The sequence below is a fragment of the Marinococcus sp. LNSP9103-4 genome (assembly GCF_056034345.1).
Genome location: NZ_JBQLIA010000005.1, coordinates 1 through 56,318, shown reverse-complemented (window position 1 = coordinate 56,318; position 56,318 = coordinate 1). Strand labels below are relative to the sequence as shown.

Annotated in this window: 57 protein-coding genes and 1 other annotated feature (1 of these 58 running past the window's edge); of the genes, 19 read left to right on the top strand and 38 right to left on the bottom strand. The window is 47.4% G+C overall.

The genetic code is table 11. The features are described 5' to 3' along the window. The 9 genes from ACTRXG_RS05165 to mraZ form a co-directional block, all read right to left on the bottom strand. Positions 1–533 carry the 5' portion of a cell division protein FtsQ/DivIB gene (locus ACTRXG_RS05165; protein ID WP_474284242.1) on the bottom strand. Its footprint begins 367 nt before the window's first position, so 533 of the gene's 900 nt are visible here — the first part of the coding sequence; the start codon lies at positions 531–533; its stop codon lies beyond the left edge, outside the window. Positions 534–562: 29 nt separating this feature from the next. Continuing rightward, entirely contained in the window at positions 563–1,483 is a 921-nt protein-coding gene (gene murB, locus ACTRXG_RS05160) for a UDP-N-acetylmuramate dehydrogenase (protein WP_474284241.1), read from the bottom strand. A 166-nt stretch (positions 1,484–1,649) separates the two neighbouring features. Beyond that, positions 1,650–3,005, bottom strand: coding sequence for a UDP-N-acetylmuramoyl-L-alanine--D-glutamate ligase (gene murD / locus ACTRXG_RS05155; RefSeq protein WP_474260380.1), 1,356 nt, complete (start codon positions 3,003–3,005; stop codon positions 1,650–1,652). Then, the gene (gene mraY, locus ACTRXG_RS05150) at positions 3,005–3,976 is read right to left on the bottom strand and encodes a phospho-N-acetylmuramoyl-pentapeptide-transferase (protein WP_474260378.1); all 972 of its coding nucleotides are present in this window, start codon (positions 3,974–3,976) and stop codon (positions 3,005–3,007) included. The genes murD and mraY overlap by 1 nt, the downstream gene beginning before the upstream one ends. 27 nt (positions 3,977–4,003) lie before the next feature. Beyond that, entirely contained in the window at positions 4,004–5,473 is a 1,470-nt protein-coding gene (locus ACTRXG_RS05145) for a UDP-N-acetylmuramoyl-L-alanyl-D-glutamate--2,6-diaminopimelate ligase (protein WP_474260376.1), read from the bottom strand. Between the two features lie 175 nt (positions 5,474–5,648). Next, positions 5,649–7,937, bottom strand: coding sequence for a penicillin-binding protein (locus ACTRXG_RS05140; protein WP_474284240.1), 2,289 nt, complete (start codon positions 7,935–7,937; stop codon positions 5,649–5,651). Between the two features lie 106 nt (positions 7,938–8,043). Continuing rightward, a complete protein-coding gene (gene ftsL, locus ACTRXG_RS05135; protein WP_022792690.1) occupies positions 8,044–8,412 on the bottom strand; it encodes a cell division protein FtsL in 369 nt (122 codons plus the stop codon). Then, a complete protein-coding gene (gene rsmH, locus ACTRXG_RS05130; protein WP_474284239.1) occupies positions 8,412–9,371 on the bottom strand; it encodes a 16S rRNA (cytosine(1402)-N(4))-methyltransferase RsmH in 960 nt (319 codons plus the stop codon). The genes ftsL and rsmH overlap by 1 nt, the downstream gene beginning before the upstream one ends. Before the next feature lie 36 nt (positions 9,372–9,407). Next, the gene (gene mraZ, locus ACTRXG_RS05125) at positions 9,408–9,839 is read right to left on the bottom strand and encodes a division/cell wall cluster transcriptional repressor MraZ (protein ID WP_022792688.1); all 432 of its coding nucleotides are present in this window, start codon (positions 9,837–9,839) and stop codon (positions 9,408–9,410) included. A 189-nt stretch (positions 9,840–10,028) separates the two neighbouring features. Between mraZ and ACTRXG_RS05120 the strand changes: the two genes are divergently transcribed. Beyond that, entirely contained in the window at positions 10,029–10,973 is a 945-nt protein-coding gene (locus tag ACTRXG_RS05120; RefSeq protein WP_474284238.1) for an IS30 family transposase, read from the top strand. Between the two features lie 76 nt (positions 10,974–11,049). On the opposite strand, the gene bshC is transcribed toward ACTRXG_RS05120, so the two are convergent. After that, positions 11,050–12,672 (bottom strand): bacillithiol biosynthesis cysteine-adding enzyme BshC, encoded by a 1,623-nt coding sequence (gene bshC / locus ACTRXG_RS05115; protein WP_474284237.1) that lies wholly within the window; start codon positions 12,670–12,672, stop codon positions 11,050–11,052. 33 nt (positions 12,673–12,705) lie between these two features. Continuing rightward, complete coding sequence (locus tag ACTRXG_RS05110; protein ID WP_474260825.1) at positions 12,706–13,089, bottom strand: DUF3397 domain-containing protein; 384 nt, start codon at positions 13,087–13,089, stop codon at positions 12,706–12,708. Between the two features lie 222 nt (positions 13,090–13,311). Between ACTRXG_RS05110 and ACTRXG_RS05105 the strand changes: the two genes are divergently transcribed. Continuing rightward, positions 13,312–13,830: an N-acetyltransferase gene (locus ACTRXG_RS05105; RefSeq protein WP_022792685.1), complete on the top strand. Its 519-nt coding sequence runs from the start codon at positions 13,312–13,314 to the stop codon at positions 13,828–13,830. A 65-nt stretch (positions 13,831–13,895) separates the two neighbouring features. Here the strand turns inward: ACTRXG_RS05105 and rpmF are convergent, their stop codons facing one another. Both rpmF and ACTRXG_RS05095 read right to left on the bottom strand, forming a co-directional pair. Then, a complete protein-coding gene (gene rpmF / locus ACTRXG_RS05100; protein ID WP_322524592.1) occupies positions 13,896–14,069 on the bottom strand; it encodes a 50S ribosomal protein L32 in 174 nt (57 codons plus the stop codon). Between the two features lie 54 nt (positions 14,070–14,123). Next, positions 14,124–14,666: a YceD family protein gene (locus tag ACTRXG_RS05095; RefSeq protein ID WP_474277239.1), complete on the bottom strand. Its 543-nt coding sequence runs from the start codon at positions 14,664–14,666 to the stop codon at positions 14,124–14,126. Positions 14,667–14,835: 169 nt separating this feature from the next. On the opposite strand from ACTRXG_RS05095, the gene ACTRXG_RS05090 reads away from it, so the two are divergent. Then, positions 14,836–16,032, top strand: coding sequence for a nucleotidyltransferase (locus tag ACTRXG_RS05090; RefSeq protein WP_474284236.1), 1,197 nt, complete (start codon positions 14,836–14,838; stop codon positions 16,030–16,032). Here the strand turns inward: ACTRXG_RS05090 and ACTRXG_RS05085 are convergent. From ACTRXG_RS05085 to ACTRXG_RS05065, 5 genes are all read right to left on the bottom strand, one after another. Next, entirely contained in the window at positions 16,029–17,066 is a 1,038-nt protein-coding gene (locus ACTRXG_RS05085) for a SepM family pheromone-processing serine protease (RefSeq protein ID WP_474284235.1), read from the bottom strand. The genes ACTRXG_RS05090 and ACTRXG_RS05085 overlap by 4 nt on opposite strands. Positions 17,067–17,163: 97 nt before the next feature. Next, positions 17,164–17,658 carry a pantetheine-phosphate adenylyltransferase gene (gene coaD / locus ACTRXG_RS05080; RefSeq protein ID WP_462865198.1) on the bottom strand — a complete coding sequence of 165 codons (495 nt, stop codon included), beginning with the start codon at positions 17,656–17,658 and terminating at the stop codon, positions 17,164–17,166. Then, positions 17,648–18,220 carry a 16S rRNA (guanine(966)-N(2))-methyltransferase RsmD gene (gene rsmD / locus ACTRXG_RS05075; RefSeq protein ID WP_462865197.1) on the bottom strand — a complete coding sequence of 191 codons (573 nt, stop codon included), beginning with the start codon at positions 18,218–18,220 and terminating at the stop codon, positions 17,648–17,650. The genes coaD and rsmD overlap by 11 nt, the downstream gene beginning before the upstream one ends. Before the next feature lie 15 nt (positions 18,221–18,235). Continuing rightward, entirely contained in the window at positions 18,236–19,435 is a 1,200-nt protein-coding gene (locus tag ACTRXG_RS05070; RefSeq protein WP_474284234.1) for an MFS transporter, read from the bottom strand. Positions 19,436–19,508: 73 nt separating this feature from the next. Next, a complete protein-coding gene (locus tag ACTRXG_RS05065) occupies positions 19,509–19,781 on the bottom strand; it encodes a YlbG family protein (RefSeq protein WP_474260356.1) in 273 nt (90 codons plus the stop codon). 81 nt (positions 19,782–19,862) lie between these two features. On the opposite strand from ACTRXG_RS05065, the gene ACTRXG_RS05060 reads away from it, so the two are divergent. Further along, positions 19,863–21,359, top strand: a complete 1,497-nt coding sequence (locus ACTRXG_RS05060; RefSeq protein ID WP_474284233.1) for a phytoene desaturase family protein — start codon at positions 19,863–19,865, stop codon at positions 21,357–21,359. On the opposite strand, the gene ACTRXG_RS05055 is transcribed toward ACTRXG_RS05060, so the two are convergent. Further along, positions 21,360–22,130, bottom strand: coding sequence for an SDR family NAD(P)-dependent oxidoreductase (locus ACTRXG_RS05055; RefSeq protein WP_474284232.1), 771 nt, complete (start codon positions 22,128–22,130; stop codon positions 21,360–21,362). A gap of 82 nt (positions 22,131–22,212) precedes the next feature. Next, positions 22,213–22,415, top strand: a binding site (T-box leader). 53 nt (positions 22,416–22,468) lie between these two features. Between ACTRXG_RS05055 and proB the strand changes: the two genes are divergently transcribed. Genes proB through proC form a run of 3 tightly spaced genes read left to right on the top strand, consistent with a single transcriptional unit; the run spans position 22,469 to position 25,676 of the window. Continuing rightward, positions 22,469–23,584, top strand: a complete 1,116-nt coding sequence (gene proB / locus ACTRXG_RS05050; RefSeq protein WP_474284301.1) for a glutamate 5-kinase — start codon at positions 22,469–22,471, stop codon at positions 23,582–23,584. 2 nt (positions 23,585–23,586) lie between these two features. Then, positions 23,587–24,849: a glutamate-5-semialdehyde dehydrogenase gene (locus ACTRXG_RS05045; protein WP_474284231.1), complete on the top strand. Its 1,263-nt coding sequence runs from the start codon at positions 23,587–23,589 to the stop codon at positions 24,847–24,849. Continuing rightward, positions 24,846–25,676: a pyrroline-5-carboxylate reductase gene (proC, locus tag ACTRXG_RS05040; RefSeq protein ID WP_474284230.1), complete on the top strand. Its 831-nt coding sequence runs from the start codon at positions 24,846–24,848 to the stop codon at positions 25,674–25,676. The genes ACTRXG_RS05045 and proC overlap by 4 nt, the downstream gene beginning before the upstream one ends. Before the next feature lie 39 nt (positions 25,677–25,715). Here proC and ACTRXG_RS05035 read toward each other — a convergent pair whose 3' ends face one another. Then, entirely contained in the window at positions 25,716–26,705 is a 990-nt protein-coding gene (locus ACTRXG_RS05035) for an NAD(P)/FAD-dependent oxidoreductase (RefSeq protein ID WP_474284229.1), read from the bottom strand. Positions 26,706–26,795: 90 nt separating this feature from the next. Here ACTRXG_RS05035 and ACTRXG_RS05030 point away from each other — a divergent pair, with 90 nt between their 5' ends. Next, positions 26,796–27,605: an ion transporter gene (locus tag ACTRXG_RS05030; RefSeq protein ID WP_474284228.1), complete on the top strand. Its 810-nt coding sequence runs from the start codon at positions 26,796–26,798 to the stop codon at positions 27,603–27,605. A gap of 47 nt (positions 27,606–27,652) precedes the next feature. Here ACTRXG_RS05030 and ACTRXG_RS05025 read toward each other — a convergent pair whose 3' ends face one another. After that, positions 27,653–29,020: an aspartate kinase gene (locus ACTRXG_RS05025; RefSeq protein WP_474280328.1), complete on the bottom strand. Its 1,368-nt coding sequence runs from the start codon at positions 29,018–29,020 to the stop codon at positions 27,653–27,655. A 401-nt stretch (positions 29,021–29,421) separates the two neighbouring features. Between ACTRXG_RS05025 and ACTRXG_RS05020 the strand changes: the two genes are divergently transcribed. Beyond that, positions 29,422–29,730 (top strand): MerR family transcriptional regulator, encoded by a 309-nt coding sequence (locus ACTRXG_RS05020; RefSeq protein WP_022792668.1) that lies wholly within the window; start codon positions 29,422–29,424, stop codon positions 29,728–29,730. 205 nt (positions 29,731–29,935) lie between these two features. Next, entirely contained in the window at positions 29,936–30,382 is a 447-nt protein-coding gene (gene cbpB, locus ACTRXG_RS05015) for a cyclic-di-AMP-binding protein CbpB (RefSeq protein WP_474260341.1), read from the top strand. Between the two features lie 19 nt (positions 30,383–30,401). On the opposite strand, the gene ACTRXG_RS05010 is transcribed toward cbpB, so the two are convergent. After that, positions 30,402–30,857, bottom strand: coding sequence for an SRPBCC family protein (locus ACTRXG_RS05010; protein ID WP_474284227.1), 456 nt, complete (start codon positions 30,855–30,857; stop codon positions 30,402–30,404). A gap of 56 nt (positions 30,858–30,913) precedes the next feature. Next, the gene (locus ACTRXG_RS05005) at positions 30,914–31,354 is read right to left on the bottom strand and encodes a YlbF/YmcA family competence regulator (RefSeq protein ID WP_474277215.1); all 441 of its coding nucleotides are present in this window, start codon (positions 31,352–31,354) and stop codon (positions 30,914–30,916) included. 128 nt (positions 31,355–31,482) lie between these two features. Here ACTRXG_RS05005 and ACTRXG_RS05000 point away from each other — a divergent pair, with 128 nt between their 5' ends. Together ACTRXG_RS05000 and ytvI are read left to right on the top strand one after the other, a co-directional pair. After that, positions 31,483–31,995 carry a PaaI family thioesterase gene (locus ACTRXG_RS05000; RefSeq protein WP_462865177.1) on the top strand — a complete coding sequence of 171 codons (513 nt, stop codon included), beginning with the start codon at positions 31,483–31,485 and terminating at the stop codon, positions 31,993–31,995. A 97-nt stretch (positions 31,996–32,092) separates the two neighbouring features. After that, on the top strand, positions 32,093–33,157 hold the full coding sequence (ytvI, locus tag ACTRXG_RS04995) for a sporulation integral membrane protein YtvI (RefSeq protein ID WP_474284226.1): 1,065 nt from the start codon (positions 32,093–32,095) through the stop codon (positions 33,155–33,157). A gap of 31 nt (positions 33,158–33,188) precedes the next feature. On the opposite strand, the gene ACTRXG_RS04990 is transcribed toward ytvI, so the two are convergent. Then, entirely contained in the window at positions 33,189–33,680 is a 492-nt protein-coding gene (locus ACTRXG_RS04990; RefSeq protein ID WP_474284300.1) for a DUF420 domain-containing protein, read from the bottom strand. A 316-nt stretch (positions 33,681–33,996) separates the two neighbouring features. Between ACTRXG_RS04990 and ACTRXG_RS04985 the strand changes: the two genes are divergently transcribed. Further along, on the top strand, positions 33,997–34,896 hold the full coding sequence (locus ACTRXG_RS04985; RefSeq protein ID WP_474284225.1) for a COX15/CtaA family protein: 900 nt from the start codon (positions 33,997–33,999) through the stop codon (positions 34,894–34,896). A gap of 18 nt (positions 34,897–34,914) precedes the next feature. On the opposite strand, the gene ACTRXG_RS04980 is transcribed toward ACTRXG_RS04985, so the two are convergent. The 6 genes from ACTRXG_RS04980 to ACTRXG_RS04955 all read right to left on the bottom strand — a co-directional run bounded on the left by ACTRXG_RS04980 (position 34,915) and on the right by ACTRXG_RS04955 (position 43,407). Then, complete coding sequence (locus ACTRXG_RS04980; RefSeq protein ID WP_474284224.1) at positions 34,915–36,084, bottom strand: GNAT family N-acetyltransferase; 1,170 nt, start codon at positions 36,082–36,084, stop codon at positions 34,915–34,917. Positions 36,085–36,087: 3 nt separating this feature from the next. Next, positions 36,088–37,515: a cryptochrome/photolyase family protein gene (locus ACTRXG_RS04975; protein WP_474284223.1), complete on the bottom strand. Its 1,428-nt coding sequence runs from the start codon at positions 37,513–37,515 to the stop codon at positions 36,088–36,090. A 230-nt stretch (positions 37,516–37,745) separates the two neighbouring features. Then, the gene (locus tag ACTRXG_RS04970) at positions 37,746–38,588 is read right to left on the bottom strand and encodes an IS3 family transposase (protein WP_474284299.1); all 843 of its coding nucleotides are present in this window, start codon (positions 38,586–38,588) and stop codon (positions 37,746–37,748) included. Positions 38,589–38,629: 41 nt separating this feature from the next. Further along, complete coding sequence (locus tag ACTRXG_RS04965; RefSeq protein WP_474284222.1) at positions 38,630–39,301, bottom strand: transposase; 672 nt, start codon at positions 39,299–39,301, stop codon at positions 38,630–38,632. A gap of 90 nt (positions 39,302–39,391) precedes the next feature. After that, a complete protein-coding gene (gene pyc / locus ACTRXG_RS04960; protein ID WP_474263829.1) occupies positions 39,392–42,838 on the bottom strand; it encodes a pyruvate carboxylase in 3,447 nt (1,148 codons plus the stop codon). A gap of 293 nt (positions 42,839–43,131) precedes the next feature. Further along, on the bottom strand, positions 43,132–43,407 hold the full coding sequence (locus ACTRXG_RS04955; RefSeq protein ID WP_094907905.1) for an Fpa/YlaN family protein: 276 nt from the start codon (positions 43,405–43,407) through the stop codon (positions 43,132–43,134). A 216-nt stretch (positions 43,408–43,623) separates the two neighbouring features. On the opposite strand from ACTRXG_RS04955, the gene ACTRXG_RS04950 reads away from it, so the two are divergent. Beyond that, the gene (locus ACTRXG_RS04950) at positions 43,624–44,136 is read left to right on the top strand and encodes a peptidyl-prolyl cis-trans isomerase (protein WP_474284221.1); all 513 of its coding nucleotides are present in this window, start codon (positions 43,624–43,626) and stop codon (positions 44,134–44,136) included. Between the two features lie 39 nt (positions 44,137–44,175). Here the strand turns inward: ACTRXG_RS04950 and ACTRXG_RS04945 are convergent, their stop codons facing one another. Beyond that, complete coding sequence (locus ACTRXG_RS04945; RefSeq protein WP_022792655.1) at positions 44,176–45,498, bottom strand: PhoH family protein; 1,323 nt, start codon at positions 45,496–45,498, stop codon at positions 44,176–44,178. Between the two features lie 37 nt (positions 45,499–45,535). Then, the gene (locus ACTRXG_RS04940) at positions 45,536–46,000 is read right to left on the bottom strand and encodes a pyridoxamine 5'-phosphate oxidase family protein (protein WP_474284220.1); all 465 of its coding nucleotides are present in this window, start codon (positions 45,998–46,000) and stop codon (positions 45,536–45,538) included. A gap of 186 nt (positions 46,001–46,186) precedes the next feature. Here ACTRXG_RS04940 and ACTRXG_RS04935 point away from each other — a divergent pair, with 186 nt between their 5' ends. Further along, positions 46,187–46,387, top strand: a complete 201-nt coding sequence (locus ACTRXG_RS04935) for a YlaI family protein (protein WP_462865405.1) — start codon at positions 46,187–46,189, stop codon at positions 46,385–46,387. 91 nt (positions 46,388–46,478) lie between these two features. Here ACTRXG_RS04935 and typA read toward each other — a convergent pair whose 3' ends face one another. Continuing rightward, entirely contained in the window at positions 46,479–48,314 is a 1,836-nt protein-coding gene (typA, locus tag ACTRXG_RS04930) for a translational GTPase TypA (RefSeq protein ID WP_474284219.1), read from the bottom strand. A 309-nt stretch (positions 48,315–48,623) separates the two neighbouring features. Here typA and ACTRXG_RS04925 point away from each other — a divergent pair, with 309 nt between their 5' ends. Further along, a complete protein-coding gene (locus ACTRXG_RS04925; protein WP_474263837.1) occupies positions 48,624–48,797 on the top strand; it encodes a DUF5325 family protein in 174 nt (57 codons plus the stop codon). A 20-nt stretch (positions 48,798–48,817) separates the two neighbouring features. Here the strand turns inward: ACTRXG_RS04925 and ACTRXG_RS04920 are convergent, their stop codons facing one another. Together ACTRXG_RS04920 and ACTRXG_RS04915 are read right to left on the bottom strand one after the other, a co-directional pair. Further along, positions 48,818–49,609, bottom strand: coding sequence for an inositol monophosphatase family protein (locus tag ACTRXG_RS04920; RefSeq protein ID WP_474284218.1), 792 nt, complete (start codon positions 49,607–49,609; stop codon positions 48,818–48,820). 128 nt (positions 49,610–49,737) lie between these two features. Beyond that, the gene (locus ACTRXG_RS04915) at positions 49,738–49,926 is read right to left on the bottom strand and encodes a hypothetical protein (protein WP_022792649.1); all 189 of its coding nucleotides are present in this window, start codon (positions 49,924–49,926) and stop codon (positions 49,738–49,740) included. Between the two features lie 371 nt (positions 49,927–50,297). On the opposite strand from ACTRXG_RS04915, the gene ACTRXG_RS04910 reads away from it, so the two are divergent. Beyond that, positions 50,298–50,924 (top strand): DUF1054 family protein, encoded by a 627-nt coding sequence (locus tag ACTRXG_RS04910; protein WP_474284217.1) that lies wholly within the window; start codon positions 50,298–50,300, stop codon positions 50,922–50,924. Positions 50,925–50,938: 14 nt separating this feature from the next. Here the strand turns inward: ACTRXG_RS04910 and ACTRXG_RS04905 are convergent, their stop codons facing one another. Further along, positions 50,939–51,229 carry a UPF0223 family protein gene (locus ACTRXG_RS04905; protein WP_474277193.1) on the bottom strand — a complete coding sequence of 97 codons (291 nt, stop codon included), beginning with the start codon at positions 51,227–51,229 and terminating at the stop codon, positions 50,939–50,941. 122 nt (positions 51,230–51,351) lie between these two features. On the opposite strand from ACTRXG_RS04905, the gene ACTRXG_RS04900 reads away from it, so the two are divergent. Continuing rightward, the gene (locus tag ACTRXG_RS04900) at positions 51,352–52,827 is read left to right on the top strand and encodes an aminotransferase class I/II-fold pyridoxal phosphate-dependent enzyme (protein ID WP_474277191.1); all 1,476 of its coding nucleotides are present in this window, start codon (positions 51,352–51,354) and stop codon (positions 52,825–52,827) included. Positions 52,828–52,857: 30 nt separating this feature from the next. Here the strand turns inward: ACTRXG_RS04900 and ACTRXG_RS04895 are convergent, their stop codons facing one another. Next, positions 52,858–53,295: a hypothetical protein gene (locus ACTRXG_RS04895; RefSeq protein WP_474263847.1), complete on the bottom strand. Its 438-nt coding sequence runs from the start codon at positions 53,293–53,295 to the stop codon at positions 52,858–52,860. 117 nt (positions 53,296–53,412) lie between these two features. Next, positions 53,413–54,222, bottom strand: coding sequence for a polysaccharide deacetylase family protein (locus ACTRXG_RS04890; protein ID WP_474284298.1), 810 nt, complete (start codon positions 54,220–54,222; stop codon positions 53,413–53,415). Between the two features lie 386 nt (positions 54,223–54,608). On the opposite strand from ACTRXG_RS04890, the gene ACTRXG_RS04885 reads away from it, so the two are divergent. Next, positions 54,609–56,210 carry a glycine betaine uptake BCCT transporter gene (locus ACTRXG_RS04885; protein WP_474263849.1) on the top strand — a complete coding sequence of 534 codons (1,602 nt, stop codon included), beginning with the start codon at positions 54,609–54,611 and terminating at the stop codon, positions 56,208–56,210. Positions 56,211–56,318: the final 108 nt, after the last annotated feature.

The following is a 56,318-nucleotide window of genomic DNA, read 5'->3' as shown; positions in this document are numbered from 1 at the left end:
CCTAAATTCCCAAGTTCCTCTGCGAACGCTTCAAGTCTTTCTTCTTTCTCAAAATTCTGCAGAAGCGGCGCATCTGCCGGAAGTTCGCTGCTTACGTTATCTGTAAGCTCGTAGCCGTTCTCAAGCACCGGGGCATAAGCGCCTTCAACCTGCGTATAAGCAACTTTTTCATACTCAGTAACCTCAATGTTTACCGTCGCCGGCCACGACCTCGTCACCTCTGCTTCTTGAATTTCCGGCAGCTTCTCTACATTATTTTTAATCACGCTTCTGTCCATTTCCCAGATATTTGTTCCGATCTGGGCCCCGCTTTCTTCTTTAATAACCTGTTTTTCTGTGAATTGGGCTCCGCTCGCTTCAATACTGCGGATATGACTTAACGGAGATTGAAAATAGATAACCAGTCCGATCAATACAAAAAATACAGCCAGATAGATAAACAGCCGGCGCCGCGATTTTTGCCGGCGCTGCTCCTTTAAACTGGGGTGATGCTCTTCGAGCGAGACCAGTTTGCCATCATTCGGCTTTCTCACACCGCAGTCCTCCTCTGTTTCCCCGCTTATCAGCTGTCGGCTGATCTTTTGTTTACAATTTCCACTTCGGTTTCAAGCTCAATGCCGTAAGCTTCTTTCACGGAGGAACGGGCTTTTTCAATTAATGCCAGCACATCAGATGCTTTGGCTTCCCCTGTGTTAACAATAAAGTTTGCATGAAGCTCTGATATCTGCGCCCCGCCGATCACGTGACCTTTTAACCCGAGGTTTTCTATAAGCTCACCGGCGTGGTCAGGCAGAGGATTCCGGAACACGCTGCCGGCACAGGGGTGCGCCCAGGGCTGCGTCTCTCTTCTGTACTGTTTGTATTCCTGCATTTCTTTAAAGATGACGTCTTTTTCCCCCTGCTCAAGCTTGAGCCTGGCAGCAACACATATCCCTTTATCCGACTGGAGCCTGGAGGTGCGGTAGGCAAATCCCATTTCTTCATTAGGAATCCATTCCATTGTTCCATCCGGAAATAAAATTAACGCTTCTATTAACACCTTTGACATGTCAGAGCCGTGGGCGCCTGCATTCATAAATACTGCGCCACCGACACTCCCCGGGATGCCCCCGGCAAACTCCATGCCTCCGTATCCGTCCCGGCTTAAAATCGTAGCGAGCCGGACTAATGGATAGCCCGCTTCCACCGTGACTATACCGTTATCGTTTTCCATATTGGCAAGCTTCGTGCCAAATTTTATTACTACGCCTTCAATCCCCTCATCATCCACCAGCAGATTTGATCCACGGCCGATGGCACGCCATGGAAGGTTTTCCTCCTGAATCCATTTCATGGCGTTTTCCAGTTCTTTCACGCTTGTCGGCTCCACCAGCCAGTCCGCCGGCCCACCGATTTTCCAAGTCGTATGCTTCGCCAGTGGTTCATCTTTCAGTACTTTGCCAAAGTCTTCGAAGTTCCATGCTGATTCCGCCTCTTGTCCCATACGATCCCCTCCTGTTTATTCAATTGTTTATTTCAGGCTCCCTGGATTCCATTACATTTTTTGTTTGTTTTTGTATATTTTCTTTTTAAAGAATGCATCATTCGATCCATTCCTGAAACCACCTTTTAAAGGTAGCTTCAGGAGTGTAGCAAAGCTGCACCCCATATCATTTATACTTTTCTACATATTCCATAAACTTCCGGCCCCGTTCTTCAAACGTCCGGAACTGATCCCAGCTTGCACAGGCAGGAGAGAGCAGCAGCACATCCCCGCTTTCGGAAAGCTGAAAGCTTGTATCTACAGCATCTTCCAAAAATTCTGTGCGGTGGATTTCATTTACCCCTGCTTCCTGAGCAGATGCCGCCAGTTTGTCCCGCGTCTCGCCGTAAGCAACGAGGGCTTTGATTTTCCGAAAAGACTCAATCAAATCATCGAAGGTGTTTCCACGGTCAAGTCCTCCGGCCAAAAGCACCACCGGCTCTTCAAAAGCTTCGATCGCCTTTTGGGTGGAGAGCATGTTTGTCGCTTTTGAATCGTTGTAAATTTTGCGCCCGTTCACAATTCCGCTGAATTGAAGCCGGTGCTCGATGCCGTGGAAGTCGGATAATGCCAAATCGATGGCTTTGTTGGATGCGCCAAGTACTTTAGCTGCAGCAATCGCTGCCAGCATATTTTCCTTGTTATGCGCTCCGGGAAGAGAAGCACGCTCCACAGCCATCACCGGCTCTGTTTTATAATAAAACATGCCTTCCTTAATATAGGCGCCGTCTTCGCAGACAGACTCTGTGGAAAATGGCACAAGTGCGGCGTCTGAGCTTTCAGCAATTCGTTTTACCTCTTTTTGATCATAATTGTAGACGGCAGTATCTTCTGCGGTCATGTTTTGAAAAAGCTTTGCTTTTGAGTGCTCGTAGTCGTTCCGCGAGCCATGGTAATCCAGATGGGCATCGAAGAGGTTTAACAGCACCCCAACCTTCGGGCGGAACTGGCGTGTCCCTTTCAACTGAAAGCTCGAAACCTCTGTAACCATGATCTGGTCTTTTTTAATCTGAGGAGCTACTTCACATGCCACATTTCCAATATTACCAGCTACAGCGGCTTCTCTGTGGTCATTTTTGAAAATAGACTGTATCAATGAGGTAGTGGTGGTCTTACCGTTCGAGCCGGTGATAGCCATCATCGTCCCTTCACACAGTTCTGCGGCAAGCTCAATTTCCGTAATAATATTAAATTGTTTTTCCAGGGCTTTTTTGATAAAAGGATGGTGGTAGGGAATACCCGGATTTTTAACAATGACCGAAAACGATTCTTCGAGCAGGGAGACCGGATGGCTTCCTGTAATCAGCCGAATGCCGAGATTCTCAAGCTCCTGAATCTTTTCGTCTCCTTCTTCCGCTTCCGTTCCGTCATTCACGGTCACCTCCGCTCCAGAACGGTGCATCAGCTTCGCTGCCGCTAATCCACTTTTAGCCAAACCTACGATAAGTACTTTTTTTCCTTTATATTCTTCTAAGCGATCCATTATAAAAACACCTCTAATGCGACCCCGGACAGTCCGGCGGCGGCTCCTACCACCCAAAAAGCAGCAACGACCTGCCACTCCGACCAGCCTGACAGTTCAAAATGGTGATGAACCGGGCTCATTTTAAATACTTTTTTCCCTCTTAATTTGTAAGAAATCACCTGAATAATGACGCTCAGCGTCTCCAAAACAAATACGAGGCCAATCACAATCAACGTCAGTTCGGTTTTCGTTAAAATAGCTACAGCAGCAATTGCGCCCCCGAGCGCCAGGGAGCCCGTATCTCCCATGAAAATCTTGGCCGGGTATTTATTGAAGATTAAAAAGCCGAGCAGGCTGCCCACCACCGCAAAAGCAAACAGCCCGATGTCCATATACCCGAGCGAAAAAGCGACCAGGGCATAAGCGGCAAACGCCATTGTTCCCGTACCGGCGAGCAGTCCATCCAGGCCGTCCGTCAAATTCACCGCATTGGAAGCGCCGACGAGCATAACAATGATAAGAAAGAAATACGCCCATCCGAATTCGAGTGACCATTCCGTTCCCGGCACAGCTACACTCGTGTCAAATGTGCCATTATACAAAACAATAAAAAAGATAAATGCAATAACAATCTGGCCAATCAGCTTCTGGATACTCGTAAGACCGAGATTTCGTTTCATGGCAATTTTAATGAAATCGTCCAAAAACCCAAGTATTCCGAAGCCTACTGTTACAAGCAGGAGCAGCCATATTTCCGTTGTGTAGCCGACAAAAAGCGGCAGTACGATGAGAGCAGTAATCAAAAGGCCGGCAATAATCATTACGCCCCCCATTGTTGGCGTACCGCCTTTTTTCTGATGCGATTCCGGCCCCGTTTCCCGGATACTCTGGCCAAATTTCAGCCGTTTCAAGGCTGGAATAAGAACCGGTGCTGAAATCGCACATAGAATAAATGAAACTATCGTTACTATTAAAGCTGCAAAACCCATCAAGGGAGCTCCTTTCAGTATGAAACACTAAGCCTGTTTATTATTTTTTTTCCTGACCGCCTCTTTTGCCACTTCGCGGTCATCGAATTCCAACGTTTGATCCCCTATTATCTGGTACGTCTCGTGGCCTTTGCCTGCAACAAGTACTGTGTCCCCGGCATCTGCAAGAAATACGGCACGCTCAATCGCCGTCCGGCGGTCCTCAATAATTTCGTATTTTGTCCCAGTAAAACCTGCTTCCATCTGCTCCAATATTTTGACCGGGTCTTCCGAGCGCGGGTTGTCGGAGGTGAGAATCACCAGATCACTGAACTTTTCTGCTGCAGCTGCCATTTTCGGCCTTTTTTCCTTGTCTCTGTCTCCGCCGCATCCTACCACGGTGTAGAGACGTCCTTCGGTCATATCAAAGGCTGTTTGAGCTACATTTTCCAGCCCGCCTGGAGTATGGGCGTAATCAACGACAATGGTGCTTTTCTGCCCTGCTTCTACAGCTTCAAATCTGCCGCTTACGACCGGAGCATTTTTTAGACCGTCAACGATGCTTGTGACAGAAACGTTTTCTGCAATGCAGGCCGTAATGGCTGCGAGCGCATTGTATACATTGAACCTTCCAAGCAGCGGATACTCCACCTCCGTGCTTCCCCAGGGAGTATTCAGCGTAAACGATGTTTTGCCGCCGGTGGTTTTTATGTTTTCAGCATAGATGTCGTTATGGTCACTGATCCCATAAGTAAGTACCGGGGCTGTCGTTACAGCCTGAAAGTAATCGGAGGCTTCGTCGTCTCCATTTAAAACCGCAGTGCCCAGCTCTCCTGCAAAGCTGTTGCCCAGCTGGGAAAACAGGAGGCTTTTAGCGTTCCTGTAGCTTTCCATCGATCCATGATAGTCCAGATGATCCTGTGAAAGGTTCGTAAAGACTGCTGTACGGAACTGGACGCCCCGTACGCGCCCCATCTGCAGTGCGTGAGACGAAACCTCCATCACACAGCTTTTCACTTCTTTATCCCGCATATCCGCAAACAGCTGCTGCAGCTCCAGGGATTCAGGCGTTGTGTTATTAGTCTTTACGGATTCATTTCCGATTTTTGCATACATAGTGCCGATTAAGCCTGTCTTTGCCTGCTCTTCGTGCAGGATAGATTCAACTAAATGGCTGGTGGTGGTTTTACCATTTGTACCGGTAATACCGATTATGCGAACATCCTTTGTGGGATGTTCGTAGAAATGATCCGCTGCGTAGGCCATTACCTTCTGCGTATCCTTCACGATCCACACAGGAGCTTCAACGTCCACGTGCCGTTCGGCTATCACAGCCGCCGCTCCGTTGCTTACTGCGTCGGCGGCAAAATCATGGCCGTCTACCTGGGTTCCTTCAATACAAAAAAACAGACCATTTGGGGTCACTCCCCTGGAATCCATATGTAAGCTTTCTATTTCTTTGTCTTCGCGCTCAAGCCGCACCATTATACTTGGAATGATGTCTGTTATATATTTCATTTCCGTGCCTCTTTTCTATCCGGAGCAAGTGTTTACCACTAATTATAGAAAAAATATGCTTCGTCCTTCCCGGCTGTCTTTTAATGAACATGCACGCAGAGAACTATATTCACTCTCTGCGTACACCTCACTCATTCTAATGTGAACGATAAAACATGTCATGGGACAATCGTCATTAATTTTCTACCGGCGCTTCACTTTCTTCTGGCTGCTCTTCGCCAGAGCTTTCCTGGGTATCATTTTCCTGGGGTTCAGATTCCTCTGTTTCGGCCTCTTCCGGACGCTCTTCCCCATTTTCATTTTCCGCGCTATTTTCTTCCGGTTCCTCCTGCTCTGCCTGAGTGTCCTGCAATTCGTCCGGTGCCACCAGCTCGACTTCCATATTGCCGGCAGCACTGACGGCTGTGCCGGGATCTACCGACTGGGAGCTGACATAGCCGGAGCCACTGGTGTCTATATCGATTTCAAGCAGCGCCTCGAGCCGCTGGATTTCCCGCAGGGACCATCCGCTGACGTCAGGAATACTTTTTTGTCCGTTCGTGAGGAAAATTACTTTTTCACCTACGATCAGCCGTTCCGTATTTGTAGGAATCTGACTTTCCACCTGATTGCCGCTGCCAATTTTCACTGGCTCCAGCCCCGCATTCTTAGCAGCATTTTCAGCTTTATTCACTGATTTTCCGGTATAGTCTTCAAACTTAATACCCGACTCTTCATAGGCTTCTGTATCCTCAACATCTGAAGGCGTAAGATTCATGTATGAAAGGCTCTGCTGCATCACCGGATTAAAAATAGCGCTCACAGCATCGGAGCCTGTTTCTGTCGGCTCAAGCTCCGGCCGGTCCACGACAACGTAGACAATAATTTCCGGGTCATCCACCGGCGCCATGCCGATGAAAGAAAAGATATTCTGGTTTTCTCCGCTCAGATAGCCTCCCCCCTCCGGGTCAGAGATCTGAGCCGTTCCTGTTTTCCCTGCAACTTCCACACCGTCAATCTGATAAGGAGCGCCTGTGCCGTTTTCTCCTTCAATAACGGTTTGAAGCTTTTCTCTTGTCTGGCGGGCGGCTTTCTTACTAATCGGCGTTCCGGCCGACTTCGGCTCGGATTGGTACGTCGTTTCATTGTTATTCGGATTTTCAATACGGTCGATGACGTAAGGCTGCATCATTTCTCCGTCATTGGCAATCGCCGTAGCTCCCTGAATCATTTGAATAGGGGTGACCGTGGAAGCCTGGCCAAACGCGGTTATACCTACGTTTAACGGCGTTTCTTCTGCTAACGCCCCGTCCGCTTCATTCGGGAGATCAATACCGGTTTCCTGTCCGAACCCGAATTTCTCCAGGTAATCAAATAAAGCTCCTTCCGGCAGGATTTCCAGAGCTATTCTCATAAATGCTACGTTTGAGGAACGACGGAGGCCTTCATTGTACGTGATTTCTCCCCAGCCTTCTCCGTTGTTGTGGTCCCGGATCGTTTCCCCGGAGACCTCATAGGTGCCGGACTCATAAGTATCTTTGCCTTCATATACGCCTTCGTCGATCGCAGCAGCCAGAGTAAACATTTTAATCGTCGACCCGGGTTCAAACTGGTCGGAAACCGCATAGTTGGTATAGTTTTCAATTTCTTCATATTCATTCGGATTGAAGCTCGGCCGGTTGCTCATTCCGAGAATTTCCCCGCTGTCTGCGTCAGCCACAATACCCATCATTTTGTTCGGGCTGTAGCTTTCTTCCACCTCAGACATCGACTGCTCAAGCACGCTCTGAATATTGCCGTCCAGGGTCAGATAAACGTCTTCACCGTCTTTGGCTGTGTTTGTTGTTGTTTCTTCTTCATCAAGAAGAGCGTTTTCTTCAGATTCTGTTTTTGTCCCGTCTTCGCCGGTTAATTCTTCATTCAAACCGGCTTCGAGTCCCATCTGTGCTTCTGACATGTCCCGGTTCGTGTAGCCAAGCACATGGCTTGCAAACGTCTGGTTCGGGTAATAGCGGCTCGGCTCCTCTCGAAAATGGATGCCTGCCAGATCAAGCTGTTCGATTTCTTCTCTTTCAGACAGCGTTAAGTATTTGCTGCCGGAACCGAGTTCCACCTGGTACTGGTCACGTTCGAGCATGTCCTCGAGGTCTGCCGCTTCCATTCCGATCAGCGGTCCAAGCTCTCTTGCTACCCTGCCCGGGTTTTTCACATGGTCATCGTAGGATTCATCAAGTACTGCATACACAGAATAGGAAGGCACCTGTTCTGCCAGCGGCTCTCCCTGCTTATCGTAAATAGTGCCCCGTTTTGCCTCAACGGTTTCGGTCGACGTATACCTTGAGTCTGCCATACTTGCAAGGTCATTGCCCTCTACTGATTTCCCTACCTGGATATACACCATGCGGCCGGTGAAAACGAGAAAAAAAACAGCTACAGCAATAACCAATAAAAGCGCCCGTACTTTCGTACTTTTCAATTTCTTCATGCTGAGAACGTTCACCACCTGGATTTTTACATGTAACGGGGCGTAGGTTAACTTGCAAGAAGGGAGCAGTACTACCGCGTTTCCACGGATTCCCCTCCCTTCTGCATCAGTTCTGTTCTGTTCCGTTTACGACTTGAATATTTTCATCCTTCATCTCCATACCCAGTTCATTTTTCGCGTAGTCCATGATACGCTCCGGTGAACTAAGTTCAGCCACCTGCAGCTCAAGGTTTTGATTCACCTGCTGCTGCTCCTGAATCTGTGTGGCAGTCTGGTCTATTTGCTGGTCCTGGGCGTGTATCGTAGCAAAGTTCGAAACGATGAAAAAGGATGCGATTAAAATCCCTATTATGACGGCCGTCATAATCAGTTTTTCACCCTTAGTAATACCACCACGAACATGGTACTGGACTTTTTTATGTACTATTTGCTTGTCTTCCTGCTGGCGTTTAATCTGCTGTGCCAAATTCTCCATTATTGTTTCCCCTCCTCGCGTTTTTCGATGATTCGAAGCTTCGCGGAAGCCGCCCTTGGATTTTGCGTCAGTTCATCTTCTGATGGCAGGATCGGTTTCTTTGTCACCAGGTTAAAATCTGGTTCTGCTTCATCGGGCACGACCGGGAGTCCCTTCGGAAGCGGAGGTGGAGAACTTTTCTGTTTAAACAACTTTTTACAAATTCTGTCTTCTAACGAATGAAATGTTATTACGCACAATCTTCCGCCCGGCGCTAACATTGTCAGCGCATCGTCGAGCGCTTCTTTGAACACATCAAGTTCATTATTTACAGCAATTCGCAAAGCCTGAAAAGTCCGCTTCGCCGGATGCCCGCCTTTTCTCCTGGCCGGTGCAGGTATTGCACTTTTGATGATTTCCACTAGTTCTTCCGTCGTTTCAATACGGTGGTCTTCACGCGCTTTTTCGATTTTTCTGGCAATCTGCTTTGAAAAACGTTCTTCCCCGTATTCCGAAAGAATCTGCCAGATTTCCTGAAAAGGTGCTTCATTGACGATGTGTGCTGCTGTACGATCCTGCCGGTGCCTGTCCATCCTCATATCAAGAGGAGCATTGTAGCGGTAGCTGAATCCTCTTTCCGGACGATCAAACTGCGGCGATGAAACTCCAAGATCGAATAATATCCCGTTTATCTGCCCGGCTTGAAGCTCAAGCAGTTCTTCCTTTAAAAACTGGAAATTGCTATGTACGATCCTGAAATTTTCTCCATGAGCGCCAAGCCGCTGCTGGGCATGCTCAATCGCTTCCTCATCCTGGTCAAAGGCAATTAAAAAACCTTCAGCAGACAGCTGTTTCATAATTTCTTCACTGTGTCCGCCGCCGCCGAGGGTACAATCAACATACACACCGTGCGGCTGAATGTTTAGTCCCTGGACTGCTGCTTCCTTCAATACGGTTTCATGCTCAAATTGTGGCGGCACTTCTATTCCTCCGGCAAAAATGTGTTTGATGCTGCTTTAAAAATCCAAATCGGCCATGTTCTCTGCAATATCCGGAAATACTTCTTCTGATTCTGCGTAATATTCGTCCCATTTGTGTTTATCCCATATTTCTACTCGGCTGCTTACCCCGATGATCATACATTCTTTTTTTAATTCTGCATATTGGCGGAGGGTGGTAGGAATCATCGAACGTCCCTGCTTATCAAGTTCACATTCAGATGCTCCTGAAAAGAAAAAACGGGTGAATGCCCTTGCGTCTTTTTTTGTGAAAGGCAAAGCTTTTAATTTGGTTTCAATTCGTTCCCATTCGTCATACGGATAAACAAACAAGCATCCATCCAGACCACGGGTAACGACGAAAGAATCTCCCAACTTCTCCCGAAAACGGGATGGTATAATAATTCTTCCTTTGTCGTCCATATTATGTTGATATTCTCCCATAAACATATGGACCCAACCTTTCACCACTCCATACATTTAAGTTACCACATTCCCCCACTTTGTACCACTTTTTCCGGAAAATTTTTTTGACAACTTGAATTGTAATATTAAGTGCAACACATAAAAAATAAAAAACACCCATGGTATCCCAGTGTAAAATGAAAGTACCACCAAACACTCACACGGAGGGATACCATGAGCTACTCTCATCTTACCATGATCGAACGTGGGCAACTAGAGGCTCTAACGAGCCTCGGCTGGTCCATTCGGCGGATCGCAGTTTTCCTGGGTCGTCATCCATCGACCATTTCCCGGGAACGCCGGCGACAGGCATCTTCCGATACGTATCAGGCCGCCCAGGCGCAGGAGGCTTATCATCAGCGGCGACAGGCCTGCGGGCGGAAAGGCAAAGCCACGCCCGAGTTGCTTCAGGCTATCAGCCGTCATCTTCACGCCACCTGGTCGCCTGAACAAATTGCCCGGTACGCCCCGAAGATAACGGTGGGATGCCGGACCATCTATCGATGGCTGTATCAGGAACTGTTGGCTCAAGGAGATCTGCGCTGCCTCCGCCAAAAAGGCAAACGGAAGAAAGCGCGGGAGACCAGAGGCCGCTTTACGGTCGGCCGGCGCATCGACGAACGTCCTGCCGTTGTAGACACCCGGGAAACCTTCGGACACTGGGAAATGGATACGATCGTGTCCTCTCGTGGTAAAAGCAAAGGCTGCCTGGTGACGCTCACCGAACGCAAGAGCCGGTACCTGTTGGCTGTCCGGATGCCGGACCGGCGGTCCGGGACTGTGGCTGCCACCGTGGAAACGCTAATGGAGAAGTACCCCCGTGGGGTCTTTGAAAGCATGACCGTGGATCGGGGCAAGGAGTTTGCCTGCTTTCCCACACTGGAAGCTCGGGGCGTGCCCGTGTACTTTGCCGATCCCTATGCTGCCTGGCAACGGGGAACCAATGAAAATACCAACGGTCTTCTCCGGGAATTTTTCCCGAAGGGCATGGATTTGGCTCGTCTGACCCAACAGGAAGTGGACTACGTGACCGGGCTGATTCACCGCCGTCCCAGAAATTGTTTACATGGGAAAACCACGGAAGAAGTGTTTCAAGAAGAAGTGTTGCACTTAAATTGACAATCTAAGACAAAAAAAACTTCCCGCTATTTCGGGAAGCTTTCAGCCGGATATCGTATAAATCAGCACGAAGATGCTACAGTAATATAATGTTCTGCCGGCCGCTTTTCCACTCTGTTCCAGCTAAAACCTGTGATGGAAGACAACCGCCGAATTCATTCAGCATAAACAAAATGTTCACCTGCCGTTCCGCCGGCTCCCGGCGCGGGTAGAGCTGACCGATAATCAATTCGAGCCGCCGTACGTGAACCTGAACGGTACGCTCCTGTTCCGCATCCAGCCGGTCGCCTAGATAACGGACTTCTTTTTCAATCCTCCGCCAGTTCTCTTCTGCAAAACTTTCCTGTGAAGGAAACTGCCGAATCCATGCGTCAGCAAGAGCGGCATGCGCTTCTTTCATTTCTTCCATTACCTGTTCCGCTTTGGCTTTGCCATCCACTTCAAGGGCAGCATGTTTCACCTTCTGAAGCCTTTGTTCGAGTGCCGGCAAATTCAGCAGCTCCCTGAAGGGAATATGTTCTTTTTCAGCTGCCTGCTGTACCTGCCGGGTGGCATAATGTATTTCCATGCGCTTTTGTACAATCGGCACCCGCAAACCCAATGCTTCAAACAATGGCTTTAAAAGAGACCAGTACTGTATTTCCCCCGGGCCTGCCACGAAATGAAGAATCGGAAGCATCTGCTCCTGCATCAGCGGCCGGGTCACTACATCAGTACTGAAACGAAAGGGGGCGTGTACTGCTTCTTCCAGTAATTCCCCCGTTTCGATTGTTTCTCCTGATCTCCGGCTCCGCCAGGCCCCGTCTTTATATTCAAGCAGGTGCCGCACATGATTTATATGAAAAAACAAGTGGCCGCTGTCAAAATTAATGCCTTCGACAGCTCCGTATCCCGCTGCCGCCCTTTCAGCTGAGCCCTGGTAAACAGCTTCATTTATTTTTTCCGGTACAGAGAGCAGGCTTTGAAACAATGGCGCTCCCAATTCTCTCCATTCCGGCTGCTGCGGGTCCATCATGATGAGATCCGTATCTTTAAACAGCCAGCGCATCATTTCTGCGAAAAACTGGGACCAGGATGCTGAACCACGCACCAGTTCATTCACTTCGTTTCTTAATTCATTTGTAAGCGAAGTCTCCCGGAGCTTTGAAAAGGCCTCTTCCACAAATGCTTGCGCTTCCTCTGGATCAAACGGCTGTTCCGAGACAGGTACATTCGGCAGAAAATTACCCTCAAATCTTGTTTTGCCGAGATGTCCTTCGACCGGAAAATTGACATGGTTTACTTCCTCCCAGTCATGGTCCTCGCCCGCGATCCAAAACAAAGGAAGCACTGGACGCTCCAGCCTCTTTTGCTCTTGCTCTGCCAGCTTAATTACCGATACAGCCTTGGATATAACCATAGACGGACCGGTAAGCATCCCGGCCTGCTGGCCGCCGGCTACAATGACGGTTTCTTCGTTTTCAAGTTTTTCGAGGGCTGTAACCGCCCTTCCCCCGTAGTGCAGGCTGTCATTATACTTCTGCAGAAGCTGCTTTAAACGCTGGCGTTCAAAAGACCGGCCGTCTAAATAACGAAGCCGGTCCTGCACCCCCTGTGTATTTCCAGCGTAATGAAAGAGCTGCCTGGCACTGGGTTGTCCTTTTTGATAGTCATGCAAAAAATGATTGTTATCTATTGGTTGATCGTACAGCACTTTCATATCAAACTACCATCCTTTATGCCTTGCTCCGTTCTATGCCGTGAACTGCAGATACACCCAGTATCCGGCTAACAGGACATACCCTGCCGTAAATATAAAAAAGCTGCATCTCCATATGCCCTTCAGCACCCGAAAAAATTCCAACTCCTCCCGGGAATGATAATGAATGATGGATATCACTACGGCACTGGCCAGAATCACTAAATAAATAACCCACAGGTAGGATTCGTTCCACAGATCACTTGACCATCTGTGCACCGAAGCGATGAACAACAATGTAGTGGAATCACAGGCAGCCCGGAAGGCGTATGTTTTTCTTTTCGTTAATTTTGCCGTGACCAGATAGGCTATGTACCAAAAAGCCGGCGGAAAGGCCAGAGCTGCTTCCATTAACCATCCATATATCTGCTGTAGCATATTTGTCACTTTCCCTCATCCAGTTTGCTCGCATTTTCTTAACTCTATCACATTAAACATCAATATTATTGATGAATTTTAGATGTCTCAAGCATTTTAGCATATCTCTACTCTCCGGACTAGTAGCATTGGACGATCAGGGACACCGACTTTTCACTTTTCGATTTAAAACGTTTTCGTGTATAATGAAGTTGGAAGTTATTAGTGAAGGAGGCCAATCGCATGAGCGGAATAGAAGTTGTACCATTACTCATAAACTACAAGACATTAGAAGAATTTCAAAACTTTAAAGAAGTTGGCGCTCAGGAGCTTTCCATGCAGGAAGAGCTCGAAGAAAACATTATGGAAAACGACAGCCGTTCTCCATTTTACGGCATTTATTTTGGAGACCGGCTGGTTGCACGTATGTGTTTATATACAATTACCGGCAAATACGACCGCTTCTTTGACCCTCCCCAGGACTACCTTGAGCTTTGGAAACTCGAAGTACTCGAGCCTTACCGGGGACGCGGTTTTGGAGAGGAGCTTGTCAACTATGCAAAAAGCTTTGAACTGCCGGTGAAAACAAACGCACGTCAGCGTTCGGATGATTTCTGGCTAAAAATGGGCTTTGAACCCGCAGAATACAACCCGGTCAGAGATCGTGGTGAAAATCCATACGTATGGTATCCAAAAGGGGTACAGCCGCAAAAAGCAGAAGAATTAACTGCCGAACCACCTCTTTCCGATACTGAGTCGTAGTATCCGATTCCTCAGTGCTTATATAAAAAAAGCAGGACGCCGTCTCCGGCTCCCTGCTTTTTTTATTACTTTTCTACAACTGTTTCGCCTTTGTAAGAACCGCAATTTCTGCACACGCGGTGAGATAGTTTCTGCTCTCCACATTGTTCACATTCTACCATACCTGGTACTGCTACTTTATGATGAGCTCTGCGCATACGTTTACGGGTCTTAGAAGTACGTCTAAAAGGTACTGCCATGATTCCCACCTCCTTATAAGATAAAGATTATTTCAACCAGTGAATGATTTTGGATCAGCTGGAGCCTTTATCGAAATACTTCGATAAATCAGCCATTCTCGGATCAACTTTAGGAGCTTCCTGCTCCCGTTCCTTTATTAATTCATCCTCCGAGATTACCCGCCAGTTATCTCCGCTCTGAGGAGCAAGCGGCTCACCGTCCCCCTCTTTCGCGAAGACTCTGAACGGCATTTCAAGGAAAATGTTTTCTTTAATATATGGGAGAAGATCGACAAAACCATCTTCTGGCTCGTGTTCATTAATGTTTTCTTCGTCCGCCGGCATTCCATCCAGCCGAAATGCTTCAAACATTTCCACATCAAACGGATGATGGACGTCCGCGAGCGTGCGCGCACATGGAAGTATCATCGTTCCTGTTAACCGCAGGTGTACTTGAAAGGTTTCTTCAACGATTGTCCCTTCGCCCTGCACATGCACAGCACTAATATCCCGTAACTCTTTATCGCGTTCAATCATCTCTGAAACATCTGCTTCATCTTCGATGTTAAACGACTGTTCGTGCTTCTTTGAAAGTAACTGCTGGATACCCCATTTCATCGGATCCACCTCCAGACAACAAGAGTAATTATATCCATCGTAACGTTCTTTGTCAACATTTTTTCTTTACAGTAAACCCTTTTGAACTCTCGAAAAACATCGTATCATGAATAAAGAAACGTGAAAAGCGATATCTCCCGAAATACCCTACGTGAAAGGCGGACTTATAATGAATGTTCTAGGAGTGGTTGTCGAATACAATCCTTTTCATAACGGCCACCTGTATCACCTCGAACAGGCTGCAGACCAGAGTAAGGCCGACGTGATCGTATGTATTATGAGCGGCCCTTTTCTACAAAGGGGCGAACCCGCTCTCGTTCCTAAAAGGGAACGGGCGGAAATGGCGATCTCGAGCGGGGCTGACCTTGTTATCGAGCTTCCTTATATGTTTGCCTGCCAGCATGCTGACATATTTGCTGCCGGGGCTGTTTCCATCTGCAGAGAGCTCGGGGTTACCGATTTAAACTTCGGCAGCGAGCATGGAGAATCCGCTCCATTTATAAAGCTTGTCGATTTTCTTTACGCGCACCGGGACCATTTTGATGAACGCGTACGCTTTCATATTCAGGGAGGATGCAGCTATGCTAAAGCCAACGAACTGGCCTACAGGGACTTAGAGGCTCCGGGCTCCCTGCCGGACTTAAGCCAGCCAAACAATATTCTCGGCTTCCATTATACAAAAGCTGCAGCACAGGCTTACCCGGAGCTCCGGATCGACACTGTCAAACGAAAGGGCGCTTCCTATCACGATATCTCTCCACAGGACTCGTCTATCGCAAGCGCCACCAGCCTCCGGCAGATGCTTCAGCGCGGGGAGGATATCAGTTCGTTTATCCCTGAAGCCTCCAGGCGCATTCTTACCCGACTCCCACGCCTGCGGTTTTGGGAGGATTATTTTGCTGTTCTGCAGGCCAAGGTGGTAGCTGCCTCCGACACAGAGCTTGCTTCCCACTATGATATGTCCGAGGGCCTCCATAACCGTATGAAGCGGCTGATGAAGGAAGCAGCCGCTTTCGACCAGTGGCTGCACCTCGTAAAAACAAAGCGTTATACTTTGACACGCCTTCAGCGTACCGCTGTGCATATATTAACCGGTTTGACAAAAGATGAAGCCTCTGCCGCCTCTGACGGACGGAATGTTGATCACATCCGGGTTCTGGGCATGAATGAGCAGGGAAGATTCTATTTAAACCAGGCAAAAAAACATATATCCGTTCCTCTTTATACGAAAATGAGCAGTAAAAAAACACCGCAGCTGGCCATCGGCGAACGGGCTGATAATGCTTATGCGCTTTTACTTCCGCCTGCTGAAAGGCAGAAAGAATGGCGGAAGGATTACGACCTCCCGCCCCTGCTGCTTTTCTAAGGTTTGCTTTCAGCTACTTTCAAATCGTTTTTTAGGTAGTTTAAGGCTTCGTCAAGTGTCTCCACTGGTACGATTTCCATATCTGACCCGATACTTTCCGCCGTCTGCCTGGCAATTTCATAATTGGAGGGAGACGCCATGTCTGACGCAGGCGCAAAAAAGACATCTATATCTTCTTTATCCGCCGCCACAATTTTTTTATCTATTCCGCCAATCGGGCCGACACCGCCCTGCTCGTCAATGGTGCCGGTACCGGCAATTTTCTCGCCGCCTGTAAGATCTTCTTCTGTGAGCTGATTGTATACTTCAAGCGCAAACATCAGACCCGCAGAAGGCCCTCCGATAGAACCTGCGTCGATCGTAACCCCGGGATCAAGCGAAACGGTCCTTTCCGTATAGGGGTACAATATTCCAAGACCGGAGTTTTCCTCCTCCCCGGTCGAAGCCGGAAACGATTCCACTGCAACCTCTGCCTCCATCTGCCTGTTATTACGCTGAAAAGTGATGGTTGCTTTATCACCTGTTTCCACATTTGCAATCTCACTGTTTAATTCCTCAAGCGTCTGGATATCCGTGCCATTGACCGCCTGGATCAGGTCGCCCTCCTCCAGCTTTTCTGCCGCGTCCATTCCTTCGATAAAGTCCGAAGCCCTTACTCCTCGGTATTCTACATTGACAGTCTTCCCGGCCGCTTCATACGCTGCTATTTCTGCAGACTCCTGGGAGCTCTCCATTACCTGACGCTGGCGTTCAAAAAATTCCTCATCACTTTCATCTTCGAATTGATAGGAATTCTTTGGAGAAAGCTCGCGGTAAGGAGAAAATACTGACCATAAAGCAAGTGCCGGTGTAGCACCCTGTTGAAAAACAGTCGTTAAATACATTTCACCGGATTCCTCTGCCCCCTGCTCCACTTCGACTACCGGGGAGAGGCTGGCTGCCGAACCTGGCTGTATATAATAGTACGGGAGAGGCACCTGGGTTAATATAAGCACCACAGCTGCTATGACAGCTGCAGTAATAATCCTCCGCATTTTCCTGCTTCCGGTGCGATACATGTTCTTCATCCTTTATAAACAATTATTATTCATCATACGAAGGATGGAAGGGAAATTGCAATGAATCGGGCTTCTACCCCCGGTTTTTCTTCTCAAACTGCTTTTTGAGCGCATCTTCCACGTGCGCAGGCACAAGCCCGGATACATCTGCACCGTATTCCGCCACTTCCTTTACAATACTCGAGCTCAGATAAGAGTACTGGTGATTTGTCATCATAAAAAACGTCTCCACGCCGGGCTCGAGCTTTCTGTTTATTGACGCTGCCTGCATTTCATATTCAAAATCAGACACTGCCCGGAGGCCTCTTACGATCGTATCAGCTTTTATTTCTTTTACGTAATCCACTAAAAGCCCGTGAAAAGCATCCACTTCCACCCCTGGCATGTGCTTGACTGATTCTTCTATCAGCTTCACACGCTGGTCAATGGAAAAGAACGGCTCTTTTTTCCGGTTATGCAGTACTGCCACTACCACATGATCAAATACATTGTACGCCCGTTCGATAATATCCAGATGGCCGTTGGTAACCGGGTCAAAGCTTCCTGGATAAATTGCTTTATTCGCCATTGTTAGCGCCTCCTGTCAGCTGCAATATTGTAAGTGTGGTATCACCGTAATTTTTTTCTGCGAATACAGACAGACGTCCGTCAAACGCTGCCGATTTTGCGGTGGCATGCTCCCATATAAGCATGCCGTTTTCTTTTAGCATAGAGCAGTCCAGTACCTTTTTCACCAGCTGACCTGCTTTTTCTTCTGCGTAAGGAGGATCAAAAAAAATCAAATCGAACTGCCGCCCCCGGGCCTCGAGACGTTCCAGGGCTTTAGATGCTTCTGAACGGTAAACCTCTGTCCGGGCACCAAGCGCAAAAGCGTCAATATTGGCCCGGATGGTCCTGACCGCATTCTGGGCTTTGTCGACAAAAACAGCTGAACTGCAGCCTCTGCTGAGCGCCTCAATTCCGAGGTTCCCGGTTCCGGCGAACAGATCGAGGACCGTTTCCTCCTCAGAAAAAAAGGGGCCCAGCTTATGAAACAATGCCTCTTTTACTTTATCTGACGTCGGCCTTGTGCCGGTTCCCGGCACAGCCTTCAGCCTTCGTCCTTTAAGTTCCCCTGCTATCACTCTCATACGTTTCGCCTCACTCTACGATTCTGTGCGCTGCGCCAGCTTCGGAATCACTTTTGTATACATGACAAAGACAGCAGCCCCCAATATGGCGGCGCTGATTAAAAACAAACCGCGCATACCAAGAGCGGCGCTGATCAGCCCTCCAGCAGCCGGTCCAAGCATGTTTCCAAGAAACAAAAAGCTGTTGGAAAATCCGTATGCCCTGCTTTCCATCCCCTGTGGGGACAGCTGGCGTATTAGCGTGTTAGCGGCCGGCAAAAGGCCGCCGAGACACAAACCAACAAAAAAACGTGCAGCAATCAGCTGCCAAAGGTTTGTTACGAAGGCCTGCGGTATAGAAAGAAGCACTGCGCCGATTAATGAACCGAACAGCACATATTGCGCTCCTTTCGTATCGCTGAGTTTACCAAGCTTTGGCGAAGCAAGCATGTTCGCCACCCCCAGGGAGGCCACAGCCAGACCAGCGTAAAAAGCATTGTCCTCTCTGCCGCTCAGCTCTCCAACAAACACGGAAATGAGCGGATTCACTCCGATCAGCGCGAACTGCACAAGAAAAATAACGGTATACAGAGGGATCATAGGCTGTACGCCTGCAATCCTTTTGAAATCATCACTCGTTTTCGTTTTCTCCACCTGCTCCGGCTTCTCGAAATCTTCCTTCACTAAAAACAAAACGGCAACCGCGGCCACGGCGATGCCTAGTCCGGTAATGTTAAATATAGCCCGGAAGCCAAACGCGTCTGCAAGCAGGCCGCCGATCAGCGGACCGCAGATCGTTCCTGCCACCGTGCCCGACTGCAGCATACCGAGCGCACGCCCCACATATTCCTTCGGTGTGTTCGTGGACACGAGCGCGATCGAAGCCGGAATAAAACCGCTGATGGTCCCGTTCAGCATTCTCAGAAAAAACAAACTCCACGGACCGGTGGCAAATCCCATCAGTACCATTACGATTGCCATACCGAAGCCGGAACGAAGCACCATCAGCTTACGGCCCTGTCTGTCTGCAATTTTACCCCAGAGCGGGGCAAATAAAAAAGCCGTTAAAAAATTGACGCCAAAAATAACACCTGACCAGATACTTATCTGCCCAGGGTCTGTCACTCCAAGTTCCTGCAGATACAGCGGCAGGAATGGAACGATCATCGTCATGGCTGCCATTACGAAAAATTGGGCAGCCATTAATATATATAAATTTTTTCTCCATCTTACCATGAGAGAGGTCCCTTCTTTCTGCCTCCCTTATTATAAAACAGCGTTTCCCTTCGAACAATAAAAGGTGGCTTATTTATATTCCTATGCTGTCATCCTGCGGTTGGCTTTCTTTTTCGACCTTGTGGTATTCTAGCGGAATAAATGGTTTTTCCGAACGCTCCACCCTTTCCACAAAACCGAGATTTCCAATTTGGCTTATAGCCGTATCCACATTTTCCTGATCCACATATATTACCGCGTATTTCATTTGTTTGGAAACGTAGTGCACTAATCCGTACTTTCTCAGCTGTCTCGCCTGTTTGACAGATTTAATCCAAACGGCTATGCCAATTCTCGGCTGATGCATGAAAGCACATCCTTTCGCGTGATTTTCGTTAAGTCTAGCATGTCAGGAGAAAAAAGGGCAATGCTGTCTAGGAGGAGTAACATGAACCGACCATCTGTAATTGTTATCGGAGGAGGCTTCGGCGGTCTTACAACAGCCGCCCTGCTCGCCCGCCACCACTGTGACGTCACTTTGTTTGAAGCTTCCAATGAATGGGGCGGCTGCGCCGGCAAGTTCACACACAAGCCGCACCTGTTTCCTGTCGGCACCACTCTCGGCCTCGGTCTGCAGCAGCCGGACGGGCTTCACCACCGGGTTTTCAGCCACCTCGGCGAGCCAATTCCAAAACACGAGAGCCTGGAGACCATTATGCAGGTTCACGCTCCTTCTTTTACTCTGCCTCTTTACTCTTCCCGGGAAAAGCATATCGATACTCTTTGTGGGCTGTTTCCATCCTCGGCAGCCAGTATCCGCTCGTTATACCGCTATATTTTCCGGGTGGGGGAGGAGCTCCGGAAGCTGATCCACCACCTTCCGGTTCTTCCAATGCAAAAGCCCGCTGATTTCATTCGTTCTGTGCGGGCGCTGCGGCCCGGTATCCTCGGTGCTGTCCGCTGGCTCGCTGCCTCCACCGAGGATGTGCTGCGGCACTACCGTCTGCAGGATACCGAGGTACACCAGTATATTGACGGGCAGCTTCTGGACAGCCTGCAGACAAGCAGCCGCCATGCCCCTGCCCTGCTTGGACTGTACGCCCTCGATTTATACCATCAGGGTGCTTCCTATGTATACGGCGGATTGTACCGTATGGCAGAAAAGTTAAAAGAAGCGGGTGAGCGTCACGGAGCTTCTATGCAAAAGCGCCGCCGCATTCAGGCTGTGGAAAGGAACGATGACGGTACCTGGACGGTTATTGATCACCGGGACCGGAAGAGCAGCGCCGATCACCTGGTGTTAAACATCCCTGTCCAGGCCGCCCTGCCTCTATTTCGGTCTGAAGAGCGAAGACAATTCACCCGGCGCTGGCAGACCAAATCCGAAACGCCGATCTGGAGTACTTTTTCTATGTACGGCGTCTGCAAGCCGTCAGAGCCGCCCGCAGCGCTATTTCACCAGCTGCTCTGGGACCAGAAGCTTCCCGGCATTTCAAGCCATTTATTTTATTCATTATCAGCGCCGGATGATCGTCTCCGGGCTCCCGAAGGTGAGCATACGTTTACCGTCTCCACTCACACACCGCCCGAATACTGGGAGGATCTGTCCTTGTATGAAGAAAAAAAGTCAGCAGCCACCAGGGCGCTTGTGGAAAAGATTCAGGAAGCCGGCCTGCCGGTCGAGCCGGAGCGGATCCTTCCCGGAGCCCCGCACGCCTGGGAACGCTACATTAAACGACCCCGCGGGATGGTTGGCGGATTCCCGCAGACGAGGAAAAACACGTTTTTTCAGCCATTATCCCACCGAAGCCCGCTTGAAAACATATGGTTCTGCGGAGATTCCATTTTTCCAGGTGCCAGTACGATGGCCGTAACCATGAGCGGCATTCATGTATTTGAATCGATCAGCGGCCTATCCTTTGCCGCTCTTGAACGACAGCAGTGATCATTTGCGGTGGAACTGCCTGCGTCCGATTTTTTCTATTGCTGAAGGCCACAGCTGGTACAGCGTACTGAGGACTTTCATCCACCGGGGCATAAACACCGTGCGCTTCGGCTTCTCCACCAGCTTCACCAGCTGTCCGGCTACTTTTTCGGAGGATAGGGCTATCTGTTCAACCGAACGCTTATACTTCCCGCTCGGATCTGCGCGGTCGTGAAAATCAGTTCTCACCGGCCCGGTATTTAATACCGAAACCCGCACCCCCGTTCCGGCCGTCTCCAGGCGCAGCGCTTCGGCGAATCCAAGCACAGCACGTTTGCTTGCGGCGTAAACGGTCGCTTTGGGTGTGCCTATAATCCCTGCGGTTGAGCCTGTGAAAACGATATGTCCGCCCGTCTGTTTTAATTCAGCAAGCAGCGCCTGAGTGATGGCGATGTTTCCTTTTACATTTGTATCTATCATCTGCTCCCAGTCCTTTATGCTCAGTTGCTCCAGTTCCCCGAACTTCCCTGTACCGGCGTTATTAATGAGGACGTCCGGGCTTCCGTATATACCAGTGATTTTTTTCATTTCTTTTGCCGCGTTTTCTATTACCCCAACATCCATCGTCCAGGCTGCAAACTTCCCGGGATACCCCTTCCATTCTTCTTCTGCTGCCTGCAGCTGCTCCGTGTTCCTTCCGATACCTATTACCGTCTCTCCGTTTTGCACGAGCTTTTCTGCCGTTTTTCTGCCAATACCGCTGCTTGCTCCTGTTAATATAATTGTTTTCAACTAATCTTCCTCCCAGACGTATTAAAACTTGACAAACTACCTGGCACTTTACATAATAGTAATCACAAATAAGCTGAATAGTACAAAAGCTGTGAAACGGAAATAGTAGGACAAAGCACCGACAGAGAGCATAGCCACGAGCTGAAAGCTATGCCGGAATTTGTTTTGCCTGAACCTGTCCGTGAGCTTCCTTTAGGACGCGGTCCTGCGTTAATGGACATGAGCGGAAAAGACGCAGTCTTTTCAACTAAAGGTGGTACCGCGGATAACTCTTTCGTCCTTTTACAGGCGAAGGGGTTTTTTATATGCAATCAGAACGAATAAGACAGGTGGTTCCAATGAAAAAAGAACGGGTCGTAGTTAAAATCGGGAGCAGTTCTTTAACGAATCAGCAGGGAAGCTTAAGCAGGGAAAAGCTGAAGCAGTATGCAGATGAAATCATCCGGCTGCGACAGGCAGGAAACGAAGTTATTTTGATCAGCTCCGGGGCCGTAGCTGCCGGCTTTTACGACCTTGGCTATCCGTCCCGTCCGGTTACGACTGCCGGTAAACAGGCTGCCGCTGCTGTCGGGCAGAGCCAGCTGATGCAGGCGTATAACGAAGAATTCAGCAGAGTAAATATCGCTTGCGGCCAGCTGCTTTTGACCCGTGAAAATTTTGCCAATCACAGCCAGTACCAGAATGCTCACTCTACTATTACCGAGCTCCTTCACCGCCAGGTGCTTCCCATTATTAACGAAAATGACTCTATCGCTGTCGATGAACTTACGTTTGGGGATAATGACATGCTGTCAGCACTTGTAGCTGGACTTGTGCATGCAGATACACTGCTGATATTAACAGATATCAACGGCATTTACGATAAGAACCCAAACGAAGATCCAGAAGCCAAGAAATATCATTTCATCCCGTCCATCACGAACGACCTAATGGATCAGGCCGGTGAATCCAGCTCCTCTGTCGGTACCGGTGGTATGAGGTCCAAGCTAAAAGCAGCCGGCACAGCCATCCGACTCGGCACCCGGGTATTTGTCGGCAGACTCGGCAGCGGCCACCGACTCGAAGACGTCCTCAGCGGCAAAGGGGACGGCACCTATATAGGGGTGCCCGGCGGCGATGTAATAAACAATAAAAAACAGTGGATCGGCCTCCACTCTGTTACTGCCGGTGCCTTAACAGTTGACGATGGAGCGGCAAAAGCGCTGCTTCGCTCAGGAAAAAGCCTGCTCCCTGCAGGCATCGTCGATGTCCAGGGCCACTTTTCCCCCGGGAATGTTGTCGATGTGTATGACCAGAAGGACCAGCTGCTCGGACGGGGACAGGTGAACATGAGTGCCAAGGAGCTGCAGGCTGTTAAAGGAAAATCCTCGGCCGAAGCAGCCTCGTTTACATTAACGTCAAAATCAGAAGTCATCCACCGGGATAACTGGATTACTACTGTAAGGGAGAGATAAACATGGAACAAACACAAATCAGCACCCAGATGCGGATGCAGGGAGAAGCAGCTAAAAAAGCAGCGAAACGTGTCGCTGTCGCTTCTACCGAAGAAAAAAACAAGGCACTTGCACTTATCGCCGACGAACTTGAAACGAGAGAACCTTTTATTCTTGAAGCGAACGCCCAGGACCTTGAAGCAGGCAGAAAGAATGGGTTATCCCCCGCCCTCCTTGACCGTCTAACGCTTGATTCGGGACGCATCGCAGGTATGGCTGATGGCTGCCGGCAGATCGCCTCTCTTGAAGATCCTATCGGTGAAACCATTGAATCCTGGACCCGGCCGAACGGCCTGAAAATGGAAAGCATCCGGGTGCCGCTCGGCGTGATCGGCATGATTTACGAAGCCCGTCCAAATGTGACGGCTGACGCAGCCGCTCTTGCTTTAAAAACCGGCAACGGCGTTCTTTTACGCGGAAGCTCTTCCGCTTTTCAGTCAAACCAGGCGGTCATGGACGCTATATGGGAGGCTCTGGCAAAAACCTCCCTTCCGAAGGAAGCGGTGCAGCTTGCCTCCGACACGTCAAGAGAGGCTGCCACGACAATGTTTCAGATGAATGATTATCTGGATGTGCTGATTCCGCGCGGAGGTGCTAATTTAATAAAAACTGTAGTGAATCAGTCCACCGTGCCGGTGCTTGAAACCGGCGTCGGCAACTGTCACATTTTTATTGATGAAACCGCCGAAGCCGACAAAGCGGTGCAGATTGCCGTTAACGCCAAAACGCAGCGCCCTTCTGTCTGCAATGCAGCTGAAACCATTCTTGTTCACCAGTCCTGGCTTAACGCCCACGGTGAATCACTGGTGCATGCACTGCTTGCACATGGAGTGACTATCCGCGGGGACGACGGCGTGCAAAAGCTGCACGGCGATGTGGAGCCCGCCACTGATGAGGATTGGAATACCGAATACCTGGATATGATCGTTTCGGTGAAAACCGTACAGAATACGGAAGAAGCCATCGAGCATATCAATACGTTCACGACGTATCACTCTGAGGCAATTGTTACAGAATCCGCGGAAAATAAACGGAAGTTTTTCCAGCAGATTGATGCGGCTGCTCTTTATCATAACGCGTCCACCCGCTTCACCGACGGATTTGAATTCGGGTTCGGGGCAGAGATTGGAGTAAGCACCCAGAAGCTGCATGCCCGCGGCCCAATGGGACTGAAGGCAATCACCTCCTACAAATATTTAATTCACGGAGATGGGCAGATCAAATGATGACAAAAACAAACCTACAGCAGAAAACCATTGCATTTATCGGCTCCGGCTCGATGGCAGAAGCTATATTTTCAGGTCTTCTGCGCCATGAGCTGGTCAAACCGGCGAACGTACTTGGAACGGTTAAATCGTCTGTGGATAAGCAGAAGCGATTGCAGGAGCAGTACGGCATCCAGGTCAAAACTGATAATAAAGAAGCTGTGAAAGCGGCGGACATCGTCGTTCTTGCCGTCAAACCAAAAGACGCCGAAGCGGTCGTCCAGTCATTTGCCGGCGAACTGACAAAGGATAAGCTTTTGATCAGCGTCCTGGCCGGTATTTCTTTAAGTGATCTTGAATCCTTCGTCGAACAGGAGATACCGGTAGTCCGTTCGATGCCAAACACTTCCGCTCACGTCGGCGCGTCAACAACGGCTATATGTGCAGGCACCTATGCCACTGACGAGGACCTTGACCTTGCAGAATCGCTGTTCCAGGTAGTTGGGAGCGTGCACACGATTTCCGAGCAGGACATCGACGGTTTCACCGCGATTGCCGGAAGCGGCCCTGCCTATTTTTATTATTTTTTGGAAGCGATGGAGGCAATGGCGGCCGAATCCGGCTTTGAGCCTGAGGAAGCAAAAAATATTATCGCTCACACAATGGAAGGGGCGGCTTTTCGCTACCTCGATGCTGACAAAAAACCGCATGAACTGTATCAGGAAGTACTAAGTCCAAATGGAGTGACGGAAGCGGCTTTCACCCATCTTGAAAAGCACAGAGTCCAGAAGCATTTTTTAGAAGCCATGAAAGAGGCTTCGAAGCGATCCGGCTCCATTGGAGATTAATGAAAGAAAAGCAGGAACCGGGCCCCGGCTCCTGCTTTTTTATTGCAGCAGCGAAATAATTTTCCCTGCTGCATCCTTTCCGCTTAAAACAGCTCCTTCCACTTTCCCTTCTCCAAACGCGTCTCCTGCAAATGCAAGTGGATACGGCGAATCATAGCTCCTTGAACGGTCCGGATACATATGTACCGGCTTCGCGTAACGCCATCGCTTCGGATGGATCTTCATTATTTTTTTGCGGTCCAAAAGCGGCCCCGCAATACGGGTCAGTTCTTCGGCAAAAACTTCATCGGTGTCGTCCCAGTGCTCCCTTGACCATTCACCTTCAGCGTGCACGGTTAGAACGCAGGAATCAGAAATGCCTTTCTGAAGATTACAGCCGACAAACTGAATTCTCGGGTCCCTGGTCTGGATGCCTCCCGGCGCTATAAGAGGACTCTCCCCGTCATATTCGATCATTACAGATAAACACGGATCATAGCGGACAGAAGAAAGATCCTCTTCCCACCTGCGCTCTCCGGGAACGTTTTGCAGCATATCCAGGGACTGCGGCACCGGGGAAGTTAAAAGTACCGCCCGCGCTTCCATTTGGTTAGTATCTGCACGAAGTACCCAGCCTTCTTCCCCGGGCACGATTGTCGTAATTTTTGTTTCCTTTTCTATCGTTTTTCCCTTCCATAAATTTTTCATCAGCGGTGCCATCCCGGCCCGCCCAACATATCTCGGGTGTCCGTCTCCCTGAAAATGCTGCTCCTGCTCAAGGTTTTCGAGCTGAATAAACCCGTTGCTCCAATTACGTATGTATCCCGCCGCTTCCCATTCTTTTACTGTCTCTTTCATCGACTGACTTCTGGCAGTGAAAAACTGAGCCCCGTGGTCCGCACGGCTGTTGTTCAATCTTCGTGTCGCCATTCTCCCGCCAAGCCCTCTGCTTTTTTCTGCAACCACAGTGCGCAGGCCGTGCTTTTCAAGCTCGCGGTTCGCGCTCCATCCGGCGAGGCCGGCACCAATAATAATGACATCCGGGTTCATATAATTCCTCCTTACACAGCTATTTCTTTTCTTCGTCCATTTTTTTCTGTACAATCAAAGCGGTTCACATCTTTTTAAAGGAGTCTACCTATGAGCGAGATATCTACCTTTACCCGTTTTCGGCAGCGTTTAGCTGTCATTTTGGATCAGCCGTTTTTCACTGCTGTTGTAACGACACTTATTTTATTTAATGCACTCCTCGTAGGGCTTGAAACCTCTGAAACCTTATACGGGCGTTACGAAAATACGTTTTCTGTGTTAAATTACATACTTCTCTGGCTTTTTACCATCGAGGTTATCATCCGGTTTTTAGGTGTTTTCCCCTCCTATCGTTTTTTCCGTTCTCCCTGGAACTGGTTTGATTTCTTCATTGTAGCAGCTGGTCACATTTTCGCTGGTTCAGCTTTTATTACTGTCCTACGGGTGCTCCGGGTCCTACGGGTGCTCCGGGCCATCACAGTTGTTCCTTCCCTGCGGCGGCTTGTGGACGCTCTGCTCCGCACCATCCCTTCGTTAGGGAATATTATGATTCTGATGAGCATCATTTTTTACGTGTATGCCGTAATTGGCACAATGCTTTATCGTGACACGGCCCCTGAGTATTTCGGAGACATTTTCCAGTCCTTACTGACACTCTTTCAGGTCGTAACCCTCGAGTCGTGGGCAAGTGCAGTCATGCGCCCAATCGCTGAAACGAATCCATTAAGCTGGATTTATTTTGTCTCCTTTGTGCTCGTCGGAACGTTTGTTGTGTTTAACCTGTTTGTCGGCGTCATTGTAAGCAACGTTGAAAAAGCGGAAGCCGAAGAAAGCGAAGACAAGCTGCAGAAGCAGCTTGATCACATGGAGAGCGAGCTGAGCGATATTAAACAGCTTCTAAAAGAAAAACAAAAGGATTAGCTTTTTATGTACAAAAGAGGGCAGCCCCGTGGCCGCCCTCTTTATTTTTACTGCAGTATTTCTTTCGTGCTGAAAAATTCTTCATATAAACCGCGGATGGCTTCATCAACATGCCCTTCAGCAATCCCGAAACTGAGTGACACTTCAGATGAGCCCTGGTTGATCATTTCAATGTTAATGCCTTTTTCGGAGAATGCCCGGGTCGCGCGGGCAGCTACGCCCACCGTCTCATGCATGCCTTCGCCTACGAGCATAATCATCGCGTATCCTTTTTCAATGTAAGCATCGTCTGCATCGAGTTCATTCATGATCCGCTCAATGATACGCTCTTCTTTTTCTTTGGACATCTGGCCTTCTTCGATAATGATGGACGTGTCATCGATCCCTGACGGCATGTGCTCATACGAAACGCCTTCGTCTTCAATAATCGCAAGCAGCCGGCGGCCAAAACCTACTTCTCTGTTCATTAAGTATTTGCGTACGTAGATAGTTTCAAATCCTTTATCTGCCGCAATGCCGATAATTGGATTCAATGAATATTCCCGTTCCGAAATGATCATCGTCCCGCTTCCATGCGGGTTATTTGTGTTTTTCACGCAGACCGGAATCTTTTTGCGAAAAGCCGGAATGAGTGCCTCATCATGAAAAACAGCGAATCCTGCATAGGAAAGCTCCCGCATTTCACGGTAGGTCATCCGTTTAATCGCGCAAGGACTGTCCACCACTGTGGGATTGGCCGCAAATACCGAGTCCACATCTGTGAAATTTTCGTAAAGATCAGCCTGTACTCCCGCAGCCAGAATGGAGCCGGTAATATCCGACCCTCCACGGGAAAAGGTGACGAGATCCCCTTCTTTCGAATAGCCGAAGAATCCTGGAAATACTACTACTCCTTCGCGCTCGCGCAGCTTATAAATGTGGTCGTAGGACTCGTTCAGCACCTGGGCATTTCCGGGGGTGTCGCTTACAAACAGGCCGGCATCGTTTGGGTTAACATACTCGGCCACAGTGCCGATGCTTTGAAGATACCTTGCCACTACCTTAGCGTTATTATCTTCGCCGCCGGCTTTCATCTGGTCAACGAAACGTCCTTCATTACTTTTGCTGAACTGAATACGGGCCTCAATATCACTTTCAATAGTTGCGATAATGTCGTCTGATAGGTTCAATTCGGCTGTAATACTACGGAAGCGTTCCAGTACTCTGTTTTTGGCCTCTTCCACCCCGGAATTCTCCAGGCAGGCTTCGGCGAGGGCGATTAATAAATCTGTTACTTTCGTATCTTCGCCGCTTCTTTTGCCGGGCGCAGATACTACTACCACCCTGCGGTCTTCATCCGTCGCTACAATATCCGCCACCTTTTTTATCTGTTCTGCACTTGCCAGAGAACTTCCGCCAAATTTAGCTACTTTCATTTTCCTGTCACTCCTGTCATTATTTCCAGTCTTTGTATAAATATCATTCGTGTATATTTCCTGCTTTGTTATTATGATGTGAATTGTTCAAAAATTTCACAATTAATAGATTATCACATGTTTTATCCGTCAACAATCAGTAATATACATGGTTAAAGCCCGTTTGACCCGATTCTTATGTGAAAGAACCCGTGGTCCGTTGCATACGCGTAATCCATAGCAATTACTTTCAATTGGTAGCCTATAGTCATTTATCTATTAATCCCCCCCTTTTCGCAGGTTTAAGCATTGATTTCACATTTTCATTTCTCTGTTATGTGAGGTAATCTAACAAACAACCATACATAAAAAAGTTATTGTGGTATATTAGCTTACAAAAGAGATGAAAAGGGGAGCAAACTATGTCGTCATATAAAGACAAAAAAGTAATTACGATTGGAGTTATGAGCGAATTAACCGGACTTTCCGAAAGAAAAATTCGCTACTATGAAGAACGTAAATTGATTTACCCTGACCGCACTTCCGGCGGGACCAGGAAATATTCTTTTTTGGATGTAGAACGGCTCCTCGATATTGCAGAAAAAATGGAAGACGGTATGCAGACATTTGAAATCCGCCGCATGGAACAAAAGAAAATGAAAAACAAAGAATTGCGGGAAAGAATGCTGCGCGGCCAGTTGAACGCAGCCTTCAATATGCGAAAAGGCTGATTCCATTTCATTCCAAAAGACAGCTGTTGAGTCGATTTGAACCAACAGCTGTCTTTGGTCTGCCTAAAAGCGCCTAGATTACCATTAATTGCGTTTTTTGGAACTTGACGAAACCTTGAAATCCTTTTATTATTCAACATGTCTTTATATCTCTGTGTTGTAGTTATCGTTCTTTTGCTTTATGAGAAATCAATGAAAGTATGTGATGACAGTGCTTCATGAGTTAAAAAACACAAATATTATGGATCAGGAAATAGCTGAGCTGATCATCGGCCACGAAAAAGTAGCCCATGTACAGGCAGTCAATCCCCTCGACCATGCGCTTTTGATACTAATTAAATCCGGTTACACTGCGGTCCCGGTGTTAGATACACATTACCGTGTACAGGGCCAGATCAGCAAGGCCCAGGTACTTGATACGATCCTCGGCACAGAACGCATCGAAATGGATAAGCTCCATGAGCATACGGTGGAAACGGTCATGTCGGAAAAAGTTCCGAAAATGAACGTAGATGATAACTTTGGGAAGGCATTGACGCTTTCTATCAATCATCCATTTGTATGTATTGAAGATGATGAAGGTGCCTTTGTTGGTCTCATTACACGGCGGGCTATTCTCGTTATGGTCCACCGCGAATTTCAGTCTGATTAAAGGAAGCTCCGCTTTTTGATTAAAAAGCGGAGCTTCCTTTATTTTCCGTACTAAACTGTTTTACTACAAAGGCTTTGCGGCTTTTAAACATTCCTCCTAAAAAGCACTTCACCATCCATGCCGGTACTACTGACTCAAATTCGATGTAATCATGAACTCCCGTAAGCGGCCCAAGCTCCTGGAAAGTATGAGTATGCTTCCATGCCGTAAACGGAAAAGGCAGCTTTTTCCCTTCATCCTGAAACGAGCTCGGCTCATCCACGTAAGTAATAACCGAATCCCATACCGTTTTCCATAGACCAAAATAAAGGTACAGCCGGATCTCCGCGCCTGCTTCAGCTTTCCCGGAGGCTTCCACCTCAACTTCAGGAAACTGTGTCATCTCTTCAAGCTGCACCGGGTCCTGAAAGTAATTCCAGACTTCTTCTCTGGAAGCAGGCACTACGGTCTGGGCTTCAAACACACCTTTAAACATAGTAAAAACCTCCTCTTTAAAGGAGTTATACCCTAAAAGAGGAGGTTTTATGTTTATCAGGAGCAGCCGCAGCTTCCGCCGGTCGAACAGCCGCACGACTGGTTATCATAAAACGGATTGCCTGTCGGCACTTTGATGGAAGATGATACGGATTCTGCCACCAGAGTGGATATTTCCGTCAGTAAATTATCAAGCGCTTTTTCTGCCTGACGGTACCGGATGACTGTTTCATGCATATCCATTTCCCGCTTTACGACTCTCACCTGCTTGGCGGTTGTCTTATAGTCCGGGTGGTACGCCCCAAAGCGCTGTACTTCCTCGTACTGATCCTTCCAGCTTAAAAAATTATTAATTTTTTCCTGGGCCTCCGGATCTTCCTTCATCGCTTTTTTGGCTTCCTTATATTCGATATATATATCAGACTCTACAACCATGTATCCTAACTGTTCCGATTGCTCGAGTATATCTACAGACGTCGATGCTTCTATTACAGACATACATTCACCTCCGCTTTTATTTTATCACGGATCCCCTGATTCTATGAAGAACGAATCATCATATTTGTTCGCTTTTTATCTTATTGCTACAATATAAAAAGAAGTGCACTACGGAGAGGATGACAAACATGACGGAAAAACATTCACCCCAGCTGACAGAACAGGAGATGCTTGAAAGCATTCTGGCAGATGGCTCCCCGGAAGCGAAAGAGCTGACCAGGCATTATCTTAAACTGCTGCACGACTGGGATACTTCAGACGCCAGAAGCGGCGTAGAACACTTAATGCATACGTCCACCTACTGGGAGGATGAAGAAACGCTCTGCGCCCAGGTTCCGGTTCATTCCGGCCTGCATAATACTCACGGTATCGTTCACGGCGGCGTACTGACGACAATCATGGATAATTCCATGGGGGTGCTTCTTTCAGAGCTCTCTCCTGTTCCAGGCGATATTTTAACGATCGATATTCATGTACAATTTATTTCAGCCGGCACCGGCAGACAGCTTACCTGTAAAGCGTCTCCAGTCACCGTCGGCCGCCGGATCTCCTATGCCGAAGCCGCAGTTTATGATGAAGAAAACCGCCTTATTGCAAAAGCAGATGGAACCTTTTATCTAAAACAGGCTGCCCGCTCCTGACCCAGTGTTCATTAATTTATTACTACTATCCGTTTAAATACATTATAATGAATAAAGCACGTACATACTGCTTCATTTTGACGAAAGGAGTTTCCCTGTGACCGCCCTGCTGACAAAAAAAAATATTTTCCGGTTTATCGGCATCGTTCTTGCCCTTGTCGCTCTTTACTTTATTCTGCCAGTCTCAGGTCCTATTATTCTTGCGTGGCTGACAGCCCTGGCCCTCTCTCCGGCTGTGCGACTCGCTATGCGTTCTCTTAAGATTAAGCGGCCGTTTTCAGTTATGATCGTTTTCTCGGCTTTTCTTTTACTGTTGATTCTACTCGGCTATTTGTTGATTACGCAGGTGATTACCCAGCTGGTGGCTTTCTCCAAAAATCTCCCTACATATATCAGCAACCTTGTGGACACCGTGGAAAATATTCAAACCGGCCTGAATAACCGCTATGAGCAGTGGAATCTGCCGCAGGACACCATCGACCAGATCAACAGCCGGATTGCCGAAATGCTTACCGGGCTTCAGGAAAATATCGCAAGCGACGATCTGCTGAACCAGGCGACGGCGGTTATCGCTTCTATTCCCGGCTATTTAATTATGTTTTTAGTTTATTTGATTGCCCTGTATTTATTTATGATCGATCTCCCAAGACTGAAGGATAAATTCTATTCCTTTTTAAAGCCCGAAACTGGTGAAAAATTTCAATTCATGACCAGCCGGCTCGCTGAAGTGATTCTCGGCTTCTTCAAAGCCCAATTTTTGGTCAGCTTAATTATACTGGCCGTTACGTTTATCGGATTGATGATTTTTATCCCCGAAGTGGCGATTGTGATGAGTCTGATTATTTGGGCCGTTGACTTCATTCCAATTATCGGCTCGATCGCCATTCTCGCCCCGTGGTCTATCTATATGTATATCAGCGGCGACCTTGTCCTTGGAACACAGCTGCTGGCGCTTGGTATTGTTCTGCTCATCATCCGCCGTACTGTCGAGCCAAAAGTAATGGGGCACCATATTGGACTCTCCCCGCTTGCCACGTTAATCAGCCTGTATCTCGGGCTTACCCTTCTTGGCGTCGTAGGCTTTATCGTTGGTCCGCTTACGGTTATTGCTTTTACTTCTGCACGGGAAGCAGGGCTCATTAAATTAAATTTCAGAGTATAAAAAAGGAAAGCCGCCGGGGCTTTCCTTTTTCTTAATAGTACGGAGCGATCATGAAATAAACCACTACACCGGTAATGCTCACATACAGCCAAAGCGGCATCGTCCAACGGGCAATTTTACGGTGCTTCTGCACCTGATACGTAAAGCCTTTTAAAAATGTATAGATTGAAAGCGGCACGATCAATGCTGCCAAAATAATGTGAGAGATCAAAATAAAGTAATACACATATTGAATGATTCCTTCCCCGCCGTAGGACGTGCTCGATGCAAGGCTGTGGTACGCCAGATACGTAACGAGAAAAAGAGCGGTGGTCGAGAATGCCCCGTATATAAACCGGCGGTGCATCTTAATATTTTTTCTTAAAATAAAGTATAAAGCCCCGAGTAAAAATACAGTCGTAAAGCTGTTAAATATTGCATTCATCATCGGCAGAATGGTCAAATCGAAGCCGTTAAATGTCTGCCCGCCGCCTTCTACAAAAATCAAAACCGTGACGAGCCCGTTGATAATTACGCTGAGCATTATCACGATCCACGTGTGCGTACGATTAGTTCGCTTCTGTTCTTCGGCTTTTAAATGCGACACGTATATTCCTCCTCTTCTCTGGTAGCGGTTATATTATACTAAATCCCAGGGCTTTTTGCAGAGCCCTGAATTAACAATCCAGTGAACGTTTTTTCTTTGCCATTGCTGCTTTCACATATTTTTCACATTTCATTATTTGTTCACGGGCGGACCAGTATTAAAAATTGACTTTTTCAGGCTGGAAATCTACGATTAATTATGTAAGAAAAACGTGGAATTTTTAATTGCATTTATATTGAAGGAGTGACTTATTTTGCACTGGGGACTACGCATATTTGGCGTCATTACTTCCATCGGCATGCTTATTGTACTGCTGCAGGGAGCTCTGGTGACTAACACAGGGTCCGGGGAAGGCTGCGGTGCCACCTGGCCGCTTTGCTTTGGGGAAGTGGTACCTTCCAACCCTGCCGTCGCCACTATAATTGAATACAGCCACCGGCTCTGGTCAGGACTGATGGGACTTTTTGTTATTATTCTGGCTATCTGGTCGTCCGTGAAGCTTTCCCACTTACGGGAGACAAAATTTATGGCGCTGATGGCTGTATTGTTTATTATTTTTCAGGGATTAATGGGAGCCGGCGCTGTCATCTGGGGCAACTCGAGTCTCGTGCTCGCGCTCCATTTCGGCATCAGTGCCATTTCACTTGCCACAGTCATCATGCTCACAATACTGGCATTTGAGGATAACGAGAAGCCGTCGCTGCAGCCTAAAGTAACAAAAGGCTACCGCAGTTATCTGATCGCTACTATCGTCTATTCCTACGCCGTCATCTATACCGGCGCCTACGTGAAGCACTCCGGCGGATCAGAGATGGCCGGGTGGATCCATCGCGGCGCTGCTGTCGCTCTCATGATTGTCGTCGCAGTTCTGATGATTTGGACGCTGAAACGATTCAGAGCCTACACTTCCCTTGCTGCTATGAGTGTAATGACATTCGTTTTAATACTCGTTCAGGCAGGCGCAGGTATCGCTCTCCTTTTCGGAGCGCCTCATTTAACATCAGTGCTTATTCACGCACTGACAATCAGCATTATTTTCACTATTATGACCTATATGCTCGTGATTATTACGAGGCGTCCCGCCCTTTCATCATCAGAGCTTACCAGCAACTCCAATAACATCAAGCAGAAAGAAGCAGGCCTTCATCATTAAAGGGCCTGCTTTTTTGCATCAGAAAAAGTCATACATAAATGGAGTGAGTCCCGGGAGAACACGGTCAAGCAGCTCCAGCTGCTGTTTATTTCCTTTCACCAGCGACGTGCGCTCAGCTTCACGTACAGTGATATATCCCATAGCAATGGCGGTTAAGGTATTAATAGAAAGTTCGATGCCGGTGCGGTTTGAGAGCACTTCTTTAATTTCTGTCCGGCCCTCTTTCGATTTATACAGCTGCCAGCTCGTATTGTTCCAATCACAGAAGTCATCCTCCACATGCAGCACCAGAGACTCCTCGACCGGCAGATTCAACGGATACTGATGCAAAAATGGATATACATCGACAATTCTGGCCATAAAGTAGCTTTTTCTCGTTTCTTCAATTTTCGGCTCCGGCAGCAGATAACGGCTGGGATCATCAATAACTGGAGAAATTTTAGCAGTTTCAATCATGGAATCATGATTCGCTAAAAAACGCCACAATTCTCTGCGGGCATCTTCATGCCAGGCCACAAATTCATGCACGGTCAGCTGCTGCTCTTTTACCTCATACAGCACGTACCCGCTGTCAAAACCATTCGCATCAGTGTAAACAGCGGCATTGCCTTTTTTCCGCTGAAGCGTCCGGTTTTTCCACCACTGTTCAGACCGCGCAATCATGCCGGCATATTGTTTCGCCCACTTCTGATAGATATAGTCGAGAATCTGCCAGTCCTGCTGGTAGATTCGGCGAATGCTGCCTTTTTCAGGCTCCCCAGTATCCGGAAGCTCGTTTTTCGTCACCGTCCAGTGCTTGGTGTCACAGAACACCTCCCAGCCGAATTTCCGGTAAAAGGAAGTCGAAAACGGATAAAGCATCGAGATCGGAACCCCCCGGTCCCTCAAATCCACCAGTGCTTCCTTCAGCAATGAACGCACCAGGCTGCCCCGGCGCTTTTCCGGCCATGTTGCCACACCGGAAATTCCTCCCATCGGCATTTTCACATCCCCAAGGTAAACTACCGTGGGGAAAATAGCTACTTTAGAGAGGACCTTGCCCCGTTCGACCGCGACCCAGTTATCCTGGGGAACGATAGTCCGCCGCCTCTCCCGGCGCTGTTCTTCTGTTAAATGAATTTGAAAAGCATATTGGGCCAGATCCAGACTTTGATCAATTTCTGATTTTTTCATACGGCGAATGTCCATGGCTTACTCTCCTTTAAACATTTCAATTGCTTTCTTTCGCTGTACCGAGTGGTCCACCTCAGGCTCCGGGTAGTCCTCTCCAAGGATGCAGCCGTACTCCCGCTGCTGCTTTTCACTCATTTTCCACGGAGTGTGAATATATTTTTTTGGAACTGACTGCAGCTCCGGCACATATTCACGAATATAATCGCCCTGCGGGTCAAAACGCTCACTCTGCCTCACTGGAGAAAAGACGCGGAAGTACGGTACCGCATCTGTACCAGTAGACGCAGCCCACTGCCATCCCCCGGCATTGGAAGAAGGATCATAATCAATCAGCCTTTCAGCAAAATATCTTTCCCCTTCTCTCCAGTCGATCAAATAATCCTTAGTTAAAAAGGAAGCAGCAATCATTCTTCCGCGGTTATGCATCCAGCCTATTTCATTTAACTGCCGCATACAGGCGTCTACAATCGGATAGCCGGTACGGCCTTCCTTCCACGTCTGCAGTCTTTTTTTATCATACTCCCACGGCAGATTCCGGTACGCCTCTTTCAGCTCCTTGTTTTTCAGCTCAGGACGTGTGGCGTGAATCATATTGTAATAATCTCTCCAGGCCAGTTCACTGACAAAAGCTTCAGCCCCGGGGTTCCCCTCTTCAAGCTGCTCTGAAAGGGCTTGATAAATCGTCCGAACTGACAGCCGGCCGGTTTTTAAGTAGGCAGAAAGCCGGCTCGTTCCGTCACTCGAAAGGGCATTGTTCGTTTCATGATACTCCGGGGCAATTTCCTCTACAAACGTTTCCAGCCGTTCCCGCCCGTCTTTCTCCGCAGTGCGCTCCCACGTCTTTTTGTTATTGTTCAAATAAGAAGACAGCTTATTATAAGCAGCCTTTTGCGGCAGTTCCAGACGCGCCTGCTTGCTGATAATACGATCGAGTTTGCATTCATACGGCTGTTCTTTTTCAAGCTGACGCCAGGCACGATAATAAGGAGTATAGACGGAATAGAATCCTCCGTCTTTTTTCTGCACTTCATCGGAGCGATGAAAATGAGCATCTTTATAGACATGTGCTTCTACGTTTTTCTGCTCCATTTCTTTTAATACCTGCTCGTCCCGCCGGGCCGCTTGCGGTGCTTCGTCTTCATTAAAAAATAAATGCGCAAGCGCCGGAACTTTTTCTTTTAAGTACGTGAAAGCTTCATTCGCTGGACCGTGCAGAAAATATAATTGTATATGTTGATCATCGCATTCTTTACGAAATTTTTCTAGATTTTGAAAAAAATAATCATGATGAGGGCACGAATATTCATAAAAGTCTGGATCAAGATGAAAAACTAAAAACCACTGCCTGCCTCCTTCGGCTTCCACCCACCGCTGCATTTCATACATTGCCCGGTTATCTGTTAACCTTAAATCCCTTCGCATCCATAAAGCACTTACTTCAGTCATACACTCCGCTCCTTTTACACCCTAATGCTTCCTCTTCAATTCTATACCTTTTTTCCGTTTATTTTACGCTTTTTCCTGAAGAAAACATCCTTTTCAACAGATTTTTTCCTTTCAGAAATATCCTCTCAGCGCTGAGAAGAAATCACTTTCGCTTTTTGTATTCATCATAAAAAAAGACCGGCCCGCTGAACTGATCCCCGTCAAGTAGACAATGGAAATAAGTAAAACTCTTAAGCGGCTTGATTCCGGTATTCCAACGGGGTCAAGCCGTTTAAATATTCCTGGTATCTCTGGTGATTGTAAAACTGAATGTAGCGGTGAATCGCTTCCACGAGGTCCTCATAGGTAGCGTAAAATGAGTCCGGCAAATAGTATTCCTCGCATTTCAGCGTGCCAAAAAACCCTTCCATGGGACCGTTGTCCAAGCACCGGGACACCCGCGACATGCTATGGTCCAGGCCGTGGGCCTCCACGATGGCCTTAAATCCCCGCGAGGTGTACTGGAATCCCCGATCGCTGTGAATCATCGGTTGAGCGACCGGATAAGCTCGAAGAGCTTGTTCCATGGTCTGAAAGACGAGCTGATTGTTATTGAGCGTGCTGATTTCATAGTGGACGATTGACTTGTCGTACAGATCGAATATGGCGCTGAGAAACGCTTTTCGCCCGGTGGCGTCCACGAATTCCGTGACGTCCGTCAGCCATTTCTCATTGGGGCGGGAGGCCTGAAAGTTCCGGTTGAGTTTGTTCGCCTCCACGTGCTGGGGCGAAGCTCCCGGCGAGCGTTTCTTCTTCCGCCGGATGACGGCTTGAAGATCGTAGATCTTCATGAGCCGGTGCAGGCGTTTTCGGCTGATCGATCGGCCCAGTTCCCGGCTCAAATGCTGCGCCATCCGCCGATAGCCATAAATGCCTCGCACCCGGGTCTGCACCTCCCGGACAAGCACCATTAATGCCTCATTGCGCTTTTCCTCCGCCGTGGGGGTGCGTTTCCGCCATTTGTAATAGCCCGCCCGGGACACCCCGGCGATCCGGCACAATGCCTGCACCGGAAACCCCTGTTCCTCCTGCAGCTCCTGAATGGCTCGAAACCGGGACGCATAACGTACCCGGGTCAGCGATCCCCCCTTTCGATCTCCTGGAGCTTTTTTAAAAAGGCATTCTCCATGCGTAATTGTTCGTTTTCCTTCTCGATCCGTCGTTTCTCCTGTTCGGCTTGCTCTTCGTTGGTTAACGCTTTTGGTTGCCGGGAGCGGCCGCGCCGGTCCTCCAGGGCGTCCCAGCCGCCCTGTTCATATTTCTGGACCCATCGGTATACCTGATTGTAGGAAACGTGATGCTGCTCGGCGACACGGCTGTAATCTTTCTGTTGGGCCAGGCAATCCTGCACAATAGCTATTCGTTCCTGCCAGGTGGTGGAGCGTGCGTGTGTCATCGGGGAACCTCCTCGTTTCTTGGATAGGGTCCCTTCATGATACTGCATAATCCACCTTTGAAACACGGATCTACTCGAAATGCCGTAGATACGAAGAATATCCCGCCGGGATACTCTTCCCTTCAAGTACGTTTCCACGGCTTCCCGTTTCCGTTCCGGGGAATGCTTCTTCCACTGCCTGGACTCCGTTAATGCTTCAACTCCGTGGTGGCGATACCGATCCATCCATTGGATTAACGTTGTTTCGTTGATCTTCCAGTAGCGACAAAAACTGGCCCTGCTTTCGGTCCATTCATGGAAGGCATGGATGACCTCTAATTTTTTCTTCGTCGAATAGGATCGATTAGACATAAAAATACTCCCCTCTAAGCAAAACAGATGATGTATTTCATCTGTCTACTTAAAGGGGAGCATATCACGCCGGCCGATCTTTTTTAACTGTTATTCAAATTCGATAAGAAGATCTCCCGATTCGATCGGTTCATTATTTCCTACATACACGCCTTTAATTTTTCCATCAAATGGCGCCTGTACGGTCGTTTCCATCTTCATTGCTTCCGTAATCATGAGCTGGTCGCCTTTAGTCACTTCATCTCCCTCTTTTACAGAGGTTTTCAGCACAGTTCCAGGCATCGTCGCTCCGATTTGGTTAGGATTTGATTTGTCTACTTTCGGACGCACGCTGGCATCCACTTTAGCGTTTTTATCCTTCACAACTACTTCACGGGATTGTCCGTTCAATTCAAAATACACGTTTCTATGACCCGTTTCATCCGGCTCTGATACAGAGATGAGCTTCACGATCAGCGTCTTTCCTTTTTCAATTTCCACTTCCACTGTCTCTCCGAGCTCCAGCCCGTAGAAAAATGTCGGTGTATCCAGCACAGACACATCACTGAAGCTTTGACGGAACTGTTCAAACTCCATGTATACTTTTGGATACATCGCGTAGGAAATCATATCATGGCTCGTCACTGGCCGGTCGAGTGTATTAAAGAGCTCTTCTTCAATAGCTTTAAAGTCGACCGGTTCGAGGTTTTCACCCGGACGGTTCGTAATAGGAGTACGGTCCTTCAAAATAATTTTTTGAAGTTTTTCCGGGAAGCCCTGGTGCGGCTGTCCTAAATACCCCTGGAAGAATTCCACTACGGAGTCCGGGAAATCGAGGTTCTGGCCGTTATCGTACACGTCTTCTTCTGTCAGATCGTTTTGGACCATATACAGTGCCATATCCCCGACAATTTTCGACGATGGTGTTACTTTTACAACATCTCCAAACATATCATTCACGCGGCGGTACATTTTTTTCACTTCACGCCAGCGGTCGCCAAGGCCTACCGCTTTAGCCTGCTGCTGCAGATTGCTGTACTGACCGCCTGGCATTTCGTGTTCATATACCTCAGGTGCAGGCGAACGCATACCGCTTTCAAATCCCTGGTAGTATTCACGGGTCGTATCCCAGAAATCACTGAGCTCCTGCAGGGCGCCAACATCAATCTTCGGCTGGCGCTTATTTCCGGACAGGGCATAGTACAGACCGTCTGCGCTTGGCTGGGAAGTAAGACCTGCCATGGAGCTTTCAGCCACATCCACAATATCCACTCCTGCTTCAACGGCGCGGGCATATGTGAAAATACCATTGCCGCTCGTGTCATGCGTATGCAGGTGAACTGGGATGGAAATCGAATCTTTTAGTTCAGAGACAAGCTGGTACGCGGCTTCCGGCTTTAACAGGCCTGCCATATCCTTGATGCCCAGAATGTGGGCGCCAGCGTTTTCAAGCTCTTTTGCAAGATTCTTATAGTATTTCAGGTCATATTTTTCCCGTTTCGGATCGAGAATATCCCCTGTATAACACATAGCTGCCTCAGCAATTTTGTTTGTCTGGCGCACTTCATCAATCGTAAGCGTCATGCCTTTCAGCCAGTTAAGAGAATCAAAGATACGGAACACATCGATACCGGCATGTGCTGATTTATGAACAAATTCTTTAATCAGGTTATCCGGATAGTTTTTGTATCCGACAGCGTTTGACGAGCGGAAAAGCATCTGCAGAAGCGTGTTCGGCATACGCTCACGAAGTTCAATCAGCCGGGTCCACGGATCTTCATGCAGAAAACGCATGGCCACATCAAAGGTGGCTCCGCCCCACATCTCCGAGGAGAATAAGTTAGGGAGCATCCGGGAGGTCGGCTCTGCGATACGCTTCAGATCGTCGCTTCGGACCCTGGTAGCAAGCAGCGACTGGTGGGCGTCGCGGAACGTGGTATCGGTCAAAAGCACTTCGTTCTGCTCCTTCACCCAGTTCGCAAGCCCCTCCGGTCCCTGTTCATCGAGAATCTGCTTCGTTCCTCTCGGTATCGGTTTTTTCTTATCGATCTTTGGCACTACCGGCTTGTTGAGCGTCGGCTTTGGTGTATTTTCAAGCCCTGGGTACCCGTTTACAATTGTCTCACCGATAAATGTGAGCATTTTCGTGCCCCGGTCCTGACGCACCGGGAATACAAACAGCTCCGGACTCGAATCAATAAAGGAGGTGTCATAGGTCCCGTTGATGAACTTATCGTGCTGGACGACATTTTCCAGAAACGGAATGTTTGTACGAATACCCCGGATCCGGAATTCCCGCAGGTTCCGGAGCATTTTTTCAGAAGCTCCTTCAAACGTACGTGCCCATGTGGATACCTTCACGAGCAGCGAATCGTAATACGGGGAAATGATCGCGCCCTGGAAACCGTTACCAGCGTCCAGTCTCACCCCAAAGCCGCCGCTTGAACGGTAAGCCATGATGCGTCCGGTATCCGGCATGAAATCATTCGCAGGATCCTCCGTGGTCACCCGGGACTGAATAGCATATCCGAACGTTTTAATATCCTTTTGCTCCGGAATATCTATGGAGTCGTCGTGCAGCGTGCCTCCATCAGCAATTTTCAGCTGGGACTGAACGATGTCCACGCCGGTAATCATTTCTGTGATGGTGTGCTCCACCTGAACACGCGGGTTCACTTCAATGAAGAAGAACTCACCCTTATCGTTTACGAGAAACTCTACCGTACCCGCGTTCACATATTCAATATTTTTAGCGAGTTGAACAGCTGCATCGCAAATACGTTCCCGCAGCGACTCATCGAGCGCAATACTCGGTGCTACCTCCACTACCTTCTGGTGACGGCGCTGAATGGAGCAGTCCCGCTCGTATAAATGTATAACGTTTCCTGCTTTATCACCGAGCACCTGTACTTCGATGTGCTTTGGATTTTCCACGAATTTTTCAACGTAAACAATGTCGTTGCCAAAAGCAGATTTTGCTTCGGATTTCGCCCGGTCGTAAGCATCCTCCAGGGATTCCGCGTCTCGGACGATACGCATGCCGCGCCCGCCGCCGCCAAGGGAAGCTTTAATCATGATCGGGAAGCCGTGCTTGTCAGTAAAATCTTTTACTTCCTCTACACTGTCTACCGGCCCGTCACTTCCCGGAATAACAGGTAGATCGGCAGCGATAGCTGTTTCTCTTGCTTTAACTTTATCACCGAACATTTCCAGGTGACGGGTCTCAGGCCCAATAAAGGTGATGCCCTCTTCATCACACCTTCTGGCAAAATCAATATTTTCAGAAAGAAAACCGTAGCCTGGATGTATAGCATCGACACCATTCTCTTTTGCCGTACGGATAATATCTTCAATATCCAGGTATGCATCGATCGGCTTCTGTCCTTCGCCAACTAAGTATGCTTCATCTGCTTTATAACGGTGAAAGGCACCTACATCTTCATTGGAATAAATAGCCACGGTGCGTATATGTAATTCGGTGCACGCCCGAAATATGCGTATAGCAATTTCACCGCGGTTTGCTACTAATACCTTTTTAATATTCTCTAGACCGTTCATCCTTCTCCTCCTCTTATCTAATGCATCTCCTGCAGGATGTATCTATCTTATCCCGATAGGTTCAATCAGAATTATCTTCAATAACTGATAATTCTAAATATAAATCATCATACGCAAGAACCAGGCCATCTGTCAAAGTAATATTCTCATTTTTTAAAAATTTATGCCTATTTTGATTACGGGCGGGATCCTGCGTAACGTTTCTTTACCCTGTTTTTCATCCGCATAAAACTTTTAATTAAAAATATAGCTGTTTGTAAAAAAACCAAGCTATTCAATTAGAATAGCTTGGCTCATCCACCGACTGTTGCTTCATGAAAAGCAGCAAGTTTCCGTTCGAGTTCAGAAAGAATTTGTTTACCGGTATGTTCGTCGATGAGATTCAAACGAATGGCAAAATCAATTTCTCTTGAAAGGCCAAACATTTGTGTATCAAGCACCTCTTCGTAAAGCGGGCATTGAGGCATTGTCAGGTTGTCCATCTGTACTTCAATAAGTTTTCTAATTTTCTCAGCATCTGCTTTTAATAAAGCATACGCTTTCTCACTATGTTCTGTTGCTGCCCTCATGCTCAAGGCAATCCCTCCTACAAGCTGACTCCTTCTTTTCATCTTATCTGTTCATTAAAAAAAAAGCAAGATGGTTTGCGTATAAAATCTTGATTCTTCAGACTATATGCCATAACCTCCGGGGGCAGCAATAGCTTCTGCTTTTTCTCTATTACCCGGTTGTGGTAGCATAAAAACCAGTTCCTATCAGCAGTTATTAAATTGGAGGAGTTCCTCATGAATTTCATTGTAATGATTCAGGGAAATGTTCATTTCCCAATCACTCTCGATCCTACTACCTGGATCTTTGACGACCGTAAAATTGATCTCGATACGTATTTTGATGCCGATCCCTCCGCTGAAGAACAGCCTTCCACAGAAGCTGATCATACAGCCAGAAGATTTGCAAGAGACCGCGAGGAAGGATCAAATGCTCCAGATCCGGATCCTGGCCGGGGACGCACCAATAAGGTACGCAATAAAAAAGAAGCTATCATTAATGGCTCATTTGGCATCAGATTTGAGCCGTTTTTGGAGAACGCCGAACCGAAAGAAGATGCCAGCCACGTCGTTGTGGAAACTGAAGCACAAACTCATCTCGTCTCTCTCGAGGAAGCGAAAAATTTTATCGTAGCCTTTTCCCATAAAGGAAGCCCGTTGAAAGAAGACGGACCGGTCCATATTTATTACGGCGACGGATCCAATAAAGCCGATCCTATTCGGCACGTGACAGGGTTCCGGGTAAAATAATCAGAAACGACAGCTGGAGCAGCCCCAGCTGTCGTTTCTTTATAATATATCTGCTGCAAGCTGGGCAAGGCCGGAGCGTTCCCCTTTTTCCAGTTTTACATGCCCGCTGATTCCCTGGTTTTTAAACATTTCAACCACATAAGCGAGTCCATTGTTCAGTTCATCAAGATACGGATGGTCGATCTGGGCCGGGTCGCCGAGAAAAACAATTTTACTGCCTTCCCCCACCCTTGTCAGTATCGTTTTTACTTCATGCTTTGTCAGGTTTTGGGCTTCATCAATAATAATATACTGATCCGGAATGCTCCGCCCGCGGATATAAGTTAAAGCTTCCACTTGTATTGACCCCATTCCGGCGAGAATGGAATCGAGCTCTCCGGGCTTCTTGGCATTAAATAAATACTCCAGGTTATCGTAGATAGGCTGCATCCAGGGACGCAGCTTTTCATCCTTTTCTCCCGGAAGATACCCTATATCCTTCCCAAGCGGTACGACAGGCCTTGCCACCAAAAGCTTATGGTAACGTTCCATATCTTCAATCTGCAGCAAACCGGCCGCTAGAGTTAACAGGGTTTTTCCAGTTCCTGCCCGTCCGGTTAACGTCACAAGCGGGATGTCTTCTCTGAGCAGCAGCTCAAGCGCCATCTTCTGTTCGACATTTTTCGGCCGGATGCCCCACACATGGTCGATATCGGAAGTAAACTTGCGAATTCTTTTTCCGGATTCATCAACTTTTGCAAGAGCCGAAGAGCTGCTCAGGGCATCTCTTAAAATGAGAAATTCATGAGGGCAGAAGCCTTCTTCCGAAACTTCTTCAGAGGCCAGTGAGCCTTCCTCGAAAAAAGCGTCAAGCAGCGGCCTGTCCACCGTCAGCGTCTGATGCCCTTTGTAAATATTGTCATATTGAGTGACACGGTCATTCAGAAAGTCTTCGGCCGTTATGCCGAGTGCATCTGCTTTCACACGCACAAGAGCATCTTTGCTGATAATGACAACATGGTAATCTCCCATCAGCTCGTATTCGTCCTTTAAATTTTGAGCCACTGCCAAAATTCGGTTGTCATTGGTTACCTCGATAAAGGTATCTTTCATGCTTTCATACGAACGGTGATTCAGTTCCACACGCAGTGTGCCTCCTGAACCAAGAGGAACTCCTTCATGCAGTCTGCCCTTTCCACGGAAGCGGTCCAAAATTCTTGCTGTTTCTCTCGCATTCCTTCCAAGTTCATCCATTAATCGCTTTTTGGAATCAATTTCTTCCAATACTACAGCTGGAATTACGACATGATGTTCATCAAACTGATAAATTGCCTGGGGATCCTGGAGCAGTACGTTCGTATCTAAAACGTAAATTTTTTTCATATAAGGTGCTTCCCCCTATCTTATCTCTATCGGGATATTATATTCCTTTTATGTTCCTCATAGCTTCAAGTACTTTATTGTCTAACTCTTCCGCCGCTTCCGGGTCATATGTCTTTTCAAACACCGGTCCGCGGAGCATTTTTGATCCATAGAACATTACGTCCTTCACTTCCACAACATCCACTTCTATAAGCGCAAGTGGAAAAGAAATTCCACTTACTTCGGTTGTTAAAATTTTTCCTTTACCTGCAATGGAATACGTAGTGCCTCCGCCGATGACAGTCATTGCCATGCCAGGTGTCTCCCGCAGATTTTTCACAGCAGACGCCCGGGCATCAACAGCAAACCGGAGAATCCTCGGAGAAGCTGCATAAACCCATGAAACAGCGTGAACATCCGGGGTGGAACTTTTTGGTTCGATAGTAGAAACCGTCACATATTGTTCCTGCTTTAATAAATGGACGATTTCTTCGGGTAGTTCGTCAAATACTCGACTAGCCATATGTATCCCCCCCTTATATGTATAATAGTACCATTTTGATCAGAAAATTTGTCCATTCTTTTTAGGATTTCTCCGTTTATTTTTTTCTGTTTCATTCATCTAAGGCTCGTTCTGTTCTCAAAGCAGCGCCCGTGTTATACTTGATGCATATCTTTTGGCTGAGCAAAGCAGAGGTGAAACGAAATGATGCGCGTAAAGTGCGTAATATGCGATGAAATTCATAAATTGGACGATGAAAATCCGGAAGCAAAAAAAATTCGGAACCGGCCGATTCACACGTATATGTGCCCCGAATGCCATGAACGCATTACTAACCGGACGAATGAGCGAAAGGCTACCGGCCATTTCCATCTGTACCGGGATCCGGTAAAAAATAACAACTGGTAATAGCGGTATCATACAGCTCCACCGCTTTTCAATTAAATGTTTTCTATAATAAAAATTCCGGCTGCAGTAAAAACTGCAGCCGGAATTTTTATTATTTGGAAACGCTCTGGCGTTTTTCTTCGCGCTCGCGCTCGCCTTTTTGGAGAATTTTCTTTCTGAGGCGGATAGAATCCGGAGTAACTTCGCAGTACTCATCTGCGTTTAAATACTCAAGAGCTTCTTCAAGTGTTAGAATCCGTGGTCGTTTCATCGTTACGGTCTGATCTTTGTTAGCTGAACGCACGTTTGTCTGCTGCTTCGCTTTTGTAACGTTTACAGCCAAATCATTTTCCCGGCTGTGCTCGCCGACAATCATGCCTTCGTAAATTTCAGTACCCGGTTCAACAAACATTGTACCGCGGTCTTCAAGCTGCATCATACTGTAAGGAGTCGCTTTTCCATTTTCCATGGAAACGAGCACTCCCTGACGGCGGCCACCAATCTGTTCTTTAATATACGGACGATATTCTTCAAACGTATGGTTCAGGATGCCGTAACCTTTAGTCTGGGATAGGAATTCGTTCGTATATCCAACCAGACCACGGGATGGAATCATGAAATCGATCCGGACCTGGCCATCGCCTTTATTGACCATGTTTTCCATTTCGCCTTTACGCTCACCGAGAGACTCCATAACCGCTCCGGTATAGTCTTCCGGCACATCAACCTGAAGACGCTCATACGGTTCACAGAGTACACCGTCCACTTCTTTAACGATTACCTGCGGCTTGGATACCTGGAGCTCAAAATCCTCGCGGCGCAGGTTTTCAATTAAGATGGATAAGTGAAGCTCACCGCGTCCGGAAATCAACCATGCGTCCGGGCTGTCCGTCTGCTCGACCCTTAGACTTACGTCGGTTTCGAGCTGCGTAAGCAGCCGCTCTTCAATTTTACGGCTCGTAATTTTAGAGCCTTCGCGTCCGGCAAACGGACTGTTGTTCACAAGAATGGTCATTTGAAGTGTCGGTTCGTCAATACGGAGTACCGGCAGTGCTTCCTGATGATCGACCGGGCATATTGTTTCTCCGACCATGATATCTTCCACTCCGGAAATAGCTACGAGATCTCCTGCCTTGGCTTCGCTGATTTCTTCTTTTTTCAGACCGAAGAAACCAAACATTTTGGAAATCCGGAACTTTTTCACCGTACCGTCAAGCTTGACCAGCGCGGCATGATCACCTGTCCGGAGTGTCCCGCGGAACACTCTTCCTACGCCAATTCTTCCAAGGTAGTCATTATAATCAAGCATCGCTATCTGGAACTGGAACGGCTCATCGCTGTTATCAAAAGGAACCGGCACGTTGTCTGAAATCATGCGGAAAATAACATCCATGTTCTCGTCCTGTTGTTCAGGATCTTCACTGGCTGTTCCGTTAATAGCAGAAGCATAAACAACTGGAAAATCGATTTGGTCTTCGTTAGCTCCAAGCTCGATAAACAGGTCCAGCACTTCATCCACAACTTCTGACGGACGGGCCATATCGCGGTCGATTTTGTTTACTACTACCACCGGGGTTAAGTTCTGCTCCAGTGCTTTTTTCAAAACAAAACGCGTCTGCGGCATGCAGCCCTCGTAGGCGTCTACAACAAGCAGTACGCCATCCACCATTTTCATGATGCGTTCTACTTCCCCGCCAAAATCCGCGTGGCCGGGAGTATCAAGAATATTGATACGCGTATCATGGTATTTCACCGCTGTGTTTTTGGCCAGAATTGTAATGCCGCGTTCTTTTTCAATATCGTTTGTGTCCATTGCCCGCTCGTCTACCTGTTCATTTTCCCGAAACGTCCCTGATTGACGAAGAAGCTGGTCGACGAGGGTTGTTTTCCCGTGGTCAACGTGGGCAATAATCGCGATATTGCGAATATCTTTGCGTAAAACTGTCACTATAAATCTCTCCTATTCTCTTGCTGCAATCATAACAAACCCTGGCGCTCGACGAGATCGTCTTCCATAAAGCCAGGGTTCTCATTGCCATTTTTATCTGAGTTCCTACCATTTACATTTTACATTGTCAGTATAACATATGACGGGTTTCATTGAAGAAACGCCGACTGGCAAGTTACCATCACAGACACTACTTTCTTCAATATAACATAAACCATTCCTGAATCAAAGCCGGCTGTACTTATTTGAGTTTTCTTTCCAAAGCCGATAAAATAATAACAGTATTATTTTAAAGGAAGAAGGGACTCTATGACAAAACTACAGTGGTTATACCTGCTGCTTGCAGCGTTAGCTATTTTTGGCATCGCCTCTATTGGGATTGCTATAGCCGAAGCTTCCATTATTATTGCTGTTATATCCATCGCTGTAACGTGCTCAGCCTTTTATTTTGCCAGAAAGCTGAAAGCAAATTCTGCATCGTAGCCAAAAATCAGTACGGGGGATCAGCTGTTAAGCATCCCCCGTATTTTTTCCTGCAGACCCGGACGGCCCGCCAGGTACGGGCCTTTTTCAAGCATTGACGGCCGCTGGTTATCGATCGTCGAAATATCCGCCCCAACTTCCCTTAACAACACTTCTGCCCCGGCAAAATCCCACGGTGCAAGCCACAGGTTCACATAGGAATCAAGACGCCCGCATGCTACATAGCAAAGTTCAATTGCAGCAGAGCCATAGGCCCTGGTGCTTCTTGATTCATCCACAATATTACGCATCTGTCTGGCATAAGGAATTTTTTCGTTTTTAATCCATCTGGCGTTAATACCTACAATTGATTCATTTAATTCTGCCGGCTTCAGCTTTGGCAGCTTGACATCGTTGCGGTATGCACCTCTTCCTTCCAGTGCGGTAAACCATTCGTCTGCCATGACATCATAGACAATGCCCACTTTGCCGATGCCATTTTCAAAAACAGCCAGGGATACAGCAAAATTAAACTGCTGATGTACAAAATTCGTCGTTCCATCGATTGGATCTATAATCCAGATAATATCATCGGTATCCATAATATCCGCTCCGGCTTCTTCTTCTCCTAAAATACGATGACCAGGGTATTCCTCCATGATCTTTTTTGTTAAAAGCCGCTCAATTTTGAAATCCATTTCTGTGACTAAATCATTTGGATTCGATTTTGTTTCTATAATTAAGCTTTCCTCCAGGGAAGCGCGAAGCAGCTCCCCGGCTTCCTGTATCCATTGTACAGCCTTCTGCTGCATTGCTGACCAATTCTCTTCCATTATAATCCTCTCCGCTTCTTCCTTATGTATATGAGTTTATGTTCCCTCAATACAGCAAATTTATGCACCAATTTCTTCATAAAAAAGCCCGGACTGCTGTAACGCAGCCCGGACCTTCTTACTTTATATTATACTTCCAGCCGAATCCACTCCTGGCGTAATTGCTCTAAGCGGTATTTGCTGGCATGAATGGATGTTAAATCTTCTTCTGCCATGGCGTCATGAAGGGTTACCAGTTCATAATCAATTTCTAAGCGCAGTACCGGGATTCGTTCTTCTGCATCTCTACGTTTAAACGCCTGAATTACTTGTTCCAAGTTTCCCACACCCCTTAATGGAATAATAATGTTTCGAGCTGAAAGTTAACGACGCTGGCAATTCTTCTCAGAATGTTCAGAAAATATAAGATACAGAACTATCTCTATTGTTCAGAAATTATATTCTGTAACAGTCTCTCCTTACTGTGTTTCCTGTGTATCTAACGATATACTGGCAACGCTTGAGTAATCGTTATTCTTTAAGGATTATTGGAATTATAAAACCTTTTTACCGGAAACGCAAGAAAAACACACAAAAATTTTCAGTATTTTTAAATAATTGCGTTTTCTCCATGATTCAATTGGTTGCCGGAGGCCCAGATTTTCAGTATGCTTGATGACAGACCAATTGAAAAAGGAGCAGTCATTACATGAACAGACAGCATTTCACCAAAAATGATTTTTCTATTATGCAGGCAGAAGGTCTTGAAAACCGCATGACTCAAATCCGGAACGACATTCAACCAGTTTTTTCCCGCCTGGCAGAACCTCTAGCTGAAGATCTTTCCACAGATACGGGCGAAGAATTGTTTACTCATATTGCAAAACATGCCAGACGTTCTGTGCATCCTCCGGAGAGCACCTGGTTCGGTATTGCCCCGGATAAAAGAGGCTACAAAAAGCATACTCATTTCCAGGTCGGACTTTTTGATGACCATTTATTCGCCTGGCTGACTCACATGTACGAAGTACCGGAAAAAGCGGATATCGGGGAAAAGTATCTCGACCGCCTCTCTCAGCTTACTTCCCTTCCGGACGACTATAAAATTTCCCCGGACCATACGAAACCGGACGCATTCTTTATTCATGAAAATAAGGATAAGGTCATTCACACCCTTGAGCGTGTAAGGGATGTAAAAAAAGCAGAACTTCTGATTGGCCGTCAGTTTGATGCAGAAACGGCTGCTTCCTGGAACGAAGATGAAACGTACGATTATATTTATAGTACATTCAGGGAACTCCTTCCTTTATATCAGCTGTCATTGCAGACAGTATAAAAATGCCGGACGCTCTATTCTGAGCGCCCGGTCATATTAATTTTTTCCCCTGCTTCTGCTTTTTTTGCCGCCTGCACCGTTTTCCAGCAATTCACTTCAGCATCCTCATCAAACTGGCGGAACATCTGCTTTTCCTCGCTTTTACTCGGAACGATTTCTTTAAATTTCCCATACAGTCCTAAAATATCCTCCCGGGGCACAGCTTTACCGTGTGCTGTTTCAATCACTTGAAAAAACGTGGTCACATCGATAATTTCCTGTGTAGTCCACTCCATGGAGATGGGTATATTAACATTTTCTTTCATCGCTGCTTCCCCCTTCGGTAATATTCTAGCAAATCCCGGCCGGAACGTCTCACAAAGTTATTTATTGACGGCAGGAAATCTGCTATAATTTGAATGTTTTTGAACGCATTGGAGGGACACATATGAACAGACAGCAGCTTACTCCGATATTCACTAAATTAAAAGAGCATATCCAGGCGCAGCCCGTGCCTTTCCACATCCCCGGGCACAAAAACGGCACTGGAATGGATGAAGAGTTTCGTGAATTTATCGGCAGTAATATATTAAATATGGACTTAATTAATATCGAACCGCTTGATGATCTGCATCACCCTTCCGGTGTTATTGATGAAGCACAGAAGCTTGCCGCAGAAGCCTTTGGTGCCGACTATACCTTTTTTTCTGTTCAGGGAACAAGTGGTGCCATTATGACGATGATCTTATCTGTTTGTGCTCCGGGAGACAAAATTCTCGTTCCGAGAAATGTGCACAAATCGATTATGAATGCGATCATTTTTTCAGGAGCCGTCCCGGTATTTATGTATCCGGCGCTCGATGAAGAGTTCGGTATTTCGCACGGTATTACACCTTTAACAGCACAGCATGCTCTCGACAGGCATCCTGATGCGAAAGCTCTGCTTGTGATTAACCCGACATATTTCGGTTTTTCCTCCGACCTGGGTGCCATTGCAGAAACCGCTCACCAGTACGATGTACCAGTCCTGGTCGATGAAGCTCACGGAGTGCACATTCATTTTCACGAAAGCCTTCCTCCTTCAGCCATGGAGGCGGGTGCTGACATGGCTGCTACAAGCGTGCATAAGCTCGGGGGATCAATGACCCAGAGCTCTGTATTAAATGTCCAGGGCCCCCGGGTTTCCATTGCTCACGTCCAGGCGGTCTTCAGCATGCTGACTACAACATCTACGTCGTATCCACTTCTGGCCTCGCTCGACACTGCACGCAGACAGCTTGCATTAAAGGGACACAGGCTGATAGAAAATACGCTTGAACTCGCTGAAGAAGCCAGAGCCTCTATTAATTCCATTAACGGCCTCTACTGTGCGGGCGCTGAAATGCTTGAACAGAACACTGTCACCGCCATGGATCCGACAAAGCTGTTAATTTCTGTTCAACAGCTTGGCATCAATGGCTATGAAGCTGAAAAATGGCTGCGAAAGCATTATCGTATTGAAGTAGAGCTCTCTGATTTGTATAACATTCTATGCATTATCAGCTTTGGCGATACAAAAAAAGAAGCATCGCTTCTTGTACAGGCAATGAAGGATCTCGCCCGGGAGTATTATGCTCCTGAGTCCTACACGGCTCCGGCAGTATTAAAGCTTCCGTCTATCCCGACACTATCCATTGCTCCCCGTGATGCATTCTACGCCGAAAAAGAGACAATTGCACTTTCAGAAAGCGCCGGCCGGATTATCGCAGAATTTATTATGATCTACCCGCCGGGCATCCCGGTGCTTCTTCCAGGCGAAATTATTACCCAGGAAAATTTAACGTACATTCAGGCTAACGCAGCAGCAGGCCTCCCAGTCCAGGGTCCCGAAGACCCTTCTCTTCAAACTGTACGTGTCATCCAGGAGCAAAAGCCGATTCAATAAAAAAAGCAGCCGCGGCTGCTTTTTTTGCTTTTACATATAATGGGGCAGTTTGGCATTAATGAAAGACATAATTTCTTCGAGAAGCCATACTTCTTCTTTTTCCAGCTCCTTCATCTCTGCCTCTCTTGAAACAATAATTCCCCCGGCAAATACTTCATTATCATAAAACGGAAGCATCCAGTGATACATTCCTTCTTCCCTGCAGCAAAACACTGTTCTTTCTATATCTGCCAGAAGCAAAAGACCGTTTTGAATATCCATTTCTTTCGTAAATACCGGATGCACGTCTCCGTCCTGCCATTCAAAATGCGTCCATTTATTAACGTACAGCGAAATCAGGTCTTTATGCGGCCAGTATTTTTGAAATGCATTCATAACATCATGAAGGAAGCCTTCAGGCGTTATGGAATAATCATGGGCAAGACCTACGTGCAGCCTTATTTCATCATATAGTGCAGAATGGTCCATAGATGTTCCCCCTTCGTGTGAATCCTATTCATTTTTAATCAATATAGCATTAATATGGTGCCCATTAAAAATTTTCAACAAAATTCGACATAAAAAGCTTTAATATCAAGCATTTTTCTACTCTTTTTCTATATATTGGGGGTCAATAAAGGAATAGCCTTTTTCATTAAATCCTTCAATAATTGGACCGAGCGCTTCTTTCGTCCATTCCCTGTCATGCATAAGAATATTTGCACCATCCGTTAACAGTTCCGTATTCAGCGTAATATCCGTGAGTGCTTCTGCTTCCTGGTATTCTGCTTCAAAATCATACCCATACGTCCAATTCATTTTTATCATGCCATGTTCTTTGGCATATTCATCACTAAATGAAGTGTTCTGTCCAAACGGGGCACGGAAAAATGCCGGTGTTTCCCCGGTTATTTCTTTTACAAGTTCATCGGTTTCTTTTAATTCTTCAAGCTGCGCCTCTTCTGATAAATCCGGAAGTGAAGCATGGGAAGTCGTATGATTACCTATCGCAAACCCCATGTCGTGTATTTTTTTCAGGGCATTTCTGCCTTTTTCATCTTTCAGAAACATACCATTTACAAAAAAGATGGCAGGCACCTCATTTTCCGCTAAAATATCCGCGATTTTTACAGCATTTCCATCCGGAGCATCATCAAATGTGAGAAGAACTTCATTGCCTTCGCTTTCTTCTGCCTGGATTGTCCAATTTGCTTCATTAACTTTATAGATCAGTTCTTCCTCCTTTGAGACTGATTCTTCTTGCTGCTCCTGCTCCACTTTTTTTTCCTTATTCTGCTCCCCTGTTTCCTCATGAGCAGCAGTATTTGCTTTTTCCTTTTTTTCTGCATCTGCATTGTCTTCTCCTGTATTCGAACAGCCTGCAAGAAGTACGGCCAGCGATGATAATATCAGCATTTTTTTCAACCCCGAGTCCCCCTGTTTAATTATTCCCTTTTATATTTTAGCAAAATTTCTGCAAAGGCAGGGCTAAAAGTCTAAAAAATTTCTATAAAATGTTAATAATAACGTTTGTATGGAAATATTAACGCTGCTTATGGCCCGTAGGTATTTTTTAACAATTATATATGATGCCTTCTGGGTTTGGGGGCCTAGGTTTAGGGTATAGATTATTCATGCGTCCTGGTTGCGTATGAAGTTATGAGTGTTATAATAATCATCGTTGTCATTTATTAAATAGGTATGTACCTGCTTACAGGAATTGCAACTATCCCCTCTTTTGCTGAGTACCGCTGCCTAAAAATCGAATACCCCGCTAAAAGAAAGGTGGAATGTAAAAAGTCATGAGAAAATTAACAAGCGTCTTTTTTGTGACCCTGATAGCGGCGCTTGCGGTAATCATCTGGGGTGTTGTCACGCCAGGAAATTTAAATACAGTGACCGGTGAGATCCAGGGATGGATTGTTACTAATCTCGGATGGTTTTATCTAATTTCCGCAACGTTTTTCGTTATCTTTTGTATTTACTTAGTGTTTAGTCCATACGGGAAAATTCGTTTGGGGAAACCAGACGAACGACCGGAGTACAGTTACTTAACATGGTTTGCGTTTCTATTTACAGCCGGTATGGGGATCGGCCTGGTATACTGGGGCGTTGCTGAGCCGCTTTATCACTATTACGGTGGGCCTGAAGCAGAGGCACAAAGCCAGGCGGCAGCAGCAGACTCTATACGTCTTTCGTTTTTCCACTGGGGTCTTCACCCGTGGGCAGTTTATTCAGTTGTAGCACTCGCACTTGCCTATTTCCAGTTCCGTCATAACGCCCCGGGGATTATCAGCTCGGCGTTCCGGCCGCTTCTCGGCGATCGTGTCGACGGATCGATGGGTACTTTAATCAACTTTATTGCTGTATTCGCTACTATTTTTGGTGTTGCCCAGTCCCTCGGATATGGAGCCACCCAGGTAAACGGCGGGCTGAGTTATATTTTTGAAGGAATCAATCTCAATCTGCCGACACAGCTGATTATTATTCTTATCTTCACTATTATTTATCTTGCATCGGCAACGACCGGCTTAAACAGAGGTATCCGCTATTTAAGCTGGGCAAACATTGCGCTGGCTGCGGTACTTATGCTGTTTGTCCTTTTCGCCGGACCGACGACAAGCATTTTAAACTCTTTCACAAACGGTATTGGAGCCTATATGGAGAACCTGCCGGCCCAGAGCTTTACCACGTATGAATATAGTGGAGACCGGGCATGGCTCGACTCATGGACAATATTCTACTGGGCCTGGTGGATTGCATGGGCACCATTTGTTGGTACCTTTATTGCCCGCGTATCCCGTGGCCGGACGATCCGTGAATTTATTACCGGTGTCCTGCTAGTACCATCGATCTTTTCGTTTGTATGGTTTGCCGTTTTTGCAACAACAGGTATTGCTGAAGACAATGCTCAAAACGGCGGCCTGTACGAGTTAATGACGAGCCAGAGTGATGAAATTGCTCTGTTCGGCCTGCTTGACACCCTTCCTTTCGGAGCGATCACAGGCTTTGTAGCATTACTTTTGATCATGAGCTTTTTCATTACTTCCGCAGACTCGGCTACATTTGTTCTCGGAATGCAAACGACAAACGGAAGCCTGAACCCGCCGGTTTCCATTAAATTCATCTGGGGACTTGTTATTTCCGGTTCTGCAGCGATGTTGCTCGCATCCGGAGGTATTGAGGGTATACAAATTGTCATGACTATTGCGGCCCTGCCGTTTACTATTATCATGATCTTAATGTGTGTATCCTTGTTAAAAGCTCTCCAAACCGACCGCACTATTCTTAATAAAGAACGCAAGCTGCGCCAGGATGATGAAACAGGACTTTCCCGTCGCGAACGCGAACAGCTTCGCAAAGAACAGGAAGAGCTTCAAAAAGACCTGACTGGCAAAGAGTAGCTTGTAAACGAAATAAGAAAACCCCGGCCAGTAGAGTGACCCCATAATATGAGACAGGAAAAAACACCCCCAACGTCGTATGTAGTATTAACGATGATCTGGAGGTGT

What these genes read in the sequence shown, in the direction of transcription:
- bshC (WP_474284237.1), bottom strand. Translation starts at nt 12,672, where the DNA reads ATGAAAGTGCTGTACGATCAACCAATAGATAACAATCATTTTTTGCAT.
- ACTRXG_RS04895 (WP_474263847.1), bottom strand. Translation starts at nt 53,295, where the DNA reads ATGGACCATTCTGCACTATATGATGAAATAAGGCTGCACGTAGGTCTT.
- mraZ (WP_022792688.1), bottom strand. Translation starts at nt 9,839, where the DNA reads ATGTTTATGGGAGAATATCAACATAATATGGACGACAAAGGAAGAATT.
- murD (WP_474260380.1), bottom strand. Translation starts at nt 3,005, where the DNA reads ATGGATCGCTTAGAAGAATATAAAGGAAAAAAAGTACTTATCGTAGGT.
- ACTRXG_RS04905 (WP_474277193.1), bottom strand. Translation starts at nt 51,229, where the DNA reads ATGAAAGAAAATGTTAATATACCCATCTCCATGGAGTGGACTACACAG.
- ACTRXG_RS05070 (WP_474284234.1), bottom strand. Translation starts at nt 19,435, where the DNA reads ATGGTAAGATGGAGAAAAAATTTATATATATTAATGGCTGCCCAATTT.
- coaD (WP_462865198.1), bottom strand. Translation starts at nt 17,658, where the DNA reads ATGGCGAATAAAGCAATTTATCCAGGAAGCTTTGACCCGGTTACCAAC.
- ACTRXG_RS04885 (WP_474263849.1), top strand. Translation starts at nt 54,609, where the DNA reads ATGAGAAAATTAACAAGCGTCTTTTTTGTGACCCTGATAGCGGCGCTT.
- pyc (WP_474263829.1), bottom strand. Translation starts at nt 42,838, where the DNA reads ATGAACGGTCTAGAGAATATTAAAAAGGTATTAGTAGCAAACCGCGGT.
- ACTRXG_RS05030 (WP_474284228.1), top strand. Translation starts at nt 26,796, where the DNA reads ATGAGCGAGATATCTACCTTTACCCGTTTTCGGCAGCGTTTAGCTGTC.
- ACTRXG_RS05005 (WP_474277215.1), bottom strand. Translation starts at nt 31,354, where the DNA reads ATGTCTGTAATAGAAGCATCGACGTCTGTAGATATACTCGAGCAATCG.
- ACTRXG_RS04925 (WP_474263837.1), top strand. Translation starts at nt 48,624, where the DNA reads ATGACAAAACTACAGTGGTTATACCTGCTGCTTGCAGCGTTAGCTATT.
- ACTRXG_RS05010 (WP_474284227.1), bottom strand. Translation starts at nt 30,857, where the DNA reads ATGTTTAAAGGTGTGTTTGAAGCCCAGACCGTAGTGCCTGCTTCCAGA.
- ACTRXG_RS05045 (WP_474284231.1), top strand. Translation starts at nt 23,587, where the DNA reads ATGGAACAAACACAAATCAGCACCCAGATGCGGATGCAGGGAGAAGCA.
- ACTRXG_RS05120 (WP_474284238.1), top strand. Translation starts at nt 10,029, where the DNA reads ATGAGCTACTCTCATCTTACCATGATCGAACGTGGGCAACTAGAGGCT.
- rpmF (WP_322524592.1), bottom strand. Translation starts at nt 14,069, where the DNA reads ATGGCAGTACCTTTTAGACGTACTTCTAAGACCCGTAAACGTATGCGC.
- ACTRXG_RS05085 (WP_474284235.1), bottom strand. Translation starts at nt 17,066, where the DNA reads ATGCGGAGGATTATTACTGCAGCTGTCATAGCAGCTGTGGTGCTTATA.
- proB (WP_474284301.1), top strand. Translation starts at nt 22,469, where the DNA reads ATGAAAAAAGAACGGGTCGTAGTTAAAATCGGGAGCAGTTCTTTAACG.
- ACTRXG_RS04955 (WP_094907905.1), bottom strand. Translation starts at nt 43,407, where the DNA reads ATGAGGGCAGCAACAGAACATAGTGAGAAAGCGTATGCTTTATTAAAA.
- ACTRXG_RS05090 (WP_474284236.1), top strand. Translation starts at nt 14,836, where the DNA reads ATGAATGTTCTAGGAGTGGTTGTCGAATACAATCCTTTTCATAACGGC.
- ACTRXG_RS05110 (WP_474260825.1), bottom strand. Translation starts at nt 13,089, where the DNA reads ATGCTACAGCAGATATATGGATGGTTAATGGAAGCAGCTCTGGCCTTT.
- ACTRXG_RS05025 (WP_474280328.1), bottom strand. Translation starts at nt 29,020, where the DNA reads ATGAAAGTAGCTAAATTTGGCGGAAGTTCTCTGGCAAGTGCAGAACAG.
- ACTRXG_RS05105 (WP_022792685.1), top strand. Translation starts at nt 13,312, where the DNA reads ATGAGCGGAATAGAAGTTGTACCATTACTCATAAACTACAAGACATTA.
- ACTRXG_RS04950 (WP_474284221.1), top strand. Translation starts at nt 43,624, where the DNA reads ATGAATTTCATTGTAATGATTCAGGGAAATGTTCATTTCCCAATCACT.
- ACTRXG_RS05065 (WP_474260356.1), bottom strand. Translation starts at nt 19,781, where the DNA reads ATGCATCAGCCGAGAATTGGCATAGCCGTTTGGATTAAATCTGTCAAA.
- ACTRXG_RS04945 (WP_022792655.1), bottom strand. Translation starts at nt 45,498, where the DNA reads ATGAAAAAAATTTACGTTTTAGATACGAACGTACTGCTCCAGGATCCC.
- rsmD (WP_462865197.1), bottom strand. Translation starts at nt 18,220, where the DNA reads ATGAGAGTGATAGCAGGGGAACTTAAAGGACGAAGGCTGAAGGCTGTG.
- ftsL (WP_022792690.1), bottom strand. Translation starts at nt 8,412, where the DNA reads ATGGAGAATTTGGCACAGCAGATTAAACGCCAGCAGGAAGACAAGCAA.
- ACTRXG_RS04980 (WP_474284224.1), bottom strand. Translation starts at nt 36,084, where the DNA reads ATGGACATTCGCCGTATGAAAAAATCAGAAATTGATCAAAGTCTGGAT.
- ACTRXG_RS04940 (WP_474284220.1), bottom strand. Translation starts at nt 46,000, where the DNA reads ATGGCTAGTCGAGTATTTGACGAACTACCCGAAGAAATCGTCCATTTA.
- ACTRXG_RS05060 (WP_474284233.1), top strand. Translation starts at nt 19,863, where the DNA reads ATGAACCGACCATCTGTAATTGTTATCGGAGGAGGCTTCGGCGGTCTT.
- ACTRXG_RS04900 (WP_474277191.1), top strand. Translation starts at nt 51,352, where the DNA reads ATGAACAGACAGCAGCTTACTCCGATATTCACTAAATTAAAAGAGCAT.
- ACTRXG_RS05095 (WP_474277239.1), bottom strand. Translation starts at nt 14,666, where the DNA reads ATGAAATGGGGTATCCAGCAGTTACTTTCAAAGAAGCACGAACAGTCG.
- ACTRXG_RS04920 (WP_474284218.1), bottom strand. Translation starts at nt 49,609, where the DNA reads ATGGAAGAGAATTGGTCAGCAATGCAGCAGAAGGCTGTACAATGGATA.
- ACTRXG_RS05035 (WP_474284229.1), bottom strand. Translation starts at nt 26,705, where the DNA reads ATGAACCCGGATGTCATTATTATTGGTGCCGGCCTCGCCGGATGGAGC.
- ACTRXG_RS05020 (WP_022792668.1), top strand. Translation starts at nt 29,422, where the DNA reads ATGTCGTCATATAAAGACAAAAAAGTAATTACGATTGGAGTTATGAGC.
- murB (WP_474284241.1), bottom strand. Translation starts at nt 1,483, where the DNA reads ATGGGACAAGAGGCGGAATCAGCATGGAACTTCGAAGACTTTGGCAAA.
- mraY (WP_474260378.1), bottom strand. Translation starts at nt 3,976, where the DNA reads ATGGGTTTTGCAGCTTTAATAGTAACGATAGTTTCATTTATTCTATGT.
- ACTRXG_RS04910 (WP_474284217.1), top strand. Translation starts at nt 50,298, where the DNA reads ATGAACAGACAGCATTTCACCAAAAATGATTTTTCTATTATGCAGGCA.
- ACTRXG_RS04890 (WP_474284298.1), bottom strand. Translation starts at nt 54,222, where the DNA reads ATGCTGATATTATCATCGCTGGCCGTACTTCTTGCAGGCTGTTCGAAT.
- ACTRXG_RS04965 (WP_474284222.1), bottom strand. Translation starts at nt 39,301, where the DNA reads ATGTCTAATCGATCCTATTCGACGAAGAAAAAATTAGAGGTCATCCAT.
- ACTRXG_RS05145 (WP_474260376.1), bottom strand. Translation starts at nt 5,473, where the DNA reads ATGAAATATATAACAGACATCATTCCAAGTATAATGGTGCGGCTTGAG.
- ACTRXG_RS05000 (WP_462865177.1), top strand. Translation starts at nt 31,483, where the DNA reads ATGACGGAAAAACATTCACCCCAGCTGACAGAACAGGAGATGCTTGAA.
- ACTRXG_RS04975 (WP_474284223.1), bottom strand. Translation starts at nt 37,515, where the DNA reads ATGACTGAAGTAAGTGCTTTATGGATGCGAAGGGATTTAAGGTTAACA.
- ACTRXG_RS04990 (WP_474284300.1), bottom strand. Translation starts at nt 33,680, where the DNA reads ATGCTCAGCGTAATTATCAACGGGCTCGTCACGGTTTTGATTTTTGTA.
- cbpB (WP_474260341.1), top strand. Translation starts at nt 29,936, where the DNA reads ATGACAGTGCTTCATGAGTTAAAAAACACAAATATTATGGATCAGGAA.
- ACTRXG_RS05140 (WP_474284240.1), bottom strand. Translation starts at nt 7,937, where the DNA reads ATGAAGAAATTGAAAAGTACGAAAGTACGGGCGCTTTTATTGGTTATT.
- ACTRXG_RS04935 (WP_462865405.1), top strand. Translation starts at nt 46,187, where the DNA reads ATGCGCGTAAAGTGCGTAATATGCGATGAAATTCATAAATTGGACGAT.
- proC (WP_474284230.1), top strand. Translation starts at nt 24,846, where the DNA reads ATGATGACAAAAACAAACCTACAGCAGAAAACCATTGCATTTATCGGC.